This is a genomic window from Hyphomicrobium methylovorum, assembly GCF_013626205.1.
Lineage (GTDB): Bacteria > Pseudomonadota > Alphaproteobacteria > Rhizobiales > Hyphomicrobiaceae > Hyphomicrobium_B > Hyphomicrobium_B methylovorum.
In genome coordinates this window covers 3285060-3340291 of sequence record NZ_QHJE01000001.1, presented here as the reverse complement: position 1 = coordinate 3340291, position 55232 = coordinate 3285060, and the positions used below count along the sequence as shown (strand labels likewise).

Genomic DNA, 55232 nt, shown 5'->3' with positions numbered 1-55232 from the left:
GTCGGCGCTATCCACGATCACGACGCGCCAGTTCTCTCCCTCCGCGCTGAGCGCCAGGAAGCCGCGCAGCCGTCGCACTTCGTCGATCGGGAGGCGCTGGGCGAAGCGCTTTGTCTTGACGTCGTAGGTTCGCCGCAAGAGCAGAAGCCCCGGATGCGACAGCGCACGAACTTGCCGGTCGGTTGGCGATCCGGGTTCGATGCTCAAGCCGTCGCCAAAGAGATCACGCTCTTCAGGCCGCGCCAGGATCATGCGCGCGATTTTATAAGCCAGCGTTGCTTTGCCGATACCCGATGGCCCCGCGATGAGCCAGCCATGATGCATCCGTCCGCTTTGAAACGCTTCCGAAAGAACGTTGAGCGCCGCGTCCTGACCGATCAGTGCAGCCGTCTCGCGCGGGTGCGGAAAGCCTTCGAGCCGGTCGGCTTCAGGCAGCACCTCCGTATCGGCGGCCACGGGCTGGCGCGCCATTACTTCGCCTCGGCCAGAAGATGCGCCGACACGGCCTGCCAGACGGCTGTTTCGACGCTCGACAACGGCAGGCTGCCGTCGATCAGGACACACCGCTCAGGCTCTTCCGTCGCAATCTCGAGGAAGCCTTCGCGCAACCGCTCGTGCGTTTCGAGGCGCTCGGCGTCATAGCGTGAGAGCGCGCCGCGCTGCCGTGCCCGCTCAACGCCCGCGCTCGCGGGAAGATCGAGGATCAGTGTCAGGTCAGGATAATCCGGCGCGACCGTGTAGCGTTCAAGCTGCCGGATGAACTCCGGTTCAAGACCGTAACGCTTGCCCTGATACACGCGCGTCGAATCTATGAAGCGGTCTGAGATGACCCACGTCCCCTCATCCAGTGCAGGCCGGATGACAGACGTAACGTGTTCCGCGCGCGCCGCTACGAACAGCAACAGTTCTGTGACAGGGTCGGTCGGCCTGTCCTTCAGAATGAGCGCGCGAACATCCTCGCCGACGGGTGTGCCGCCAGGCTCCCGCGTAACAAGCGCGGGGATATTGAGACGCCCCAAGCGTTCCGCAAGCCGCTTGGCTTGCGTGGACTTGCCGGCGCCTTCGCCGCCTTCGAATGTAATGAATTTTCCGCGTTGCATGGCTCGCCCTGATCTTTGGCGGCCTATCCTAGAACGCCAGCCTGCGCAAAGCCATTAGCACAAGTGAATCTACGCCCTGCCGGATAATGCCACCATTGGGCACATCCTCCGTGGCATAGAGGGGCACTTCCGTGGATGAACTCGAGGAACTCGAAAGTTTCAGCATCGCAACCTGCTCGCCCTTCCGAACCGGCGGTTTCAGCGGCGCCTTGTAGACAATTTCTGCCGAAATCCGCTGATTGGCCGGAGTTTTCGGCACGGTGAACATGACGTCGTCTTTCGGCGCCAGCGGCACATACCAGGTCTTGCCGCCCCACACCCGCGCCTGCCCAACAACCTCATTGGCATCGTAGAGACGCACGGCATTGAACGACTTGAACCCCCAATCGAGAAGCTTGGCGGCATCGTCCCGGCGATAGTCAGCCCTTTCCAGACCGCTAACCACGACGATCAGACGTTTGCCGTCCTGGACGGCGGAGCCAACAAGTCCATAACCAGCTTCAGACGTGTGTCCCGTCTTTAGCCCGTCCGCCCCAACACTCAACGCAAGCAGCGGATTGCGGTTGAAGAAGCGGTGCTTGCGATACCGGAATTCTCTTTCGCCGAAGATTTTATACTGCTCGGGATATTCTTCGATCAGATACCGCGCGAGCGTTGCGAGATCGCGCGCCGTCATCAGGTGATGCGGATCGGACAAACCCGTCGCGTTCGCGAATGTCGATTTGGTGAGACCGATGCGGCGCGCCTCTTCGGCCATGAGTTTGGCGAAGGCCGCTTCGCTCCCCGCCATACCTTCCGCGATACACATGGCCGCGTCATTGCCGGATTGGATGATGATCCCGCGGATCAATTCATCGACGGTGGCCTTGGTGTTCACCGGCACCATCATCGCGGACGTGCCGGAGGGCGCGCCGCCGTTCCGCCAGGCATTCACGCTCATGACGAATTCGTCGGTCGGCTTGATGCGGCCTTCCTTCATCGCCCGGAAGAGCACAGCAAGCGTCATCAGCTTGCTCATACTGGCAGGCGGCGCGAGTTCGTCGGCGTTCTGTTGAAAAAGCGTCGCCCCACTTTCGGCGTCGATCAGCAGCGCGCGCGGCGCCTTGATCGGAATGCGTCCATCCTGCGCCGCCGCTGCCGTTGCCAGGAACGCAGCCGCCACCATCAGGATCGTTGCCGCGGCGTGTCGCCAAATACGGCTCTTGCTCATCATTTATTCCGCCGCCGGATGATTTGGCGCCCCGCAGTGCAAATCGGTCAACCGTAAGTATCGGATCGCATGCCGCCTGGGTCAACGGCGGGAGAAAGAAGACTGTGCGCCACCGATCTCCGAATAGACGCACAAAGACCGCGCGCATCATCGGATGCACGCGAGTCTAGGTTGAAAAAGTGGGCCAAACGAGGGAGGCGCTGGGCGACGGATGGTGCGCAGGCGGTATTACCCGTCTTACGCCAGTGTCACATCGGCATGGAATTGATTGCTGATCAGTGTCGGCTTCACATATCCGGCGCGAATCGCGAAGTCGCCAAAATGCTCGCCCGCCTCGCGTTCCTTGCCGTAACGCAGGATGATCGGCTCCAGCAACGCCAACGCCCGCGCTTCATCGACGTCCTGCGCATAGAGCTTATTCATGCGCGATCCGTCGAAGGCTGCACCGAGATAGAGGTTGTAGAGACCCGGCGACCGACCCACAAAACCGATCTCACCGAGATACGGCCGACCGCAACCGTTCGGGCATCCGGTCATTCGCACGACGATTTCTTTTTCCGTCAGCCCTGCCTTCGCCAGAATGCCTTCAAGCTTCGTCAGCATCGTCGGCAGATAGCGCTCGCTTTCCGCAAGCGCCAGCGCGCAGGTCGGTAACGCCACGCAGGCGATGCTATTGCGGCGCGCCCCCGAAGACGTCTCGATCGAGACGTTGTGATCCGCCAGGATCCGGTCGATCTTCGGTTTCGCCCGCGCACTGACGTTGGCAAAAATCAGGTTCTGGTTCGCCGTCATCACGAAATCGCAAACGTTTAGGTCTGCAATTTTGCGGATGGCCGTGCGAAGCTGCATCTCGGGCGTGTCCTTGACCCGGCCGCTCTCGATATAGAGCGTGAGGTGCCACTTCTTGTCCTCGCTCTGGACCCAGCCCATGCGATCGCCGTTGCGTTCGAACTTATACGGACGGGCTTCGCCCAGATCGTAACCGAGCCGCTTGTTGACCTCAGCGCGGAATGCATCGAGGCCGTGCGCTTCCACGGTGTATTTGAGGCGCGCGAGCTTCCTGTTTGAGCGGTTGCCCCAGTCACGTTGCACGGTCACAATCTTTTCCGCGACGTCGATCGCCTGCTCGTGCGTGCAGAACCCGAGCACATCGCCAAGACGTGGAAACGTTTCGAGTTCGCCGTGGGTCATGCCCATGCCGCCGCCGATGGTGACATTCCAGCCGACGAGCTCGCCGTTCTCCACGATCGCGATGAACCCGCAATCGTGTGCAAATACGTCGACGTCGTTGTCCGGCGGAACCGCGAACACGAATTTGAATTTTCGCGGCAGATAGGTCGATCCGTAGATCGTTTCTTTCTCCGGGCTCGTGACTTCCTTGCCGGGGATCGGCTTTCCGTTCAGCCAGATCTCGGTGTAGGCGCTGGTCTTCGGCAGCATGTGCAGGCTCGTCCGCTTGGCGATCTCGTAAGCCTCACGGTGAATTTTCGACAGATACGGATTGGCGACCGACATGACGCCACGCGTGACGTCTCCGCACGCCGCGATGGTGTCGAACTCGCAATCGTAGATTGCCTGCATCGTGCGTTTCAGGTTCGACTTGATGACACCATGAAACTGAAACGTCGCGCGCGTCGTGATGCGCAGCGTATGGTTCGCATACGTCGTGGCGATATCGTCGAGCTTGCACCACTGCGGCGCCGTAACGAGGCCGCCCGGAATGCGCAAGCGGATCATAAACGAAAACGCTTTTTCGAGCTTCTTCTTCGAGCGCTCGCCGCGCACGTCACGGTCATCCTGCATGTAGGAGCCGTGGAACTTGATCAGCTGGTTGTCCTCTTCGGCGATCGCGCCAGACTCGACGACTGAGAGCCCTTCCGCGATCGTGCCGCGAAGAAAGTTGCTCTGCTCCTTCAAGAACTCGTTTTTGGATGGTTTATCGGTCATGCGTGAATGTCCCGTCGGACCCTGGAATGGCCACTTGAGTTGCGTTGACTGCTGTTGAAAATTCGGTCGCTGTCAGTAGACGTCGCGCTGATAGCGGCCGGCCTTCGTCAGCTCTTTCAATTTTGCGCGCCCGGCGTCTTCATCGCCCTTCGCGCTCTCCGCGAGAATTTTGACGAGTGTCCGGTCGACATCCTTCGCCATGCCTTTCTCGTCACCGCAAACATAGAAATGCGCGCCGTCCTTCAGCCATCCGGCGACCTCTTCGCGTTTTTCCCAGAGCCGGTGCTGAACGTAAATCTTCTCCGGCTGATCGCGCGAGAACGCCGTATCGATCTTCGTCAGATCGCCCGATGCAAGGTAGTCTTGCCATTCGAGCTGGTAGAGAAAATCGTTGGTGAAGTTGCGTTCGCCGAAGAACAGCCAGCTCTTGCCCTTGGCGCCTGTCGCAACGCGCTCTTCGATGAAGGCGCGGTACGGAGCAACGCCGGTACCTGCGCCAACCATGATGATAGGCGTGTGTCCGTCGGCCGGTAGACGATAATGCCTGTTAGGCTTGACGTAGATGCGCGCCGACTGACCAACCTTGCGCCGCTCGCCAAGATACGTCGACGACACGCCCTTGCGAACGCGGTTGTGAGATTTCCAGCGCACGGCACCGACGAGCAGATGCGCTTCGCCCGGATGCGCCTTGAGGCTCGAAGCCACCGAATAGAGCCGCCCCGGCAAAGGCCGCAGCAGACCGAGAAGTTGCTCCGCCGTCAGCTTTTCAGGAAACGCCTCGAAGAGATCGAGCAACTGCCGATCGGCGGCAAACTTCGTATAAGCCTCGCCCGCCAACAGCGCTTTGACATCGTCGCGGCCCGTGAGCTTGGCGTAGTTCTCGACGGTCGCGCGTGAAAGAGTCGTGACGTCGAATGACTTTTGAATCTTCAGCAGCAAGGCCGCATCCGACGCAAGGCCAACCGTCTTCAGAAGGTCATCGACAAGTTCGGGATCGTTCTCCGGCAGCAACCCGATTGCGTCGCCAGGCTGATAGGAAAATCCCGGCGCATCGAACGCGAACTCTGAATGCCACGTCTCGCGCGACGACCCGGTGCCGTTGAGATTGACGAGTGCGGAGATCTCCGCTTCGAGCGGGTTCTCGGCTGTGAACTCAGGCTCTCCGTCTTCGAGGTGCGCCTGCCCGCCTGCAAAATTGACATGAACGACGGTGCCGCTCGCTGCGACGTCCGCTGGCACGAACTTCGCGAGCGAAGCCTCAGTCCATTCCGCTGCCTGCTTGGGGTAGTCGAGATCGAGATCCACCCGGCTCGCAACGCGTTCGCCGCCGAGTTGCTCGAGTCGCTCATCGATCGCCCTGCCGACGCTGCAGAAATTCACATACGCCGTATCACCCAGCGCGAGGACGGCGAACTTCGCTCCATCGAGACGCGGAGCAGCGTCGCTCATCAGCGCCTGATAAAAATCGACAGCGCGCGACGGCGGATCGCCCTCACCCCATGTCGCTGCATAAACGACGATGTTCTTGTGCTTCGCGAGCGACTGAATATCGATGTCGGCCATGTCGAAGACTTTGGCGTCGATGCCCTGTTTCTGGGCCGCCTTCTTCGCTTTGAGAGCGAGCGCTTCGGAATTCCCGCTTTCGCTCGCGTAAATGATCGACATTGGAACGCGCGGCTTGGCGGCCGGAACAGCCTGCTGCGCACCGCCGCTCTGCGCTGCCTCGAAGCCTGCGAAAAAACCCGCAAGCCAGGAGCGCTGCTGCTGAGTGGATCGCGCAACGACAGTGTTGAGCATATCGATGTCTTCCGGCAGGAACGGGGCGTTGCGCGGAAGAATGGGAATCGAAGTCACCAAGGCTCTCCTAAGTCAGAGCTTTGGAAGTTTGCTGCTGCGCAACATGCCCAGGTCAAACCGCCAGAAAGCTCCATGTCCAACCGCCAAATCAGAAGCGGCCGGATATTTTTTCGTCTCTGTGCGTAAGCACGGCAGTTGCGGGATGGCTCAACGCGCATCAACGCTGGAATATTTCCACGTTCATATGAGCAGATAATGGGCCATCTTGGAAGAATATTCTATTAACGTGCGTCATTCGATCTACATAAGAAAATAATATTCTAATATTTTGCAATGCACGCGCGTGCCTTTTGCTTATCGGGGCTGGTACCGCAAAACTGCACCCCTCCCCCTCGTTGGCGGGTCTTATCCACGCCCCTACGGCAAACATTCACCTCGCCTCACTGCGCCGCACAGAGACGTGATGCGCATTGATTTGAAACAGAGATGAGAAACATGATCTCTTAGTAACCGACGTCGGCCGCGCTTGACTTTAGCCGGACGATCCGCAGATTGGGCGCGCACAACAAGTGTCTGCACCAATCGTGTGGGCCCTCGGCGGGGCTTGCAAGACGGGAAGCAGTTTACCGCATGGAGGAAACCATCATGAAGATTTGGACGAAGCCCGAAGTTCGCGAGCAGGAAGTTGGCCTCGAGGTCACGAGCTACCTGCCGGCCGAGATCGACCTCATCTAAGGTCGGATTTGGTCTCACGAGCTTTGTGAGATTGGCGCGGCGGTCGGTGGGCTCATCGGCCGCCGTCGTGCTTTCACCAGAACCAAAACACACGTCCTGCACAGGCGCTGCGGGTGGTGTAACCGATTACAAGCGATGATCATCAAAGTGCTCGGGTCTGCCGCTGGGGGCGGATTCCCGCAATGGAATTGCAATGGCCGCCAGTCGGCCAAAGTGCGGTCCGGAGCTGCGGGGTTCAAGGCACGTTTGCAGTCGTCCCTCGCTGTTTCGCAGGACGGTGTGAACTGGCTATTGCTCAATGCCTCCCCTGATATCCGGCAGCAAATCAACGAAACACCGGAACTCCATCCGGCTGCGGATGGGCCGCTGCGTTCGTCGCCGATCAAGGCCGTCGTCGTCACCAATGCGGACGTCGATCACATCACCGGCCTGATCAGTCTGCGCGAAGGCCAGCCCTTCTCCGTCTACGCGTCCGATCGCGTCCTGGCGACGCTGAATGCCAATACGATTTTCAATGTGCTGGCGCCGGATAAAGTCGCGCGCCGCGTGTTCGATCTCGATAAGCCGACACCCATCTCCGGCGGCGGCGTCGATCTGAAATTGACGGTTGAGGCCTTCGCCGTTCCCGGCAAGGTCGCGCTGTTTCTCGAAAAAGGAAATTCGTCGAACAACTTCGGCAGCCGCGACGGCGACACGATCGGCCTGAAGGTGACGGACACGGAAACACAGCGCTCGTTTTTCTACATTCCGGGCTGCGCTGAAGTCGACGCTCCGCTCGCAGATCGCATTCGCGGCGCTGATTTGATCTTTTTCGACTCGACCCTATTTACCGATGACGAAATGGTCAGCCAGGGTCTGTCGGAAAAAACCGGTCACCGAATGGGCCATATATCGATTTCCGGCCCCGAAGGATCGATTGAGGTTTTACGCCCGCTCAATATTAAGCGCCGCGTATTCGTGCATATCAACAATTCGAATCCCATCCTCGATGAAAACTCCGAGGCTCGTAAGTTTGTAGAGAAGGCCGGCTGGGAAGTTGGCTTCGATGGCATGGAGGTGCGCCTATGAACCCCGTCAGCCTTGAACGAAAAAATGCTGACCGCGGCAGCGACAAGCCGCTGATGCCGGTCGCTGAGTTCGAAGCCGCAATTCGCGCGGTCGGGCCAGAGCGCTATCACGATCTCCATCCCTTCCATCACATGCTGCACGGCGGCAAGCTGACTAAGGGACAGGTGCAAGCCTGGGCGCTCAACCGCTATTGCTATCAGTCGGCCGTGCCGCGCAAAGACGCCGCCCTCATCAGCCGCACATATGACCGCGAGCTGCGCCGCGAATGGACCCACCGCCTGCTCGATCACGATGGCCTGATGCCCGATGAGCCCGGTGGTATCGAACGCTGGCTGATCCTTACTGACGGCCTCGGCCTCGATCGCGACTACGTCATCTCACGCCGCGGTGCTCTGCCCGCAACGATTTTCGCCGTCGAATCCTACGTAACATTCGTGCGCGAACAGCCGATGACGATTGCAGTTGCCTCGTCGCTGACGGAGCTTTTCGCGCCCAAGATTCACAAAGAGCGCATCGCCGGGATGCTGGAAAATTATCCCTTCATCGGCAATGAAGTGATGACGTATTTCAAACGCCGGCTGACACAAGCGCCGCGCGACGCAGATTTTGCACTCAAGTACATTCTCGAACACGCAAAGACATACGACGAGCAGCAGGCGTGCGTTGATGCCGTTCGCTTCAAATGCAACGTGCTCTGGGCTCAGCTCGACGCGCTCTATCACGCATACGTCGACGGACATATTCCGCCCGGCGCTTTCCGACCGGAGACCTAAATCATGACTGCCGGCGCGCCGCGCACTCGAACGATCATCGTGCCGGCATCGAAACCTCGAATGCCGGCGCATATCAAATTGCGCCACGATGCAGGACGTGGGCGCTGGCACGTGCTCGCTCCCGAACGCGTGTTCGAGCCGGACCCTATCGCTATCGAAATCTTGAAACGCTGTGATGGCGTTCGATCGGTAGAAGATATCGCCGCCGAGCTTGCAAAGGATTACAACGCACCCGTGCAAGAGATCCTTACCGATACTATATCTATGCTGCAGGAGTTGACGGATAAGGGCGTAATTCAAGCCTGAATGCGCCAGGATATATAATGGAGCAGATGTCATGAACGAAATCGCGCCAATGGAGCAATTCTCCGAGGCCCCGGTCGTGTCATCCTGCGCTCGGGCGCCGGTTGGCCTTCTCGCCGAGCTGACGCACCGCTGTCCGCTTCAATGCCCCTATTGTTCGAACCCGCTTGAACTCGAGCGCGTGAACACCGAGCTGACGACCGCCGAGTGGCAGGACGTCATGCGGCAAGCTGCTGAACTTGGTATTCTACAGATCCACCTCTCCGGCGGCGAACCGACCGTCCGCAAGGATCTCGAAGACATCGTCGAGGTCGCGGCCAAGGCCGGGCTGTATACCAACCTCATCACCGCTGGCGTAACGCTGACGCGAGACCGCCTGAAGCGTCTGAAGGACTTGGGGCTGGATCACGTTCAGCTCTCGATCCAGGACGTGGATGAGGCCAATGCCGAGCGCATCTCCGCCTATAAGGGCGGCCTGATCAAAAAGCGCGAAGTCGGCAAGTGGGTCCGTGAGTTCGATATGCCGTTGACGATCAACGCGCCGATCCACCGCCACAACATCGAGAACCTGCCGAACATCATCAACTTCGCAGTCGAGATCGGCGCGGGCCGGATCGAGGTCGCCAACATTCAGTATTACGCCTGGGCCTTGAAGAATCGCGCCAGCCTCATGCCGACGCGCGCTCAGGTTTTGAAGAGCGCGGAGATCGTCGAAGAAGCCAAGGAGCGCCTGAAAGGCATCATGGTCTTCGACTTCGTCGTGCCGGACTACTACGCCAAGACTCCGAAGCCCTGCATGGGCGGCTGGGGCCGCGGCGTCATGAACGTCACGCCGCAGGGTCGCGTTCTGCCGTGCCACGCAGCCGAATCGATCCCCGGTCTTGAGTTCGACAACGTGAAAGACAAACGCCTCGCCGACATCTGGCTGCATGGGCAGGCGTTCGAGAAGTATCGCGGTACGAGCTGGATGAAAGAGCCATGCCGCAGTTGCCCGCGTGCGGAAGTCGACTTTGGCGGCTGCCGTTGCCAGGCAATGGCCTTCACGGGCGATCCGACGAACACCGATCCGGCTTGCAAACTTTCGAGCCACCACACCGCCTTCGTTCAGGCGGCTGAGATGGAAAGCGCAGAAGCGTCGCCGCCGAACTTCGTATATCGCCGAATGGCGCCTGCCAAACCGGCGACAGCGAAATAACTTTACAAATTAGGTAGACAATTAGAGTCTCGAACGGCGCAAATAACTCTACGAATTAAGTCGACAATTAAAACTTTGAATTGAATAGTCCTGGCCATTGCGTGCGGCATTCTGTTCTGGGTGCGTTCAGAAAATAAATGTCATTCTCGTTGAGCTAATATATGAGTTGCAGCGTTTCATAAGCCGCTCATAGCGAAACGGGAAGGAACCTCCAGGATGCGCAAATGGATTCTGGCGATCGCATTGATCGCAGCCGCGCCGGTCGCGGCATCTGCTGCCGATGCCGACGCCGGCAAATCGGTCTACAACAAGTGCAAGGCTTGCCACCAAGTCGGTAAGAACGGCGTCGGGCCGCATCTCGATGGCATTATGGGCCGCAAGGCCGGTAGCCTCGAAGACTACAAGTATTCGGATGCTCTGAAGAAGTCGGACATCACTTGGGACGAGGCGAACCTCGACAAGTGGCTCCACGGACCGAGCAAGATGGTTCCGGGCACCAAGATGATCTTCGCTGGCATCAAGGATGACGCGGACCGCGCAAACCTGATCGAGTACCTGAAGACGCTCAAGTAGTCTTTATGGTCGGGTAGGTATTCAAATGCGCCGCGGAGACACCCTCTCCGCGGCGCATTTTCTTTGGACGAAGAACTAGGGCCGGTAGGGTTCGACGTCGCTGCTATCCAACTTCACCAGAAGATCGTCGAGTGAAGCTCCCCCGATGATCAGGTTCGGCGCGACGTCCTTCAGAGGCACCAGAACGAACGCTCTCTCCGCGATGCGCGGATGAGGGATCGTCAGATCCGGTTCGTCGATCTTCTGCTCTCCCATCAAAAGAATATCGACGTCGATATTCCGCGGACCCCATCGGAGCTTGCGGACGCGGCCCATCTCCCTTTCGACGCTCTGGCAGTGCTTCAGCAGCGCGTGGGGATCGAGGCCGGTGAGCACGCCCACGCAGACATTCAGAAACCAGTCCTGATTCGTCACGCCCCAGGGCGCGGTTCGGTAGAGTTGAGACCGCGCAGCGACGGTGACGGCGCCATCCGCCGTCAATAGCCGCAGCGCTTCCTCGATGTTTGCCTCGCGATCGCCGACATTGGAGCCGAGGCCAAGGATGGCATCGAACGATTGCTTGGCCTCATTTCGCGATCCGCCGATATCGGACATTGAGCGCGCTCAATCGTACTTGATGTAAGCGAAGCGGGAATCGCCATGAGGCGTGCCTTCCAGGCCCTTTCCTTCTTTGCCGGGCTGCCAATGGACGACGTCTTCGATCTTCTTCGCGAGTTCCAGATCCTTCGACGTGATGCCCTTGGCCGAATGCGTGACGAGCCGCACCTCGACCCACGCGTAAGATGCCGTTATGTCAGGGTGGTGCCATGCAGCCTCCGCAAGGTGGCCGACGGTATTGATGACCATAAGGGTACCCTTCCACCCGGACGTCTTGTAGGTGCGCCGTATCCAGCCGTCCTCGAGTTTCCAGGACGGCAGATTCTGCTGTAGCCAGCTATTAACGTCCGCTTCTGAAAGCGGTTTTTCGCGTTCGGTGGTCATCTTGCCCTCGTACTCCAATTGTCGGAAAACTTGCCTTCCGTTCTAATGCCGCCGCCGCCATCAGCGCAAACGCGTTGGGCTGGCACCATTTACAAATTGAAAGGACCGCGCTTCGTGAGGCAAACGATCAGGACTTCGCCAGCGATCCGCGTCACTGCACCTGCCCGCTTGCATCTCGGATTTCTTGATCTGAACGGAGACATCGGCCGCCGATTTGGCAGCATCGGCCTCGCCGTCGACCAGCCCTCGACAACTCTGACCCTGAGGCGCTCGGAGAAAAACGAAGCGAAAGGCGCCGAAAGCAAGCGCGCGCTCGCCTTGGTAAACAAGTACGCGCGTCCAGATCGGGGAGCGCATTACGCAATCGACGTCGAGAACGCGATCCCCGCACACGCGGGCCTTGGCTCCGGAACACAGCTCGCGCTCGCAGTCGGCGCTGCTATTGCAGAGATCGAAGGAGGCACCCTCCAAGCTGAAGATCTTGCCGCGCTGGGAGACCGGGGCGCCCGCTCCGGCATCGGCCTGGCGGCATTTGCCGGTGGCGGCTTCATTGTCGATGGCGGCAAGGGAAAGGACCCTGGCGTCCCCCCGCCGGTCACCCTGCGCTGTGACTTCCCCGAGGACTGGCGCGTTCTGCTGATCCTCGATTCCCGGGAAACGGGCGTCTCCGGAGAGGCCGAACTGACCGCCTTTGCCGATCTCCCGGAATTTCCTCAAGTTGCAGCAGCGCACATTTGCCACCTGGTGCTGATGCGGCTCGTGCCGGGCCTAAAGGAGTGTGACATCGCCGCATTCGGCGCGGCGATCACGGAAATCCAGGCCATCGTCGGCGGCTACTTCGCCACCAAACAGGGCGGTAGCCCATGGACCAGCCCCGCCGTTGGCCAGATCGCGAACCGGCTCCGCCAGCAGGGGGCAACGGGCATCGGCCAGAGCTCGTGGGGGCCTACGGGTTTCGCTTTTGTAGACAGCCAGGCCGCCGCAGAACGCCTCTATCATTCTTCAATCGAAGACGCTAAAGCCGTCGGAATCAACATTCTCATCGCGCAGGGCCGCAACACCGGCGCGCGCATCGAGTCCATAAAACCTTGATTTGAAATCCAAAAAGAGAACGGAGCACCATCGTCCATGAGCGAGGCTACACCTATTCTGCATATGCTCGCGCCGCAGAAGCACATGAGCCCATTCGATGTGAACATGGCCGCAGACGCCGGCTATAAGGTCATCGTCCCCTACATCAACGTCGAACTGACGGAAGTTGCCGGCCTCATCCAGGACGCGATCTTCTCGCGCCCGCCGAACTACGGCGTACGCACCGGCTTCTTCATGGGCGGCAAGGATGCGCTTCTCGCCCTTGATATGCTCGACGCGGCAAAGAAGGCGATGGTGCCGCCGTTCGAATGCTCCGTCTTCGCAGACCCCGCAGGCTCCTTCACCACCGCCGCTGCCATGGTGGCGTGCGTTGAAAAGCTGCTGAAGGAAAAACATAACCGCTCGTGGAAGGGCGTGAAGGTCGCTGTGTTCGGCGCCACCGGCGTCGTCGGCTTCGCCTCGTCGATCATCGCAGCCTTGGAAGGCGCCGACGTTCAGCTCGTCGCCCATCGTGGCGTAGAGCGCGTCATCAAGAACGCGAAAATCTCCAAGGAGCGTTTCGGCGTCGACCTTGAAGCGGTCGCAGGTGAAACGCCCGAGCAGAAGCAGAACATCATCGCCAACGCGGAAGTCATCTTCGCAGCAGCGGCAGCAGGCGTTCAGGTCGTCTCCAAGGAGCACAAGGCGATCGCGAAGAACCTGAAGGTGATCGCTGACGTCAACGCGGTTCCGCCCGCAGGTGTCGAAGGCATGGATCTGTTCATGAACGGCGAGCAGATTCCGGGTTGCGATGCGCTGGGCGTTGGCCCGCTCGCAATCGGCGACATCAAGTACAAGTGCGAGTCCGGTCTCTTCAAGCAGATGATCGCATCCGATAAGCCGCTGTCGCTCGACTTCCGTCACGCCTACGCGCTGGCGAAAGAACTCGTCGGCCTCAAGTAAGAATGTGACCGTCGAAACGGTCCTGATTGCAGCGTTTTCCGGGCGGGCTCTCGCACAGTCCGCCCGGCGCGCCGGTTACGCACCTCTCGTCTGCGATGCGTTCGGCGACCTCGATACGCGAGACGCAGCCCTCGCTGTCCGCGTGATCGATGGCGCGATGGCCACGGGCTTTCGCACCAAACCGCTTATCTCCGCGCTTGAAGATCTCGCCAAGGCCGCACCGGCCCCGCCGATCGGCCTTGTTCTCGGGTCCGGCTTCGAAGACAAACTGCGCCTCATCGAAGCTTTGGCAAAACGCTTCCGGCTACTCGGCACAAGCGCCGCGACGTATAAGGCCTGCAAGAACCCAGCGACGTTTTTCGCCACGCTCGACGCGCTCGAAATTCCTCATCCCCAAACGCAGATCGAAGCACCGCGCGACACCACCGGCTGGTTGAGCAAACGCATCGGCGGCAGTGGTGGACGTCACATTCGCGAATGCAGCGATCACCCGCGCACGATGCCGCGCCGATACTTCCAGAAGCGGCTTGATGGTGATCGCCTGTCTGTCGGCGGCGTTTTCCCGGCAGAGACGGGAGACCTCACCGTAACGCGGCAGTGGATCAGCCCGTCATCGGCTCAGCCGTTCCGCTTCGGCGGCGCAGTCACGATTCCCGTCCACAATCTCCGCCGCGCCGCGCTCTGTGACGCCGCCGTCCGTGTGGCGGATGCCATGAAACTCACCGGCATGGCGTCGTTCGATTTCATCGTCTCGAACGGCATCCCTCACCTGCTCGAAGTTAATCCGCGCCCAGGCGCATCGCTCGATGTGCTCGATGACGCCCGAGGCAGCCAATTCCAGGCCCATATCGCCGCCTGTTTCGGTAATCCGCCTCCGGTCGCGACTCGAAGCCGACCGCAAGCAGCCCGCGCGATGGCCATTCTCCATGCCGACCGTCGATCCGTTGCGCTGGGAGACATGCATTGGCCCGACTGGAGCGCCGATCGTGGCCCGCCCGGAACGGAAATCCCCCTGGGCGCCCCCCTGGCCAGCGTCCTAGCGGAAGCCGAAAACGCCGATGCGGCAGAAGCCCTCGCACGTAGCCGCTTGGCGGAACTCGAAGATTTGATATACGAACACGCATTACCCTGACCGACGGAGTCCCCAAGCGATGCAAACACTGAATCAGCCCAGCGTCTCCGCTCGGGCCGCCAAACTCGTCGATGCCATTGTCGCTGACGCCGACGCGCTTCGGATCTCCGTAACAACCGGTAGCCACGGCGAACGCCTGATCGATATGGGCGCGACCGCCACGGGCGGCCTCGAAGCCGGACGCCGCCTCGGTGAAGTTTGCATGGGCGGTCTCGGAACGGTTCAGTTCACGCAGTCGTCCGGCCTGACGAACTGGCCGCTCGGCGTCGTCGTCAGCTCCGCTAACCCCGTCATCGCCTGCCTCGCCAGCCAGTACGCGGGCTGGACCATCACCGAAGAAACGACAGGCTTCTTCGCTCTGGGCTCCGGCCCTGCGCGTGCGCTCTCGCGCGTGGAAGACCTCTTCAAGGAACTCAACTACGCCGATCAGGGACCGAACACCGCGCTGGTCATCGAAGGCGATAAAGCGCCGCCAGCAGCCGTGATTGAAAACATCGCCAAGCACTGCGGCATCAATCCGAAGGGGCTGTCGATCCTCTACGCGACGACGTGGAGCCTCGCAGGCACCGTGCAGATCGCCGCTCGCGTTCTCGAAGTCGCGATGCACAAGGCGCACGCACTTCACTTTGCGCTTGAAAACATCATCGACGGCACGGCGACAACGCCGATCGCACCGCCCTTCCCCGATTTCGTCAAAGCGATGGGCCGCACCAACGACGCGATCATCTATGGCGGCCGCGCGCACCTGTTCGTCAAAGGCACCGACGCGGAAGCCAAGCGCCTCGCAGAAGGTCTGCCGTCCAGCACGTGCGCGTCCTTCGGCAAGCCGTTCGCGGAAATCTTTGCCGACGTGAACGGCGATTTCTACAAGATCGACCCGATGCTCTTCTCACCGGCTCAGGTCCTCATCTCGAACGTAGAAACGGGCAACACCTTCCGCGCGGGCGAATTGGCGCCGGAGATCGTCGATGCGAGCTTCCGCTGAAGCACCAGCCAAACCCGTCAGCGGGCTCGGCCATGGTCTGCATCTCGCACTTCTGATCGAAGAGGGCCGCGGCGAGTGGCACGCTCGCCGCATCGTGCGCTCGCTCGAAGAGATGGGCGCGCGCGTTACCGTCTCTTCGCTGCCGCACTGCGCATTCGATACGGCACTGCCATCCGGCATCCACATTCCGGGCTTCGAGGGCGAGCTGCCGGACGGCGTCTTCGTGCGCTCGATCTCGGCAGGAACGCTGGAGCAGATCACGTTCCGCCTCGGACTGCTCCATGCGCTACGCGAGAGCGGCGTCCGCGTCTGGAACGATGCTCGCGCGATTGAGCGTTGCGTCGACAAATCACAAACGACGTTCCTGCTGCACAAGAACGGTGTTCCAACGCCGCGCACACACGTTTGCGAAACGCTGCCCCATGCGCTCGAATATGTGGAAGGCCTCGACCGCCCGCTGGTGATGAAGCCGCTGTTTGGCAGCCAGGGCAAAGGCATCGCCATGATCCGGAGCGAGAGCGAACTGCCCGACCCCGAAACGGTCGATCAGATGTACTACATGCAGGATTACATCGCCCCGCGCGATGCCCTGTTCGAAGACTGGCGCGTGCTCGCAACGCGCCATCGCGTCGTCGCCGCCATGACACGCTCTGGCACCACATGGGTCACGAATATCCATCAGGGCGGCAAGGCGAAAAATCATAAACCCGACGACGAGATGACGACGATTGCGATGGCCGCGATGCGCGCCGTCGACGCCGACTATGCAGGCATCGATCTCATTCGCTCGGCGGATGGCAAGTTGCAGGTCCTCGAAGTCAATTCCAATCCGGCGTGGCGCGGTCTCCAGAGCGTCGCGGACGTCAACATTGCGTGGGCCATCGCCGAGGATTTCCTGAAGACGGTTGTGTCACACCGCGAAGCGCGGGCGCCCGCCGCCGAGCCGCTTCTTGTCGCGTTATGACGCCGACACTCTCCCAAGATGAAATCTCGGCGGCTTTTCTAAACGCCTGCCGGGCCGAACTCGACGCATTGAAGCCGGGCAATGTGCATCGCCACTCGGCCGGGCACGGGATGGACATCACGCATTTCGAACGCGCTGCCGAGGCAGCCGCAGGACCGATCGCGGATCCAACCCTCAGTGTCGGCAAACGCATTCTGCGCGCAACCGAAGCAAGCGTTGCGGCAACCGGCCTGAACACCAACCTCGGCATCGTTCTTCTCTGCGCACCGCTCGCGAAAGCCGCAGCCGAACCAAAGTTCGGTGTTGGATTGCGCCGCCGCCTCGATCTCATCCTAGCGCGTCTCGATCAACAGGACGCCGAAGACGTGTTCGCTGCGATCCGCATCGCCAATCCCGCTGGCCTCGGATCCGTCGACGAGGGAGACGTAAACGCGAACGCATCTGCTCCGCGTCTCACGCTGATTGAGGCGATGCATCTCGCGGCCGCGAGAGACAGAATAGCCAACGCCTATGTTACAGCGTACGCAGACATATTCGATTTCGCGCTGCCATATTATCTAGATGCGAAACGTGTCACACCCGACGCAACGTTTGCCGTCACGTCGTTGCACATGGCGCTGCTGTCTGAATTCCCCGACACGCATATTGCCAGAAAGTACGGACAGGAAACGGCCGAACGCGTGCGCCTCGAGGCACTGGCGCTGAAGCGGCACTGGGACCCTGTCGCGACGCCTGAATCCTTTCGCGATCTCCTTGATTTCGACGCAAATCTGAAATCTCGCAGTCTCAATCCGGGAACGACCGCCGATTTCGTTGTCGCCACGCTTTTCGCCGCAGGGGCGACGGCGCGGAAACCGTCCTGACCCCCCATTTTGCGCCACTAAAGGGCTTGTCTCATCCGACCAGCTAGGGCTAATTACAGCCCCGTGTTCCAAGGAGCACGGACCGTCCTTTGTGGCCGACGCTGGTACTCACGAAACCTGGGCGCCGACGTATTGGATAATCATCGCCAGAGCGATTCAACGAAGTCCCGGCTTTCTGACGGGAGAGCGTTGACGCTCTTATTGTATCATTCGTGGGAGGAACCCCCCAAATGGCCAAAATCAATAAAGTCATGGTTGGCGAGTCACTCGTCGGCGACGGCAACGAAGTTGCTCACATCGATCTCATCATCGGACCGCGCGGTTCGGCTGCTGAAACGGCATTCTGCAACGCGCTGACGAACAACAAGGACGGCTTCACGACGCTCCTCGCCGTCATCGCGCCGAACCTGCCCTGCAAGCCGAACACGATCCTTTACAACAAGGTCACGATCAAGGACGCCCGCCAGGCCGTTCAGATGTTCGGACCGGCACAGTACGGCGTTGCCAAGGCTGTTCAGGACTCGGTCGCTGAAGGCGTGATCCCGGCTGCTGAAGCTGACGATCTCTACATCGCTGTCGGCGTGTTCATCCACTGGGAAGCCGCTGACGACGCGAAGATCCAGGACTACAACTATCGCGCCGTGAAGGAATCGATCGCACGCGCAGTTGCTGGCAAGCCGACGGCTGCTGAAGCAACCGCTCAGCGCAACTCGGTTCAGCATCCGTTCGGTGCGAAGACTTGAAGCGGAAACCGTCCTCAGCAGGTCGATAACAACAACAATTCCGCCCCTCCCATGAAGGGGGGTCTGCTGCAGCGATTGGGTAGACTGCTCTCAGGCCGTTACAGCGGTTAATAATTGATCCGGAGCCGCATCCATACCGCGGTTCCAGGTTAGCTGGAGCGGCTGCCGTTTCGTTTCGTCCTACTATCCTTTTCGGCTGGTGATCTCTTTGAGATCGCTGGCCGAAATTTTTTGTGCGTGCAGAACCGACGCAACCAGCGCACCCGCAACGCCTGCACTGCGCAGCGCATCCAGATCGGCTTTATCGCGAATGCCGCCCGCCGCGTAGACGCGCCGCCCCTTGGCCTTCGATCCGATCGCCTTCAGCGTATCGAAATCGGGACCGCTGTTGGCGCCAACACGATCGAGCGTCATCGCAATCACGCGCTGCGGCCAGAGCGAAGCGTCCTTCAGCAGCGCGTCCGGCCCCATAAATTCCCCGCCGCGAAAATCGAGCGATAGAACTGTCCGCTGCGGAGCCTCCGCTGCGATCTCTTCCCAGTCGCGGACGCTTTCGAGGCTCTCCGATCCAACGACCAGCGTCGCCACGGGTGTTGCCAGAATTGCGCGCGCAGCACCTCGAGATCCGGTGCCTGCATCGATCCACATCTCCGCATCCGGCAACGCCTGACTGATCGACGGCACGATGCGCGTATTGCGGCCGCGACCTTCGATACCGTCGAGATCGGCGATATAAACCTTGCGGAACGAAAACAGTTTGCCGAGGCCCTGCGCCACGTCAACGATCTCCGCTGTCCGCGAGAGCGGCGTCTCGATCGGCCGATACGCCCAACGTTTGCCTTCGACCGCTCTAACAACCTTGCCGCGGGCAATGTCGAGCACGGGAATGATGTCCACGGCTTGCCTCCTCAAACGGCAAGTGTAACACGGGGGCCGGGACATGCGAGGTAGGATGTCAATTGTCGTCGGATACGATGTAGGCGGGGCGCACCTGAAGGTCGCGCGCATTGAAGACGGTCGTCTGGTGGCGGTCCGCCAGATTGCGTGCGCGCTCTGGAAAGGTGCCGAACATCTCGATGCCGCGCTCACGGAAGCGCGCGAGATAACCGCTGGCGCCGCAGTTCACGCCGTCACCATGACAGCCGAACTCACGGAAATTTTCGACAGCCGGGAAGCGGGCGTCGCGGCGATCCTTGCGAAGCTCGGAAAACATATTGAGGGTGAGCAACGCATCTTCATGGGTCTGAAGGGCTTTGGCGACACCGCCGCAGCGCAAGCCGACCCCTTCTCCGCAGCATCGGCGAATTTCCTCGCAACGGCGCGCCTTATTGCCGATCGTGAGCCGAACGCATTGTTGATCGATGTCGGCTCCACGACGACCGACATCATCGTCTGCAGCAGACCACAAGGGTTGACCGACGCAGAACGGCTGCAAACGGGCGAACTCGTCTATACCGGGCTGACGCGCACACCCGTCGCGTCTATCGCGACACGCGCACCGCTCGCGGGATCATGGCAGGGACTTGCACGCGACGGCTTCGCGACGATGGCTGACGTGCAGCGTATCCTCGGCACGCTTCCCGATGGCGTTGACGTTCACGCAACGGCGGATGGGCGCGGCACATCGCAGGCGGAAAGTCTCGCGCGCTTCGCGCGTGGCTTCGGTCGAGACGCTGACATGCGCCGCCTCGCGACGTGGCAAGTCTCCGCCGCATACATCGCCGAACGCCAGATGCGCGCGCTGCACGACGGCGCGTTGCAGGTTCTATCCCGCCCGGGAACGGCCATTCTGTCCGTCGTCGCAGCCGGCATTGGTTCGGCCGTCGCGCTACGGATTGCAGCACGGCTCGGATATCCGGCAATTGAATTTGGAGAGTTGATCGAAGCGCCCGACGATCTGAGCAAATGGGCTACGCGTTGCGCGCCAGCCGTCGCCGTCGCAATGCTAGCCGCCGACGAGAAGAGAAAATAAAATCGGCCGCAGCAAATGCCGCGGCCGATAAAAAACCAAATTCGAATTTCGAATTAATCGCGATCGCGTGAGAGGCGAACGATATCGAGCGTTCCCGCTTCGAGCTTCAGATCGTAGGTGTGGCCATTGTCGCGGCGCGCATCCTCAATCTTCCAATAGCCATGCGAATAACGCAGCTTGCGCCATTCGATAAATCCCATGCGGTTGAGACGCTCGGTGACAACCGCCGGATCATCGGCCGGAGCGCGGCGATCAGCGAGAGCCGGAGCCGTCATCGCTGTGCCGACGACAGCAAGGGCCAGCGCGTGACGCACGGCGCGAGAAACATAAGTCATAGGATTCACCTCTCGTCTTAGGGGGAAACTGTTCGGAATTAACAGCACAGAAACTGCTTGGTTCCGCGCTGCACTCTAATCTCATTATGCTGCGCAGCAAATGTGGCGCGACGGATTAATGCAATCGACTTATTCGGCAGCCTTAAGTTGCGTATCGAGATGATGTGTCGCAAAACCGGTCAATTCTTTCAACGCCCGGTATTGCCGCCGCGCCGCATCACGATTGACGGTAGAGGATTTAGAAGCTGCGATAAGCAGATTCTTCGCGGTGTGCTCCGTTGAAACGAATTCGATGATTTTAACTTTATATCCCGCCGCTTCCAGCAATAGCGCACGCGCGGCATCCGTGACGAGATCGGCCTGGCGTTGTTTGAGCAGCGGATATTTCACGAGACCGGCAAGACCATCTGCCGGATGATCGATCTGCGGTGCCAATTCGTGCTGGCAGCAGGGAGCAGCAAGAATAACCTGAGCGTCCGCATTCACGCCAATCGCCAGCGCATCGTCCGTCGCCGTATCGCACGCATGTAACGCGATGACGACATCAACGGGACCAGCCGAGGATTTCCGTGCCTCGGCCGCTTCGAATATCAGGTTGGCAAATCCAAGATCCCGCGCAAGCGCATTCGACGCCTGAACGAGTTCGTCCCTGATCTCGATGCCCGTCATGCGGCAGGGACGTCCGAGCGTTGTCGTCACATAATCATAAAGAGCGAAGGTCAAATAACCTTTGCCCGATCCGATATCGACGATCGACAGCGCATCACGGCCCCCTTCGGAGCGCGCGGATTTCAACAGCCCGTCGGCAATCTCGATGAAGCGGCAAATCTGCCGGTACTTGCCTTGCATCGTCGGCTTGATGCGTCCCGACCCATCCGCAACGCCGAGCGCCGAGAGGTAAGGCCGGTCTGGAGCAACCAGATACGCCTTCGCGCGATCGTGCGCTGCGTCCGGCGCCGCGCTGTCGGCTGTGTCCGTCGCCTTGTTTGTCACCAATTGCGAAACACGCTTCTTGCTGTAGCCGAGCGTTAGATTGCGCTCCGGCGTAAACAGCGTCACGCTGAGATAGCTCGTTCCGAGAAGCGTCTTCAGATGATTGATCGCATCGGGAACCGCGAAGTTCTTGGTCTCATCCTTCCGCGCGAAACTCGTGACAAACTTTATATGTGGCGCGCCCTTGAGCACGATTGGCGTCGCCACCGCCTTGCGCGGCTCGCCCTCTCCGCGAAACTTTCCAAGCGTCATTCGGAGAAACGAACCATCCGCTGCCGCAGCAGCGACAGCGCGGATGAACGCAATTCGATTTTCGTCTTTAGCGGCCATCATGTGCCTTCGGATTTGTCGAACAGCGATTGCCGCCAAGCCGCGACCTTTTCCATCAACCACTCCCACGCTTCGTCTTCGCGTGGCCCCGCAGTTTTCGAGATCGCAATTTCGAGATAGCGCAGTTCATCTTCAATCTTTTTCGGCGGCAGCATTCTGAAGCGCGTCGTCAATACAGCGAGTTCCAGAACCGCCGCCTGCGCGCGATTGAATCCTTCCCAGCCCTTGTGCGTTTCCTGATGCACGATCCCGCATTTGAAACGCGGGCGCTCGGAATCCTCGATGACCTCTTCAACACGCAATTCCCAATGCGATACGCAATCCGCAAGGCGCGCGCCCTTTACAGCCGTCGTAGGCGTAAGCGGCCAGATCTTGCGACCCGTCACGCATCCCGCGATCACTCGCACGTCGTCGGTATGGCTCGCAGCCGCGTAAGGAACCGCCCGGAGGTTATCGAGTGTCCGCGAGGGCTTGAACGGCGCGATGATCCAGTGCGGCCCGTCTTCGATCAGACCGAGCGGCGCAATATGAGCGGTCCCGTTCGCATCCATGGTCGTCACGATGGTTTCGACGATACGCGGCATCAGTGGCGTCCTTCACCTTGCAAAACGCGTCCGAGACGGACATCGGCAGCAGGCCCAAAGATGGACCACGAAAGCCCCGCACGCGCAACGATCCCCGGCATCACAGGATCGACGATGCCGTCTCGCGCCAGATCCTCGAGCGAAGCGCCGGCCGCCACATCAACAGATTTGACCAGCAGAAGCTCGCGAGCGCCAAGTCTCTCCGCAAGCCACGCCGCAAGGCTGTCCGACGTTGCTGACCATCCGGCGGGAAGTGTCTTGTCGTCGGTAAGCATCTTTGCGGGCGCCCAAACCGGGATCATGCCTCTTGAAAGACAATCGATAATTTCCGCTGGTGTTTCCCCAATCTGAAATCTCGGATGAGTGGCCACCATCAATTCACCCGTCTGCTGCATCGCGAGCATGGCAAGCCGATGCGCGATCTCGTCATCGAATTGCAACGCAGGTTGTAAGGCGCGAACGCTATCCGCAAATGGCCCACCTCCGGGAACGAGGACGGTAGGCACACGCGTGACAGCGAGGATTTCAAGAACCGTGGCGAACCGTCCGGATTTGATCAGGCTGCCACCGACCTTGACGACGAGCGGGGCAACGTCCGTCGTCGGGGCATCAGCCACGGCCAAACTCGCGCGCCGCAGCCTTCGTCGCCGGGCGAATGATGTCGACGCCGCGTGCAGGTCCACGTTCGAGTTTTTCGAGCACGACGCGAACCGCGGCGATGCGCGATTCCGCGAGCACGCTCTCCGCGATGCGCTCGGCAAACGTCTCGACCAGATTGATATGTCCGCCACGCGCCAGCGCAACGATGATGTCGATAATATCGGCGTACGACGGCACTTCCGCCATTTCATCATCGATGCTGAAAACGTCCGGCGTCAGCAGCGCTTCGACGGAGAAGCGCACCTTTTGCGTAATGCCCTGCTCTTCCGCGTAAACTCCGACGTTACAATCAACGATGAAGTCACGCACGAAAATGCGGTCGCCGATTTGATGAGCCTTGCGAGCCTTGGCCTTGTGCGCACCAGCAGTATCGCTCTTGCGCAACTTCTTCTTCTCTTTCATGCGACCGATCTCTCCTGCGGCGCCTTAAATTCGCGTGTAAGCGCTGCATGAACCGCCGCAACACGCTGCGGGTCCAATGTTCCTGTCCGGCCGTCGCGGCACAGCGCTCCTCGAAAGCCAAGTATGTCCGCGCTGAGCGGCATCAATGATGCGATGTCTTCGATTGCCAACGATCCGGCAAGCCCGGTGGTCAATCCCGCAGCGCGACCGGTGCGGACGAACTCGGCAAGCCGATCGCGCGAAAGCACCGACGTCAGCCGCCCGCTGCTTTTACCGGCAGTATCGAGCATGACACCCGCGAAGCCATTCGCGGCGAGCAGTGGAAGAATGGCGAAGTCCGGCGCGCGATCCGCCATCAGCACGGCGACCATGCGCCCGCGCCAATGACCGTCACGACCAAGTCTCTGAATGGCAGCTTGAGGGTCACGGTCACCGAAGAACCCGATCTTGATCAGGTCCACACCGGTGGACGCCATCTCGGTAACAGCAGATGCCATTGCTTCGGGTTCGGCAGGGAGATCGCCCACAGTCGCGCTGACGGGACGACGCGACGCGATAGCGTCAACGATGCCGCGAACAGTTGCGAGATCGAGCGCGCCGAGAGCACCGGCCACCGGATCTTTCCCATCGATCAGGTCCGCGCCAGCATCGAGCGCCGCCAGCGCTTCCTCAGCGCTCTTCACGCTCGCGAGAAAGGCGGGCCCTTCGCGTTTCAACCCTGCGATCATCCGTTGTGTCCGTGCGCCTTGGATTTCCGTTGCGGGGCAGCTTGTCTCAAGCGTCCGCGAATATGCGATTCTGCTCCGCCAGAACCACCGCGCGATCCGCACGGTCGGTCGGCGACAGCGTCACCGCGACGTCCTGCGCGACACTCGCCTGTCCGGGCGCCAAGCGCAATATGCGGGTTCCGAGTTGTATTGCCTCGGTTCGATCGTGAGTCACGAAAATAACCGTGGTGGGATGGCTATGCCAAAGCTCCATCAGAAGCTCGCGCAGGCTGACGGCCGTTGGATCGTCCAGCGAAACAAAGGGCTCGTCCATCAGCAGGATTTCGGGCTCGAGGATAAAGCCGCGCGCCAGTGCCGCCCGCCGTTGCATGCCAAGGGAGAGCATTTCCGGATAGGCGTTCGCGGCCTGGGTAAGCCCAACGCGCTCAAGCATGGCGGGTATCCCGGCAAGCCGCGGATCGTCCGGCGGCAACGCCAGTGCGATGTTTTCGTACACCGTGCGCCAGGGTAAAAGCCGGGGCGTCTGGAAGATGAAGGAGAGATTGTCCTTCGCCGGTCCCAGGTCGATCACGCCCTCGAAATCCGTATCGAGCCCGGCAATGATGTTGAGCAACGTCGACTTCCCGCAACCGGATGGGCCGGTGATGACGAGAAACGAGCGCGGCGCAACCTCGAACTCGATATCCTTGAGAACCGTCTGCGCTGCGCGCCCGCCGACGGACTGAAACGTCTTGCGACGAACGGCAACCCGGATAGGCGCCGATCCATTCAAACCATTTATCGCCGCCATGCGCTCACCCGTGCTTGAGCCGGTTGAAGGATCGCGAACTCGATGATCTGAACGATCAGAATGAAAGCGAGCGCGTAAGCGAGAATGATGCCGACATCAAATTCCTGAAACGCAATATTGAGACGATACCCAACGCCGTTCGAACGGCCGAACGCTTCGACCACCAGCACGATCTTCCATACCAGCGCGAGACCCGAACGGGCCGCCGCAGCAAAAAACGGCGCGAGTTGTGGCACCGTGACGTGCCGCAGTGTTCTCCACCACCCGAATTTATAGATCCCCGCCATCTCATTGAGATCACGCGACAGGCTGCGCGTGCCTTCCCGCATCGTCACCGCAACGTTCGGGATTTTGTTGAGCGCCACCGCGATAATCGCCGCGGCATCACCAAGGCCAAACCAGATGTAGCAGAGCGTAATGGTGACAAGAGCCGGAAGATTCAAAAACAGGATCAACCAGGAATCGAAAAACTTGTCCGCCGTGCGGAATTTTCCGAGCGCGAGCCCGATCGCCGTCCCGATGAACATCGAAACGACGAACGCGAACGCAACACGCACCAGCGTTGCCGACGTGTGCTTCCAGAGGTCCCCGTTTTTAGCCTCGCTGATGACGACGTCGAAAACAGTGAGCGGCGTCGGCAAATATCGGTTTTGCAGAATGACGGCGATAACATGCCAAAAAAGAACGAGAACGGCGAGCGAGCCGATCAGCCATAGAAGGCGCTCCGCCGTCGAATTGATACCGGACACCGGCATCGGCTTAGGTATGGAAGAGATTCTGGTCGAAACGGGTGCCATCGCCTACGAGTTCCGCGTCACCGAGTTCAATGAGAAGATTGGTCATCTTCTCCGCTGCAGCCGTCTCGTTCGCACCCCAACCGTCTGTAATTCCGGCACGATAATAATCACGGATCGCCTCGAGTTCGCGATCCGAAGTCACACGGATAAGGGGCCTAATCCGTTGCCACGCTGCGTCCGACGTTGCCAACACCGCGTTGGCTTCGCGTTCCGCGAGCAACAACTTGTCGACTGGAATGCCTTTATCGCGAACCTCTTTGTCGGACCAGATAAAACCGACAAGGGCGGGAATTGGCGAAACGCCAAGCCCATGCACCACATCAGCCATCGAAAGCATTTGACGGGCGCCTTCCGCTTGAAGACGCGCAGCATAAGTCCAGAAGTTGAGAACGGCGTCCAACCGCCCGCTGCGAAATTCTTCAGTGACGAGCGGCGCCGCGCCGAATACCGGTTCGGACTCGTCGGCGATATCCTTGCCGGTCATTTTGCGCGAATACGCCCTGAGCAAAATCCAGCTTTTGTCGATGCCGGTGCCAGCCACGCCGATCCGCTTGCCCATGAGGTCCGCAATCGATTGCGCCGGACTCTTCTGCGGAACCATCACGCTGCCGAGTGCCGTCGAATAGGGCGCGAACTTGAGATCGTAACCCTTTGAGCGTTGCCGCATCGCCCAGGTCCAATCGCTGACGATGACGTCCGCAGAATCGGACAGCAGAGCGATCGATGCCGCTGCGCTGCTCGCGACCTCGACGACGTCAAGCGTCAAGCCAACCTTCTTGTCGATGCCCTCGGCGCGGATCGTTTCGATCAACCAACTGACTGAGCCGGATCGGATTGAGCTCAGACGAACCGCATTCGCCGCCAAAAGCGGCCTGGGCAACAGAGGAGCGGCAAGCAACGCTGTGCCCGCTGCGATCGCCTGCCGGCGGGTCACATCGGTCATTTCGCTTGTGCCTCTGCGCTGAATCGATTTCGCCAAAGGTACTTGAGCCCATGAAGCCAAAGTTCGTCGGTATTCCCGTTGATCGACGCCGACATCGTCTTGGTGAGCTCGCCGGTCGCCACATTTCGCTCGACGAGTTGTAGCTGGATCAGAGCATTCGAGAGTTTGTCGACGTATCCCGTGACAACCACATCTGCACCGGCCTCTTTTGCGATCGGCACTTCGCAGCCATCACATTTGTAGAATGGAGACGCTGCCTCGATCTCCTGCGCTTTGCCGGAAAGATCGACCACCTGATAGCGCTCGTCTTTTTCCATCAGACTACGCAGTTCATCCGCAATTAGTTTCAACCGTTGCAGATCGTTAGGATCATGCTGCGGAAACATTTCGCCATCTTGCTGCGCATCGTGAAAATCGAATGGGACGACGGCAACCTTCGTAACGGCAGCGGCGGGAGAGGCAATGATGAGCGCGAGAGCTGCATAAATAAGCGGATGAAGCATAAGGCGGGAAATCCAAGCTACGGGGTTTCGGAACCTCGGAGAGAACATGGTTTACGCCCAGACGAAGGCGCAGAGCCTTTACGTGTTTGCTACCCCTAGACTATTGCAAGACCTTCACACAAATTTTGGCGATTGTTCCCAGTCACAAACGCGCGAGCCCGGTGCGTCTGCCTTGACAACCAGATGCTACGCCCCCTTTTACAGCAACACAGTAACATTGGAAGGGTCGGCTTCCCTTCCCATAACCGCGTATTTCCTGCCTTTCGGAGTTCGATCATTGCCAATGCCATGCCCGCCGAGGACTGGACGCACCCCGCGACGCTGGAGCCCGAGGACCATGGCTGTTGCTGGGGCGCTCGCACTCGCCTGCTGGCCCGGCGCGCTTTACGCCGAGGATGCTGCCAAGCCCGCGGCCGCAGGTGAGCAAGCAATCGACACCAACGTTCAGCCCGCCAAGCGCGAACCGCTAAACGTCTCGATTCTTTACCTTAAACAGAACCGCACCGACGAACTTCCGCTCTCCCTTTTGGACCTGCCCTCTCCTGATGATGGGATCGCTGGCGCCAAGCTCGGCATCGCCGACAACAACACGACCGGGCGCTTCCTCAACCAGACCTTCAAGCTCGATACCCTTGAAGGAACCGTCGATGAGCTGATCGCTGGCGCCAAGGAAAAGCAGGCCTCCGGTGATAGCTTTATCATCGCTGATCTCGACCCGGACGGCATCCTGAAGCTCTCCGACGCTCTCTCGGGAAAACCGGCAATCATCTTCAACGTCGGCAACCCTGACGACCGGCTGCGCGAAGAAGATTGCCGCGCAAACGTCATGCATGTTGCGCCAACCCGCACGATGCTCGCGGACGCGCTCGGTCAGTATTTGGCGTGGAAACAGTGGCGCAACTGGTTCCTGGTGTCGGGTCCTCGCCCGGAAGACAAGCTGCTGGCCGATGCATATCGCCGGGCCGCAAAGAAATTCGGCGCGAAGATCGTTGAGGATCGCGAATTCAAGCAGGAAACCGGCAGCCGCCGCGCCGATGGCGGGTTCGAACAGGTTCAGCAGCAGATCCCGAGCTTCATGCAGCGCGCGAAAGACCATGACGTGGTCGTCGTCGCTGACGATGGCAAACTCTTTGCCGACTATTTTCCGTTCCGCACCTGGGTGCCGCGTCCGGTTGCTGGCTCAGCAGGATTGACGCCGACGAGCTGGCATCCCGCTCTTGAGCTGTGGGGTGGCACTCAGTTCCAACATCGCTTCCGCCGCCTGAACAACCGGCAGATGCGCACCATCGATTATGATGCCTGGGTCGCGACGCGCGCCATCGGCGAAGCCGTCACGCGCCGGCACACGACAGACTTCAAGGTTCTGCACGACTTCATCCACTCACCGGAATTTGAGGTCGCGGCCTTCAAAGGCGTCGCACTCAGCTTCCGCACGTGGAACGGCCAGCTTCGCGAGCCCTTGATCGTCGGAACGCCGAAGCTGCTGGTCAGCGTGTCACCTCAGCCAGGCTTCCTGCACCAGTTCAGTACCCTCGATACGCTCGGCTTGGACAAGCCGGAAACCAAGTGCAAAGCCTACGCGCAATAACGCGGCAGGTGAGAAGACCTTTCCTCAACAGATCCTGATTGCAGGATCCGCTATTTGGAGACGAGAGATGTTGCGACGACCCAGTGCCTTTTCTGCTCTTCTCTCGTTCGCAGCCGTTGCCGCTGTGGCGTCCCCCGCCAGCGCGTTCACTGCTTACGTCACGAACGAAAAGGACAATACCGTCAGCGTCATCGACACGGAAAAGCTCGAAGTCATCAAGACGGCGAAGGTCGGCCAGCGCCCGCGCGGCATCGTGATGTCGCAAGACGGCAAATGGATCATCATCTGCACGAGCGATGACAATGATGTGAAAGTTTATGATGCCAAGACGCTCGAATACATCAAATCGCTTCCCTCCGGACCCGATCCCGAGCTTCTGACGCTGCACCCCGACGGCAAGCGGCTCTACATCGCCAATGAAGATGATAACCTCGTCACCGTCGTCGACATCGAAACCTCGAAGGTCGTCACGGAAATTCCTGTCGGCGTTGAACCCGAAGGAATGGGCATGAGCCCCGACGGCAAGGTGCTGGTCAACACGTCGGAAACGACGAACATGGCCCATTTCATCGATACGACGAAGCACGAGACGTTCGACAACGTGCTGGTCGATAGCCGTCCGCGCGTTGCTATGTTCAACGCCGCTCAGACGCAGCTTTGGGTATCCTCCGAGGTCGGCGGCACCGTGACGATCATCAATCCGGCGGACCGTAAGATCATCGGCAAGATCAATTTCGAGATCCCCGGCATCACCCGCGAAGCCATTCAGCCGGTCGGGATCCGCATCACGAAAGATGACAAGATCGCGTTCGTCGCGCTCGGCCCCGCAAACCGTGTGGCAGTCGTCGACACGGCAACCTTCAAGGTCCTCAAGTATATCCTGGTGGGTCAACGCGTTTGGCAGATGTATTTCACACCCGACGATAAACTTTTATTCACCACCAACGGCGCCTCTAACGATGTAACAGTTATCGATGTTGCGAGTCAGAAGGCGATAAAGTCGATCAAGGTTGGCCGCTACCCATGGGGCGTGGTCGTCTCGCCGCACTAGGGAAGACGCGGGAAAATACAATGCGATGGACGGCGATAGCATGACGAAGACGGCCCCGGCCATCACAGCGGAGACGGACCGCACGCCCGCGCTCGTCGTCAACGATGTCAGCCACAGCTTTGGGGACCGAAAGGTCCTCGATCACGTATCGTTGAGCGTGGGGCAAGGCGGCTTCGTCGTGCTTCTCGGCCTGAACGGCGCGGGAAAATCCACGCTCTTCTCGCTCGTAACGCGCCTCTACGACAACGTGACGGGCGAGATCTTCATTCGCGGCCACGATGTGCGCCGGCGCCCATCGCTCGCACTCCAGCAGCTTGGTGTGGTTTTTCAGAGCCGCACGCTCGACGTCGATCTGACGCTGGCGCAGAACCTCAAATATCATGCGGCGCTGCATGGATATTCCAAGCCCGAAGCGGCCGAACGCGCCAAGGCCGCGCTCGAGCTTGTCGGGCTCGGCGATCGCGCCAATGAGAAAGTGCGCGCATTATCTGGCGGGCAGGTCCGACGCGTCGAGATCGCGCGCTCGATGATGCATCGCCCGAACATGCTGCTGCTTGACGAACCGACGGTCGGTCTCGACCTCGGATCGCGCGAAAGCGTTATCAAGATCGTTCGCGACCTCGTCGCGCGAGAGCACCTTGGCGTACTTTGGGCCACCCATTTGATGGACGAAGTGTTGCGGACCGATCAGGTCGTGGTGCTGCACAAGGGCGTCGTGCTGTTCAACGGCGGCGTGCCCCAGCTTCTCGCACAGACCGGAACGACGACCGTTCGTGAAGCCTTCCGCACGCTCACCGGAACGTCGGCCTCGGTCGAGGAGGCCGCCTGATGTCGTCTCCGATCGTGTCCAGCACGGCAATGATGAGTCCGGGAACTATCGCGGAATCCGAAGCGTCCGCGCGCCGCCGTCTTGGCATATCCGGCTACTTTGCTTGCTTCCGCGGCATCGTCTGGCGTGAGATCCTGCGCTATCTGCATCAGCGCGAGCGCTTTCTCTCCGCCCTCGTCCGTCCGCTCATCTGGCTTTTCATCTTCGCCGCAGGCTTTCGCCAGACGCTCGGCGTCTCGATCATTCCGCCCTACGAGACGTACGTGCTTTATGAGGAATTCATCGCGCCAGGACTGATCGCGATGATCCTGCTCTTCAACGCAATGCAATCGTCGCTATCGATGGTCTATGACCGCGAAACCGGCACGATGCGCACGCTGCTCGTCAGTCCGTTTCCGCGTTGGTTCCTGCTGCTGTCGAAGTTGCTTGGCGGTGTCTCTGTCGCGCTGCTGCAGTCATATGCGTTTCTGCTGGTCGCCTATTTCTGGGGCATTCAACCTCCGCCCATTTCAGAGCTGAAGCTCTTCACGTTCTTCGAGGCTCCCGCTTGGCTCGGCCAGGACGTAACGGGCATGGCCGAACCGATCGTGCACTCGCTCGTATCGATCCCAGCCGTGCTGCAGCCCTTCGCGGGTTACATCACGGTTATTCCGGCAATCGTTCTCGCAGGCCTGATGCTTGGTTCGCTGGCACTCTTTATTTCGTCGGTCATTCGCCAACTCGAAAACTTCGCTGGCGTCATGAACTTCGTGATTTTCCCGATGTTCTTTGCGTCATCCGCGCTCTATCCACTATGGCGCATCCGCGAAGCCAGCCCGCTGCTTTTTGAAATATGCCGGCTCAATCCATTTACCTACGCGGTCGAACTCATCCGCTTCGCTCTTTACGGTCAGATCGATACGATCTCACTTCTCATCGTTGTCGGGTGTACGGTGCTGTTTCTTGCGGCGGCCGTTTATGCCTACAATCCATCGAAAGGCCTGATCTCCCGGCGCGGCGGACCAGGCGCCTAACATGAGGTGTGTTGTTATGAAGTCTTCTGTCCTCATTCGCGCATCGCTGTTCGCTGTCGCGGCAACCGTGTCGGTCTCGAGCGTTAGCTTCGGTCCGCGCGCCAACGCAGCCGAGCCGGAAACGCCAGCACAGGAAACGCCAGCACCGCAGACTGCGGCGGAACTTGCTAAGGCCCCGGCGACCGAATGGCCCTGCATTTACCGCAAGGTTCCGCAACTGAGTGCTGCAACGATCTGGGACGGCCCCGAGATCACCGACACCACAAGCTGGCGCAAAGATGAGACCGTGCGAAAGCTGTCGGAGTATCTGATCTCGCGACGGTTGACGATGGAAGAGGTCGAAGCGGCGATCAAGAAATTCGCCGATGCTCAACCCGCTGACGTGCACGACGCCAAGTTGACGGAACTGTTCGCCGCTGTGCTGACGCGCACGAATGAAGAGCGCCGGATCGTGATGTCCGGCATCGAGCGGTTCCATAAGCGCCAGCTTGAACGCGCCAAGGAGATCGACAAGGAATCTCAGGAGCTGCCGCCTGAGGCCGTCGCGGCTGCAGCTGCCGCGGATTCGGAACCGGCTGGCGAGATCAACAAGCTCTCGGATGCCGAGGAAAAGTACAAATGGGAGGTTCGCACCTTCCAGGAGAAGCAGGCGAACATGCCGATCGCTTGCGAAATTCCTCAGCTCATTGACGAACGCGCAGGCGCCGTTGCGCGCGCCATACGCGCCGATATGAAGAGCTAGGGCGCCCAACCCCCTCTTAGCGTCTGATTTCCGCTCTGTGCGAGCGATCTGCGAAGCATCGCGCGCCTGATCGTGCTGCGCCTGCCGACTCGCGCCAGAGTCCGCGCGTGCGGACGAAAAAAGTATTGACGAAGCGTTAGGCTTAACGCGCCCTTAACGAACATTGACGTAGTCTAAAAACATTCGGTGACTGGCCTTCTTCCCATTCGCCGATTGATCGCAAGCGATGTGTCGTCACCCGTTGTTTTTTGTTTTTGAGGTGGTCTGATGCAATACGAATTTGTTTCGCGTGCCCTTGCCTACGCTTCTTGCCTTTCAACTTTGAGCCTGCTGATGACGTCGATGGCAATTGCCGCTGTCAACGTTGGACACAGCTCGCCGCTGCGAACCGCAAATACACCGATCCCGATTGTCGGCGTCGTGGTGTCTGACGGTGGGCAGTACGGAAACCTCTCAAGCCGCTCCGCTATCGATACTCTGGCGGCACGACTCTGGTCTGCAAAGACCTGAGAGAAAGACGCTGTTCGCGGCAAGCGCGTCTCAGGGGGATGAGGCCGCAATCTGCGAAGAACAATCGAGACGCGCGGACTAACTGGCCAGGTCCGCGCCCTTGCTACCCTTCACGACGTTGTCGATCGCCTGCAGCTCTGCAATCAAACCTGCGAAGTTTTTGAGCGGCACCATATTGGGGCCGTCCGACGGTGCGTGATCGGGGTCCTGGTGCGTTTCGATGAAGAGGCCCGCGACACCCGCCGCCACGGCAGCCCGCGCGAGCACTGGAACGAAGCGCCTGTCGCCACCTGATGACGTCCCCTGCCCGCCCGGCTGCTGCACCGCATGCGTGGCATCGAAGATAACGGGCGCACCCGTCTCCGCCATTTGCGGCAGCGAACGCATGTCCACGACCAGCGTGTTGTAGCCAAAGCTCGAGCCTCGTTCCGTAACGAGGACGTTCGGATTGCCCGACCCAGTCACCTTGGCGACGACGTTCTTCATGTCCCAAGGCGCGAGGAACTGACCCTTCTTGATCTTGATCACGCGGCCGGTTTCAGCCGCCGCGATGAGCAGATCGGTCTGGCGGCAGAGAAATGCGGGAATTTGCAAAACGTCCGCAACTTCCGCCACGGGCGCGCACTGCGCCGTCTCATGAATATCGGTGACGATCGGTAGGTCGTAACGCTCGCGGATTTCGGCGAAGACCGGCAACGCCGCCTTCAACCCGATGCCGCGCCGTCCGGAAAGCGAGGTGCGGTTGGCCTTATCGAAGGATGATTTGTAGACGAGCCCGATCCCAAGCTTTTGTGAGATTTCTGCCAAAGCTGCCGCCATCTCAAGCGCATGCTCGCGGCTTTCCATTTGGCAGGGGCCTGCAAGGACGGCAATCGGCGCGTCGTTGGCGAAAAGTACCGAACCTGCGCGAACGCGCGAAGCAGGCTTTAAAGTTTCGTGCTGGGTCATCGGAGAATTATAGCGGCCTGAAAGCAGCACGGCGAGATCTTACAGCCGTTTCCCCCAACCCGCGTGAACATCCCAAAGCTTTTGAGAAATCCGAGCCCTGAAACAAAAACGGCGGCCCGAAGGCCGCCGTTTCCAATCCGAAGATTGAATTCTTAGATGAGATCGATCTCGGCCGGCAGATAGCTCGTAACTTCGAGACCGACTTCCTGTTCGCGAACTGCGGGTTTGGTCCAGACTTTCATGGTGTGTCCTCCTCCAAATTCGACAGGTTGCTCCTGTTGAGGAAGTAGATAGTTGGGCTACCGATAAAATTCCAATCTCATTTCGCTCTCACTTGGCAAACTTTTCGTGATCACGAAACGGTGAACTGTTATATCGTTTCGAAAGTGATTCAACGCCTTAGATCGTTGCTCTGTTCAATATCCTCTGCGTCTCGCGATCGAGTAGCTGAGCGATGATCGCACCGTAGGTTTCCACTCGCTGACGGTGCCAAATGGTCGGGATTGGATCAAATCTCGGCGGGCGTGCTATAAAAGCGATCTCAAGCCGCGACTCGGGGGCGGCGTCAAAAAAATGGGGATTTGAAATGTTTGAACAATATCCTTGGATCGAACCGGTATTGATCGGCGCACTCGTCGTGTTCGTACTCGATCTCATCGGCAATCTGATTTCGTTTTCGAACCGTTTCATGAACGCCCTCGCGACGGCAATCGTCTTCGCAGTCGTCTTTGGCGGATTGCTTTACAGCGGCGTGCTTCGTCTGGACGTCACGACGGTCGCCGCACCGCCGGCAGGCACGATGGCGCCAGCCACGACGACCCCCTGATATCGCCTGTCGAGATTGCAACGATGAATCCCGGCGCAACCCGCCGGGATTATTATGTGTCTGAAGCAGTTCGAATTAAACGAGCCGTGACTGCTCGACCGCCGCCGCGATGAAGCTCGCGAACAACGGATGCGGATCGAACGGACGTGACTTCAGCTCGGGGTGATACTGAACCCCGATGAACCACGGATGATCCGGATACTCGATCGTTTCCGGCAGCAGTCCATCCGGGGACAGACCAGCAAACATCAGACCCGCTTTTTCCAGCGCCGCGCGGTACCGCATGTTGACTTCGTACCGATGGCGATGGCGCTCCGATATGTGTTCGGAACCGTAGATCCCAGCGATCCGGCTTCCTGGCGCCAACGTCGAGTCATAGGCGCCGAGCCGCATCGTGCCGCCCAATTCGCCGCCCTGGCGACGCTCTTCAAGTTCGTTGCCGCGCATCCATTCCGTCATCATCGCGATGACAGGTTCAGACGTTTCGCCGAACTCAGTCGAACCAGCGTGCGGGAGACCGGCCAGATTGCGCGCCGCTTCGAGGCAGGCCATCTGCATGCCGAAGCAGATGCCGAAATACGGAACGCGCCGCTCGCGCGCGAATTTCACGGCCAGCACCTTGCCTTCAGAACCACGCTCGCCAAACCCGCCCGGCACGAGAATGCCGTTGACACCCTCAAGATACGGCGTTGCGTCTTCACGCTCGAAGATCTCGCTTTCGATCCACTCGAGCTTGACCTTCACGCGGTTCGCGATGCCGCCGTGAACGAGCGCCTCCATCAGCGACTTATACGCGTCCTTGAGGCCGGTATATTTGCCAACGATCGCAATCGTCACTTCGCCTTCCGGCTGGGCGATCCCGTGTGAAATCGTTTCCCAGCGTGTCAGGTCCGGCTTCGGCGCTCCGGTGATGCCGAACGCCGCCAGCACTTCCCGGTCGAGCCCCTCGCGGTGGTAGGCAAGCGGCACGTCATAGATCGAAGAGACGTCGAGTGCCTGAATGACGGCTTCCGGCCTGACGTTGCAGAACAGCGCAATCTTCTTGCGTTCCCCAACCGGAATTTCCCTGTCGGAGCGGCAAAGCAGAATGTCCGGCTGAATACCGATCGAGCGCAACTCCTTCACGGAGTGCTGCGTCGGCTTGGTCTTGAGTTCTCCGGCCGATGGAATGAACGGCATCAACGTCAGATGGATAAAGACGGACGCGCCGCGTGGCAGTTCATTGCCAAGCTGGCGGATGGCTTCGAAGAACGGAAGCCCTTCGATATCGCCAACCGTGCCGCCGATCTCGACGAGCACGAAATCGACGTCCTCATTCCCTGAAAGAACGAAGTTCTTGATGGCATCTGTCACGTGCGGAATCACCTGCACGGTGCCGCCCAGGAAATCTCCGCGCCGTTCCTTGGCGAGGATGTCCTGATAGATGCGACCCGTCGTGACGTTGTCCGACTGTTTCGCCGGAACGCCCGTGAAGCGCTCGTAGTGTCCAAGGTCGAGGTCGGTCTCCGCACCGTCATCGGTCACGAAAACTTCGCCGTGCTGATACGGGCTCATAGTGCCCGGATCGACGTTCAAGTAAGGATCAAGTTTTTTGAGCCTGACCGAATATCCGCGCGCCTGAAGAAGAGCGCCGAGGGCGGCGGATGCGAGTCCTTTACCGAGAGAGGAGACCACGCCGCCGGTGATGAAGATATACCGTTGCATGGGCTTTTGTTCTTACACAGCCAGCGCCGGATTCGAAGCGGCTTTTTTGCACTCTCACCACACGAAAACGTCGCAAGGTCCGTTTGGCGCGGGCCTTATGCGTTGCAGCTACGCCTCACACGTAGCTGCACCATCCTCGTAAGGGTCGTTATTGGTTCTGCGGAACGGCCGGGCCGCCCTGCTGCTGCAGCTTGTCGAGCACGCCGCCACGTCCTGCCGGTGCCTCGCCGCTGCCCGGCGTCGCCGGAGCGGTAACAGGCGGGCTGCCCGGATGCGTCGCATCAAACAGCGATCCCTGATTCGCGGCATTTCGCGCCAGAATCGTCAGCAGAATGCTGGTCAGAAAGAAGAGAGCGGCCAGTCCAGCCGTCATCCGCGTCAGCAGGTTCGCCGTTCCCCGGCCGGTCAGAAAGCCACCGCCTCCGCCGCCGCTGCCACCAATCCCCAGCGCGCCGCCTTCGGATTTCTGCATCAGCACGACGCACACCAGCGCCACGGAAATCATCAGGTGAATGATGAGGAGTACGGTAGCCATGATTTGGGAGTCCAAGCGTCCTTGCCGCGAAACGCCGGCACCCTAGTGCGCCGACACGCGAAGGCGGCCGTATACACCACCTTTTCCGAGCGGACCAGCCCTGCACCCAAGCACAAGGCAGCCCCGCCCAATTACCTGCCGCCTTCGACGTGCGGCAAAACGGTCATCTCGCCAAAACCGAATGCTGGCAGCTGGTCTTGCGCATCCGCAGCAGCGGTCTCCTGCGAAGGCCGGGGCGCCGGAGTCGCACGGCGCGGCGTGATCGGCCGAGCGTCAGCGTGCGGTTTTCCGGCCGCCGCGGGTGTGGGTGCAGGCTTCGGCGGATCGCCCGACCCTACATTGGGATCGGCCGGCTTAGCTTTCTTCGTGGCCTGCTTCTTCTGAGGCTTCTTCTTCTCTTTGTCCGATGCGTCAGCAGCGCCGGGCTTTGCCGGATCGACGGCGACGGGCACCAGCGGATCGGCATCCGAGTTGGCCTCGATCCGAGCCGCCGCCGCGCGAGCCTTTTCCGCCGCGAGCGAAGGCTTGGCATCGCGGCAGCCGAATTTCAGTTGTTCATCCAGCCTGATGTACTGCTCAACATCGCGCATCCGTGCCGGAGCGAGATTGGACTTGGCCCAGGCCACGCCCTTCTTCAAATCATCCGAAACGCCCGCATGCCGGAGCTTCGACTGCTCGGCCCGCAACTGCACGCAGGTCGCGTCGTCGATCTTCGCTTCCGTCGCATGAGCAACGGCCGTAGGACCGGCAACGAACAACAGAACGGCGAAACAGCGCGAAACGAGCATCATCCCCTCTGGTAGGCGCGAACTATGGCGAGAAAATCGCTGGCCTTCAGGCTAGCGCCCCCAACAAGCGCGCCGTTGACGTTGGCAATTGCCAGCAGTTCGCGTGCGTTATCGGGCTTCACTGAACCACCATAGAGGATTCGCATCGCCGCGCCTTCATCGCCAAACCTGTTGATGAGATCCGCGCGAATGGCTGCATGAACCTCCGCAACGTCTGCCGTGGATGGAACGAGGCCTGTGCCGATGGCCCAAACCGGTTCGTAAGCAACCACGGTATTGGCCGCTGTCGATGATTGCGGCAGCGAGTCTTTGAGTTGCCGCCCAGCCACTTTGATCGTCAAACCAGCGTCGCGTTCGCCGCGCGTCTCACCGATGCAGACGATAGCCGTCAAACCCGCGCGATGCGCCGCGCTGGCTTTCGCATTCACCACCGCACTCGATTCGCCATGATCCGACCGGCGCTCCGAATGCCCGACGATAACGGCCTCCGCGCCCGCATCTTTGAGCATCTCGGCCGAAACATCTCCTGTATGCGCACCGGAAACCTTCGGATGGCAATCCTGACCGGCGATGGCGATATCAGAGCCCGCCGCCACTGTGGAGAAAGCTGAAATCAGCGGTGCTGGCGGTGCGATCATGACGTCCGCCGGGATCGCTGGCTTTGCCTCCGACAGCGCACGTTTCACGGCTTCGACCTCTGCGGCGCTCGCCTTGACACCGTTCATCTTCCAGTTCCCAGCCACGAGCGGCCGAATATTCTTCGCTTGTCCTGCCATACCATCCCTTTAATCGTGCCGCCGGCCCGGTTTCTCGGGGTAAGCCCGTTCGCCGAGGCTGCCATTGCTGCACCCTTGCAATCCGCAGCCGCCTGCGCTTCATATCACGCTCGCGCGCCCCGTCACCTGGGGCGTTCACCAAATGAAGTCGTTTGACCGTGCGCCCGAACGGGCCCGTCACGCTTCCTTCAACGGGACATACGATCTCCATGCTCGAAGCACTAAGACGCGGCGCCCAGACACCGTTAGCTAAGGTGTTGTTCGGAATCCTCTGCTTCAGCTTCGCGATTTGGGGAGTCGCCGACGTATTTCACGGCTGGGGCACGGGCTCGGTCGCAAAGATCGGATCGACATCGATCACGACGGAAGAATTCCGGCAGTCCTACCAGCAGGAACTCGATCGTGTTTCGCGCCAGGCCAATCAGCGTTTGACCGCGGAACAAGGCCGCGCCTTCGGTCTCGACAGGCGTGTTGTTGCGCAGCTTGTTGCGGGTTCGGCCATCGAACAGAATGCTGAACAGCTTGGCCTCTCGCTGTCTGATAAAACGCTCGTCGACGGCATCCAGTCGGATCCGAATTTCCAGACTGACGGCAAGTTCAACCGCCTCGGTTTCGAAAACATGCTTCGCCAGATGGGCATGAGCGAGCAGCACTTCCTGAAGTTACGCCGCCAGGATGAACTGCGCGGCATGATCGTCGAATCCTTCCTCGCCGCACAGACGGTGCCAAAGCCGCTGTTCGACGCCATCCACGCGCACAATCAGGAAAAGCGCGTCCTCGAATGGCTCAAGATTGATCCGGAAGCCGTCACTGTGAAGGAGCCGGATCAGGCGGACTTGCAGAAGCGCTACGACGACAACAAAACGAAATATGAGACGCCGGAATACCGCAAGGTCCAGCTTCTCATGCTCACGCTCGACGATCTGAAAAAGCAGGTCGAAGTGAGCGACGACGAAATTACGAAGGCCTATGAGGCATCGAAATCAACGTACGATCAGCCCGAAAAGCGCCGCGTACAGCAGATCGCGTTCAAGGACACGGCGACGGCCGAAGCTGCGCTCAAAGCCCTTCGTGACGGCACGAAGTCGTTTGCCGACGTCGCCAAGGACGCTGGCGCCAAAGACACCGACGTCGACCTTGGCCTCGTGACGAAGTCTGCATTGATCGATCCGAAGATCGCTGACGTGGCGTTCTCGATCGAGAAGGATAAGTATTCCGATGTGGTGGAAGGCCGCTTCGCGACTGTCATCGTGCGCGTGACGCAGATCGAACCCGGCGTCACCCACACGCTCGCGGACGTGAAGGAAAAAGTTCGCGAAAAACTCGCAGCAGACAAGGCGAGCACCGGACTTCAGAACCGTCGCGACGACGTTGAAGACAACCGGCTTGCAGGCAAGACGCTGCAAGAAGTCGCCGATCAGCTGAAGCTGACGTTCAAGGAAATTCCAGCAGTCGACGCAACTGGCCTCGCCCCCGATGGCAAGCCCGTGCTGTTGAGCCCGGATCTTCAGAAAATCATCGCGCGCGTCTTCGCTCCGGAATCCAACAACGACGACACGGCGATCGATCTGACGGACGGCGGCGCTGCCTGGGTCAACGTCCTCTCGACCGAAGAACCCAAGCTGAAGCCGTTCGATACGGTCAAGGATCAGGTCAAAGAAGATTACATGAAGGCTGAAAGCCAGCGCCTCATTGGCGAGATGGCGAAGAAGATCACCGAGCGCGTCAACGCAGGTGAGCCGCTGAGCGCGTTCGAAGCCGAAGCGAAGAACAAGGTCGAAAAGACCGATCCGATCACGCGCAACACAGTGCCGCAAAGCATCTCGCAGTCGATGATGGAGCAGGCTTTCGCCACCGCCAAGGGCAAGGCCGGACATGGCCCTTCAAGCGACCGTTCGACGGACATCGTATTCCGTGTGGCGGAAGTCATTCCGGCAGCGGAAGCGACACTGACCGAAAAGGACGAGTTAAACCGCAGGCTCGAAGCGGAACTCGCAAACCAGTCGCTGACCGAATACACCGAGGGACTGAAGAAGCGTTACGGCGCATCGATCAATCAAGCGGAACTCAATTCCGCGATCGGGCTGGGCGGGGAGTAAGGCGAACGTGAAAACGCGCGCGCCGGAATCCCCCGCAGACATCGCAGCGGGATCATCAAAACGCGCGTCTGTGAACCAGCGCGCGGATGGCGAATTTTATCCGCCCTTCGAAGCGTTCGCGAAAACCTACGACGCAGGCACGCCCCAGGTTGTGTGGACGCGCCTCGTCGCTGATCTCGAAACGCCTGTCTCAGCCTATCTAAAACTGTGCGACCGTCGGCCGATGAGTTTCCTCCTCGAGTCGATCGAAGGCGGCGAAGCACGCGGACGCTATTCGGTCATCGGTTTCGCCCCGGACCTCATCTGGCAGGCCGTGGGAAACACAGCGAGCGTCAACCGCACGCCGCTCTCCGATCCCGCATCCTTCGTCCCCGACGATCAGCCCGCGCTCCAATCGCTGCGCGCGCTGCTGGACGAAAGCGCTATTCAGCTGCCGGATGCGCTGCCGCCGATGGCAGCAGGAATCTTCGGCTTCATGGGATACGACACCGTACGGCTGATCGAGAACCTGCCGGAAATGTCGCCCGATGCGCTCGGCGTTCCCGATTCCATTCTCATCCGCCCGACGCTGATGCTGATCTTCGACAACGTCCGGGACGAGATGATCCTCGTGAGCCCGGCGCGGCCGGACGCAACGACCAGTGCCGCCGAAGCCTATGAAAATGCGCTCGCGCGTCTCGATGCTGCCGTGCAAAGCCTCGACACGCCGCTGCCGCATGGCGCCTCGGCCACTGGCGCCGCCGTGGCTTTGCCGGAACCCAAATCGAATACAGCCGCTGCCGACTACTTGGCGATGGTCGATAAGGCGAAAGATTACATCCGCGCGGGCGACATCTTCCAGGTGGTGCTTTCGCAGCGCTTCTCCGCGCCCTTCGAGCTTCCGTCATTCGCACTCTATCGCTCGTTGCGTCGCCTCAACCCGTCGCCGTTCCTGTTCCATCTCGACTTCGGTGAGTTCCAGCTCGTTGGCTCGTCGCCTGAGATTCTTGTTCGCGTTCGCGACGGCGTCGTCACCATTCGCCCGATCGCCGGAACAACCCGCCGCGGTAGCAATGACGCTGAAGACAAGGCGCTCGCAACCGCTCTCCTCAACGATCCGAAAGAGCGCTCCGAGCACCTGATGCTGCTGGACCTCGGACGCAATGACGTTGGCCGCGTGTCCCTGCCCGGCACCGTCAGCGTCACCGACAAGTTCATCGTCGAACGCTACAGCCACGTGATGCACATCGTCTCGAATGTGATCGGCAATCTCGATTCCGAAAAATTCGATAGCATCGACGCGCTGATGGCAGGGTTTCCCGCTGGCACCGTTTCCGGCGCGCCGAAAGTCCGGGCCATGGAAATCATCGCCGAATTGGAAAAGGCCAAGCGCGGACCATACGCGGGTTGCGTCGGATATTTCTCCGCAGGCGGAGAGATGGACACTTGCATCGTGCTTCGCACCGCGATCCTGAAAGACGGCAAGATCCACATTCAAGCAGGCGCTGGCGTAGTGCACGACAGCATTCCCGAGAACGAACAGCAGGAATGCATCAATAAGGCGAAGGCCGTCGTGCGCGCAGCCGAAGAAGCCGTTCGCTTCGCCACGAACTCACGCAAGACAGATAGCTCCAGTGCCGGCAACGGCGGACCATTCGCCTGACCTCACGCCCGCTTTTTATCGCCTGCAATCGACTCAGAATTCCGCGGTGGCGGCGAACGCCTCGACCATGCGCGCTGCCACGGCGACCACTTCGGACGCCACAGCAAGCTGATGATGCTGTGCCACATCGCATAGATCGGAAACCAGAACAGCACACGTAACGGAGCAACTCCGAGCGCGAACGTAATGCGCCGTGCACGTTGCGAAGCAGCGGCTCCATATTTCGCAGTCCGCGCTTTCACCCATGCTGCGACGCGATCTCGTCCGAGCACACGCTCAGCGATTCTCAGAGCAACGAACGCGACAACGACGATCGGCAGAATCAGCCAGAAAGCGATCCAGAACAATTGCCAGATCACCCACACGGCGAGATTAAAAATAAAGCTGAGAATCCAAAAGACCGGCGCAAGCACATAATCCATGCATCACGAGCCTTATTTTGCGGCACTGCACAGCATCCAACCGCTTAACCTCAAGGGCGGTGTGCTATATGGTGCTGACTTCTGAAAATCACTAACGCCAGGTTCGAATGCTGTCCCTTGCACTTCTCCGTCATGCGAAGTCCACTTGGGACAATGCTGATCTCGATGACTTTGACCGTCCGCTGAACGATCGCGGACGTTCGGCGGCTCCACTGATGGGTGAAGTGCTCAAGAGTAGAGAATTCACACCTGAGGTCATTTTATGCTCGTCGGCGAAACGCACGCGCGAGACTCTGGATTTGTCGAATTTGGGCAAGTCCGCCGCCAACGTCGTTTATGACGATCAGTTGTATCTCACCGATACAGCCACCTTGTTGTCGCGCCTTCGCAGCGTCGACGCGGAGAATAAGGTGGTCCTGATGATTGGCCACAACCCGGGCCTTCACGGTCTCGCCCGGATGCTAGCAGGCACGGGCGACGCGAAGTCCATCTCGCGTCTGGAAGACAAATTTCCGACAGCCGCACTCGCCCTCTTCCGCTTCCCCCACTCGTCCTGGCGCGAAATCGCCCCGGCGACGGGCCATTTGGAAGCCTTCATCACGCCAAGGGACCGCGTAAACAGTTAAGTCCTCGGGCAGGCCCGACCGCGAGCACTATGCCCCCTGTCGCGCTGAGCAGCACTTCTGCTAGAACGGCTTCCGTGCGGCGACCCGATCGAGTAGAAGGCCAACATGCTGATCCTCATCGATAACTATGACAGCTTCACCTACAATCTCGTCCACTATCTGGGCGAGCTTGGAACCGAGAGCGTCGTCATCCGCAATGACAAAGTCTCGGTCGATGAAGTTCTGGAGAAAAAGCCGAAGGCCATCGTTCTCTCGCCTGGCCCCTGCACGCCGAACGAAGCGGGCGTTTGTCTCGATCTGATCAAAGTGGCAGCCGGAAAAATTCCACTCCTCGGCGTCTGTCTCGGCCACCAGGCGATTGGCCAGGCCTACGGCGGTAAAGTCGTCCGCGCGCCCTCGCCAATGCACGGCAAGCTCTCGACCATCACGCACACCGATCAGGGCATCTTCAAAGGCCTACCGAAGAAATTCGAAATTACGCGGTACCACTCGCTCATCGTCGAGCGCGCGTCGCTGCCGGATTGCCTTGAGGTGACGGCTGAAACAGATGACGGGATTATCATGGGCCTGCAGCACAAATCTCACCCCGTGCACGGTGTGCAGTTCCATCCAGAAAGCATCGCTTCCGAACAGGGACACGCTTTGCTCGCCAACTTCCTTTCGCTCGCAGGGTTCACACCCAAAAGCCGCAACAAGGCGGCTTGAACAGTGAGCGCACCCGTTCCCAATCCCGCCCGCGAGCTCAAGGCTCTGATGAATCGCATCGCCGATGGCGAGACGCTGGGCGAAGACGGCATGCAGTCGGCACTCGATCTCTTGATGTCCGGCATCGCCCCACCCGTTGCAATGGGCGCGTTCCTGATGGGGATGCGCGTTCGAGGCGAGACGACGGAAGAAATCACCGGCGCCGCCCGCTTCGTGCGCAGCCGCATGACAACGGTCGACGCGCCTCCGGGCGCCATCGACATCGTCGGCACCGGTGGCGACAGCCGCGGCACCTATAACGTGTCGACCTGCGCCGCAATCGTAGCCGCTGGCGCGGGCGCCATCATCGCCAAACACGGCAATCGCGCCGTGACATCGCTTTCCGGCGCATCCGACGTTCTGGCAGCGCTCGGCGTCAAACTCGATGTGCCGCCCGTCGTCGTCTCACGTGCCATCGCGGAGGCTGGTGTCGGCTTCCTGTGGGCCCCGCTTTATCATCCCGCATTCAAGACGTGGGCGCCGATCCGCGCCGATCTCGGATTGCGCACGATCCTCAATCTGCTCGGCCCGCTCTGCAATCCGGCAGGCGTCAAGCGTCAGGTGCTTGGCGTTTATGACAGGAAGCTCGTGCAGCCGATCGCGGAAGTTCTCCGCAAACTTGGTTCCGAGCATGCGTGGGTCGTGCACGGCGCGGACGGCATGGATGAATTGACGACAACAGGCGTCACGCACATCGCCGAGCTGAAGAACGGCGATCTCTACGCCTTCGATCTCACGCCCGAAGATACCGGCATCAAACGCAGCGACATCGCTGACCTCAAAGGCGGAGACGCGGCAACGAACGCCGCCGCAATCCACACGCTGTTGCAGGGTGAGCCGAGCGCTTATCGCGATATCGTCGTTTTGAACGCCGCAGCAGCGCTGGTGGTCGCGGGAACGGCAGACAGCCTGGCCGACGGCATGAAGCGCGCAGCCGATGCAATCGACAGCGGCCGCGCCGCGCGCGCGCTCGATCGTCTCGTCGCCGTCACCAACGATGAGGCGTGAGCCATGGCCGACATCCTCGACAAGATCACCGCCTATAAGCGCGAAGAAGTAGCGCGCGCGAAAACACTGAAGCCGCTGCGCGTCATCGCCGAGCACGCGCGCTCAGCCCCCCGCGTTCGGCCTTTTGCGGATGCGATTGCTGCGAAGCATGCCGACGGCCGTCCGGCCCTTATCGCAGAGATCAAGAAGGCGTCGCCCTCGAAAGGGCTGATCCGCACCGACTTCGATCCCCCGGCCCTCGCCCGCGCTTACGAAGCAGGCGGCGCCGCGTGTCTTTCGATCCTGACGGATACACCGTCGTTTCAAGGCGCCCCCGATTTTCTCACCGCCGCGCGCAAAGCAACGAACCTGCCGGTTCTGCGCAAGGACTTTATGATCGACACCTATCAGGTGCCGGAAGCGCGCGCCTGGGGCGCTGACTGTATCCTCATCATCCTTGCGGAAGTGGACGACGCGACCGCGCACGACCTCGCAAACGCCGCGAAAGATTGGGACATGGACGCCATCGCCGAAGTCCATGACGACGCCGAACTGGACCGCGCGCTGAAGCTCGATTGCCGCATGATCGGCATCAACAATCGCAATCTCAAGACGTTCGAAGTCAGCCTCGAGACAACCGAACGACTGGCCCCGCAAGTCCCTGCCGATCGCATCATCGTCGGCGAGAGCGGTATTTTCACGAACGCCGATCTGCAGCGTCTCGCGAAGTCTGGCGTGAATACATTCCTTGTCGGCGAGAGCCTGATGCGCCAGCCCGACGTCACGGCGGCAACGAAAGCGTTGCTCGGCAAAGAGAACCCAGAATGAGCAAGCTTTCGCATATCGGCGAGAAGGGCGAAGCGCGCATGGTCGACGTGTCGGAAAAATCCGCCACCGCACGCCGCGCCGTCGCCGAAGGTTTCATTTCCATGAGCGCCGAAACGCTGGCGCTGGTCGAAACGGGCGAAGCCAAGAAAGGCGACGTGATCGGGGCGGCGCGCATCGCTGGCATCATGGCCGCGAAACGCACGCACGAACTCATACCGCTTTGCCATCCGCTTGCGATCACCAAAGCGACGATCGACTTTACACCTACGCACGATCCGGTCGGTATTCACGTCGTGGCCGAAGTGAAAGTGAACGGACAAACTGGTGTCGAGATGGAAGCGCTGACGGCCGCGTCGGTTGCGTGCCTCACGCTCTATGACATGCTCAAAGCTGCCGATAAATCGATGGTCATCGGCAGCGTGCGTCTCCTGGAAAAAACGGGCGGCAAGTCGGGAACCTATTCAGTGACGGACCGGCAGAAGGACACTTAAGGCGATGGCACTTCTCCCCGTGGCCGACGCCCTCGCGCGCGTATTGGAAACCGCCGAAACGCTCGCCACTGAAAACGTGTCTCTTTCCAGCGCGCTCGGCCGCACACTCGCGGAACCTCTTGCAGCTCGCCTGACCAACCCGCCGTTCGACGCCTCCGCGATGGATGGCTACGCAGTCCGCGCCTCTGATGTCGCAAGCGTACCGGTGACACTCAAAGTCATCGGCGAAGCCGGTGCGGGACGACCGTTCACCGGCAACGTTGCCAATGGCGAAGCCGTTCGCATCTTCACGGGCGGCGCACTGCCGGAGGGCCTGGATACCGTTGTCATTCAGGAGAACACAGAGGCCAGCGGCAACGACATCACGATTCAGCAAACGGCGTCACGCAGAGAAAACGTCCGCCCGAAAGGTGAGGATTTCGCAGTCGGCAGACCGCTGCTGGAGCGAGGTCATCGCGTGACAGCGCGAGACATCCTGCTTGCAGCAGCAGCAGGACACGGCACGCTCCCTGTCGTCCGGCGGCCGATCGTTGCCCTGCTCGCAACCGGTGACGAGCTTGTCGAACCCGGCACGACGCCAAGCTATGGACAAATCCCGGCTTCGAATTCATTTGGCCTTGCAGCGGTCGCGGAAGCGGCTGGCGCAGAAGCCCGCATTCTTGGCATCGCCCGCGACTCCCACGCATCCCTCGCCGAAGCGCTTGAGCGAGCGGAAGGCGCAGACGTGTTGGTGACGATTGGCGGCGCGTCCGTCGGCGATCACGATCTCGTTCGCCCTGCGCTGGAAAAATCCGGCGCCGTTCTCCAATTCTACAAAATCGCAATGCGTCCGGGAAAGCCGATGTTCTTCGGCAAACGCCCTAAGGCGGCCACCGGAAACGGCGACGCAAGCAGCCAGATCTGCCTCGGCCTCCCCGGAAATCCGGTAGCCTCGCTCATCTGCGCGCGCGTGTTTCTCGTTCCTCTGATTGGTCGGCTGCTCGGCCGCGAGGTGCCGCTGGAAACGATTAGCGCAGTCATCGCCACGTCGCTGCCTCCAAATGGTCCGCGTGAGCACTATATGCGGGCGAAGCTCGATCGAACGGTTTCGCCTCCCCGCGCGACACCGTTTGGTAACCAGGATAGCGGCCTCGTTAGCTCACTTCAGCGGGCCGACTGCCTCGTAGTGGTTCCGGTCAATTCACCGGGAATGGCCGCGGGCAGTCCGATAACAGTTCTTAACCTCGATATATGAATTACCGAATTCGCAATTTCCCGCTCATGGGAAGTTCATCTTTTGCATTGCATGGTGAGTCCAATCCCTGCGTGCCATCGTTGCACCATCAATCAGTGGCATGAAGGGCTTCGAATCGCACGACCGGCGAACGCCGGCTAGACGGAGATCCATGATGCTGAAGAAAGTAATTCCTGCTGCGCTGGCCTCAATCATGGCGGTGTCTGCTCTCGTTCCCGCAACGACGACTCCGGCAGAAGCCCGCCGTGGCGGCGCCATCGTCGCCGGTGCGCTGATCGGCTTGACCGCTGGTGCCATCATCGCCAATTCCAGCCGCGCCGACGCCTACGAGCGTAGCCGCTGGCGCGATCGTTGCGACCGCTGGCACTATCGCTGCAACCGCGGCGACGACCGTGCTTGCTACGCGTTCGACAACAACTGCGGCTAAGCCACAGCGTCACGACATATGAAAAAACGCCGTCCGGATTATCCGGGCGGCGTTTTTGTTTCGTTGGAACTTCGAAGAAAGCTGAGCGCTTCGCTTAGTCTTTCGCGCGCTCGACGTAGGAGCCGTCTTCCGTCATCACGACGACGCGGGTGCCGGTTCCGATGTGCGGCGGCACCATCACGCGAGCGCCGTTCGACAGCTTCGCAGGCTTATACGACGACGACGCCGTCTGCCCCTTCACAACCGGATCGGCTTCGACGATCTCGAACGTCACGCGCTGCGGAAGCTCGACCGAGATTGGGTTGCCTTCGTGCAGCGAGACGAGGCACGTCATGCCTTCCTGCAACCATTGACCCTGATCGCCGATCACGTCACGCGGAATGGTGATCTGATCGAATGTTTCGGGCTGCATGAAGTTGTAGCCCATGTCGTCTTCGTAAAGATAATTGTAGTCCTTCTCGTCCAGGTAGGCGCGCTCAACCTGGTCGGTCGTCCGATAGCGTTCCACCACCTTGACGCCGTCTGCAATACGCCGCATCTCGAGATGCGTGACGGGCGTACCCTTGCCGGGATGAATGTTCTCGGCGTGCATGACGACCGCCAACCGGCCGTCCAGATCGAGCACGTTGCCTTTGCGCACCGAGCTTGCAATAACCTTCACCACCTAGCATCTCCGTAATAAAATCGGGTTCGCGCCGCCTTACCGAAATTGAACGGCAGGCACACTCCGGGAATTCGGTCGCGTCTCCTTACCTGCTTAGCTTCTCTTCGCCAAGTGCGGCAACGGTACTCAAAAGCCCAATAATCAGCCATGTCGCAACCCTCCCCCTGGTGGAAGCCCGGCCGGCACTCCGATCGTAGACCGTTTCTGACGGCCCGAGGACGGATCAAGACGGCAATCCGAGACTGGTTCCTGGCAGAAGGCTTCCAGGAGGTGGAACCCGGCTGTCTGCAAGTCTCACCCGGCAATGAGACCCATCTCCACGCCTTCCGGACGGAGCTCGTGGGAACAGACCTCCAGCGCCGCGATCGCTATCTCCACACCTCGCCCGAATTCGCCATGAAGAAACTTCTGGCCGCTGGCGAAACCAAAATTTTTGCGTTCGCACCTGTCTTCCGCAATCGCGAGCGCGGCGCACTCCACGCACCGGAATTCACGATGCTCGAATGGTATCGCGTGGACGAACCCTACGAAACCCTTTGGGCTGATTGCGACGCGATCGTCAAAATTGCCGCGAAATCCACCGGGCACACGCCATGGACGTTTCGCGGCAAGACCTGCGATCCGCTCGCCCTCTATGATTGGACGACGCTCTATCAGGCATTCGCGCAGTTTGTGGAGATACCTCTGCACGAAGCGATGGGCGATCGCGATGCGCTGGCGCGCCTTGCAGAAGCGCAGAATATACGCACCGCGCCCGACGACACTTGGTCGGATGTTTTCAGTCGCGTGTTGACGGAAAAGATAGAACCGTGGCTCGGCCTCTATCGCCCCGAAGTGTTGTGCCGATACCCGATTGAAGAAGCCGCGCTCGCTCGCCCCGATCCCGAAGACCCGCTCGTCGCGGAACGCTTCGAGTTGTATTGCTGTGGCGTCGAACTGGCGAACGGCTTCGGCGAATTGACGGACGCAGCCGAGCAGCGCCGCCGCTTCGAAGAGCAAATGGCCGCGAAGGAACGGATCTACGGCGAGCGCATTCCCATCGATGAGGACTTCCTCGCCGCATTGGCAGAAATGCCGCCTGCCTGCGGTTGCGCCCTCGGTTTCGATCGGCTCGTGATGCTGGCAACCGGAGCCGAGCGTGTCGATCAGGTGATCTGGACACCGATGGAAGGCGAGACCAGATAACGCCCATGTCGCGCCATGCGGGAAAAATAACGACTGTCGGCGATCTCGTTGCGCGAGGACTCGCAGCAGAGGCGCAGCGCTCGGACCTTGAAGCCGTCGCGTCGCGCTACGCCGTCGCGTTAACACCCGAACTCGCGCACCTGATCAACCCAGATGATCCGACCGATCCGATCGCACGCCAGTTCGTGCCGGACATCCGCGAACTTGAAACACACCCAGCCGAGCTCGGAGACCCAATCGGTGACCGCATCAAAAGTCCGGCGCCGGGCGTGGTGCACCGTTATCCAGACCGCGTGCTGCTAAAAATCGCCAGCGTATGCCCGGTCTACTGCCGCTTCTGTTTCCGCAGGGAAATGGTTGGCCCCGAGAATGGCGAAGCATTGTCGGCCACCGACTTCAAAGCCGCACTCGCTTATATCGGCGCGAACCCCGGCATTTGGGAAGTCATCCTGACCGGCGGCGATCCATTCGTTCTGTCGCCCCGCCGCATACGCGAGGCAACCGAAGCGCTCTCACATATCGGCCACGTCAAAGTTCTGCGCTGGCATACGCGCGTTCCGGTCGTCGATTCCGGACGGATCACGCCGGAGTTCATCTCCGCACTCAAGGCGACGCAACAGACTGTGTTTGTCGGCCTGCACGTCAACCATCCGCACGAGCTGACACCCAAGGCACGCGTCGCAATCGCCTCTCTGGTCGATGCGGGGCTTCCGATGGTGAGCCAGACCGTTCTGCTGCGCGGCGTGAATGACGACGCCAACACGCTCGAAGCATTGATGCGTGCGCTGGTCGAGCTACGCGTCAAACCCTATTACCTGCACCACGGAGATCTGGCTCCCGGCACAGCACACTTCCGCACGACGGTAGAGCAAGGGCAGGACCTCATGCGGGAACTTCGCCGCCGCCTCTCTGGCCTCGCGCTGCCGACGTATGTGCTCGATATCCCGGGCGCGCACGGCAAGGTGCCGTTGGAGCGCTATGTGACGCCAACAGGTGACGGCAAATATGCCGTCACCGATTCACGCGGCGACATTCACGATTATGACGATTGTTGCGCGGCGCCAGATACGCCCTGAACCGGTCGTCCATCGATTAACAAGTGCTGACGGACTATCGCGCACCTCGCCGCCATGCCGACGTGAGATATTCCCGCGGAGGCTCCTCGCCATCTGCGAGGTTCAAGGCATCAACGGCGTCGAACCATTTGTCCCGCGCGCTCTCGGGCAATCGCGTTCCACACCACGGACACGCGTCAATCAACAGATACGATGCCGAACCATCGTGAATAACGATGCCATATTCGTCCAATATGTCATTGTAGATTAGCAAGGCATCCGGACAATCGAATGGGTCGGGATGCTGATCGCACGAAAACTGTAGCGCCATCGTCATTGAAGCACAGCAATGATGGGAATTGGCGGGCGGAAGTGTCCACACTGTTTCCAGGGGAAACCAAAGCACTCTCCGGTTTGCATATAGTGCTTTTGTCACTCGCGTCTCCAAGCCCGACTATAAGTCGGGATATTTAGCTATCCAATTGAACTAAGGCTCAAGTTTCCTCCAGCGAGTTCGCAAGGCATGATTTATCTACCATGCTGCATCGCGAAATCAGCCATTGTTTCGATTGGATTATCGCGTAGTCCAGTGTCAAACTGAATCATAGAAAACCCGGAACAATCGGGGCCGCAGTCGGAGGAAGATGATGAATGAACAATTGAAGCGCGAGAAGTTTTTTGGGGCGTGTCCGCACGATTGCCCCGACACCTGCTCGATGGTCTATGAAGTGGTCGACGGTCGGCTGGCAGAGGTTCGCGGCAACAAAGACCACCCGATGACGCGCGGCGGCCTTTGCGTGAAGGTCAAGGATTTCGCCGAGCACCACGCCAATCCTGATCGCTTAATGTATCCGCTTCGGCGCAGCGGCCCAAAAGGTTCCAACCAGTTCGAGCAAATCACGTGGGATGAAGCCATCTCCGAGATCGGCGAACGTTGGCGCGAGATCATCGCCACCTATGGCAGCCAGGCAATCATGCCTTACAGCTACCTGGGCAACATGGGCCTCGTGCAGGGGATCAACTCCGGCGATCCCTTTTTCAATCGCCTCGGAAGCACGGTGAACGAAAAGACGTTCTGCGCTTCGGGGTCATCGACAGCGTGGCTCCTCACCGTCGGACCGACGGGCGGTGTCGATCCCGAAAGCTTCGTCCATTCGAAATACATCGTCATCTGGGCCTGCAATTCGATCTCGACGAACCTGCATCACTGGCCGTTCGTGCTCGAGGCGCAGAAGCGCGGCGCGAAGGTCGTCGTCATCGACTCGTTCAAATCCCGCACCGCGAAAGCTGGCGACTGGCACATCTGTCCGAAGCCCGGCACCGATAGCGCGCTGGCAATGGGCGTCATCAATTCGATCATCGCGCAGGGCCTCGTCGATCAGGATTACGTAGATAAGTACACCCACGGTTATCCGGAGCTGAAAGAGCGCGCTGCCGAATTCACGCCCGAGTATGTGGAAGGCATCACCGGCGTCAAAGCGGCCGATATCGAAACGTTCGCGCGAGAGTTCGCAACAGCTCAGCCGTCGGTCATCCGCATCGGCGTTGCGCTCGAACGGAGCGCTGGTGGCGGTCAGGCGATCCGCGCAGTTTGCTGCCTCCCCGCGCTCGTCGGTTCATGGCGCCATGTCGGCGGCGGCCTTTTGCAGATGCCGCTCTGGGATTTCCCTGTCGATTGGGCCAAGGCCGCAAGACCGGACTGGATCAAACCCGGCACCCGCGTCGTCAATAACCTGAGGCTTGGCGCGGCGCTCACCGGAGAAATGAAGCTCGATCCGCCGATCAAGAGCCTATTCGTATTCTGCACCAACCCCGTGTCACAGGCGCCCGAAACGAACAAGATCGTGCAAGGCCTTCAGCGCGAGGATCTCTTCACCGTCGTCGCCGAGCACTTCCTGACCGACACGGCAAAATATGCCGACATCGTTCTCCCCGCGGCGATGGCGGGCGAAGCCGAAGACATGATGTGGTCGTGGGGTCATTTCTATTTCACCTATAACCAGAAGGCGATTGACCCGCCGGGCGAATGCCGCCCCACGAGCGACATGTGGCGGTTGCTGGCGAAAGAGATGGGCTTCGACGACCCGGTCTTCAAAATGACCGACAGCGAACTCTGCGCCGAATACATCAACTGGGCCGACCCGAAGATGGGCGGCGTCGACATGGAGCACTTCAAAACCCACGGCTACTACAAGATCGAAGTGGGTTCGGCCGACACGCGCACGCCGCATGCTGAAGGCAAATTCCCGACGCCATCAGGCAAGGTCGAGTTCCTGCTGCACGACGCAAAGAACTTCGTCGCAGGACCGTTCCGCGCCATGTACGACGGCGAACAGTCGGGCGAGCCCGTCGATCCGCTGCCGGGATTCGTTCCGGCACGCGAACGACCCGAGACGAACCCCGAGCGCGCCAAGCTCTACTCGCTCAATATCATCTCGCCGAAGAGCCACGCATTCCTGAACTCGTGCTACGCCAACGAACCGCACAAGGTCAAAGTTCAGGGCGATCAATACGTCATGATCTCACCGAGTGACGCAACACGGCGCATGATCCGCGAAGGCGATCCGGTGCGTGTCTATAACGATCGCGGTGACTTCGAAGGCGTCGCGCGCGTAACGGACGACGTGCCGGATGGCGTCGTGGTGGCGACGCTGGGCTACTGGCGGTCGCTCAATCGCTCGGATGGCTCGGTCAATTCCATTTCGTCGGACGCGTGGTGCGGATTAGGCCGCGCGCCGACGTTCTCGGACAACCTTGTTGAGGTTCAGCGGGTGAACTGACCCGCAGGAAAAGTCTCAGAGACCGCGGCCGGTTGGCTGCGGTCTCTTCCGATGCACCACACGCTACCGAGCTGGCCCGCGGAGGCTGTTCCCCAGGGAACAGCGCGGCAACCGCCCTCCACGCCAGCATCCGGCTTGGACAGCCCATATTGCCCGTTATATTGGCCGTCAGGATCACAATCGCCCGGCGTGTTTCGGGCAGGACACCCTCCGATGACGCCAGCACACGCGGCCCTCGCCGCCATGGCCTACCTGCTCGTCAAGCATGCCGTCGCGGATTTCCTGCTACAGACGGAGGCGATCTATCGCCAGAAGGGCATCTATGGCGCGCCCGGCGGCCTGGTTCACGCCTTCATCCATGTCGCGCTGACTGCACCGATATTCGTGCTCTGGCCGGGCGGCGGCGTGGCGTTGGCTGTCGCCATCCTCGTCGCCGAATTCATTGTCCATTATCATATCGACTGGCTGAAGGAGCGGATTGTCCGCAGCAACGGTTGGAAAGCCAGCGATCCCCAATACTGGCACGCGTTAGGCCTGGACCAGTTGCTCCATGGCCTGACCTACGTTGCCATCCTATGGACCTGGCTGCCTCCCTGAATCCGGCTACACTGGGGCGTCTGGCTTGCGATCTGCGCCCCACTGCCCTAATCGGATTTGCAGCAAAGCCACACTTTAGTCACCCTCTGTAACATTTCCCTCGTAGCCGGCGAACTCTTGGAAGGCTCGACTGTGGATCGAAAGGCGCGTGACAACGAACGGGCGGACCTGATGCGGGCAGCGCTCGCCGGGGATGAGAACGCCTATCGCGCGCTTTTGAGTGACCTGTCGCAATTCCTGCGCGCCGTCGTTCGTCGGGGCTTCTCCGGCTTCTCTGGCGCACCGAATGACTTTGAGGATGTGGTGCAAGACGTGCTGCTGGCTATTCATCTCAAACGGCATACTTGGGACCCGACGTTGCCGCTCGGGCCCTGGGTGCTCGCGATCGCGCGCAACAAGATGATCGATGCAGCGCGCCGACGTGGCCGTCGTCCGGAAGTGACGATCGATCTGAGCGAATTCGAAATCGAGGGCGACAACCAGCAGGCCGCGATAGACGCCTATGACGTCACGCGCGTGCTCGACCGTCTTTCCGAACGCAATCGCGACATCGTCCGCGCCATCAGCATTGACGGGCAAACCGCGCGTGATGTCGCCGAACGACTTGGCATGACAGAAGTTGCCGTCCGCGTTGCGTTACATCGCAGCCTGAAACAGCTCGCCGAAACCTATGCGGAGCCATCGAAATGAGGACCGACGAC

Annotated in this window: 63 protein-coding genes (2 of these 63 cut by a window edge); 36 read left to right on the top strand and 27 right to left on the bottom strand. The window is 60.0% G+C overall.

What is annotated here, in order from left to right:
* From DLM45_RS15900 to DLM45_RS15880, 5 genes are all read right to left on the bottom strand, one after another.
* A protein-coding gene (locus DLM45_RS15900) for a DNA polymerase III subunit delta' (RefSeq protein WP_181338043.1) crosses the window boundary here: on the bottom strand, positions 1 to 471 show its 5' end (the start). 651 nt of this gene lie to the left of the window's left edge; 471 of the gene's 1122 nt are visible here — the first part of the coding sequence; its start codon is at positions 469 to 471; the stop codon falls past the left edge of the window.
* A complete protein-coding gene (gene tmk, locus DLM45_RS15895; protein ID WP_181338042.1) occupies positions 471 to 1100 on the bottom strand; it encodes a dTMP kinase in 630 nt (209 codons plus the stop codon). Before tmk ends, DLM45_RS15900 begins: the two co-directional genes overlap by 1 nt.
* Before the next feature lie 28 nt (positions 1101 to 1128).
* Entirely contained in the window at positions 1129 to 2310 is a 1182-nt protein-coding gene (locus tag DLM45_RS15890; RefSeq protein ID WP_246317466.1) for a D-alanyl-D-alanine carboxypeptidase family protein, read from the bottom strand.
* A gap of 237 nt (positions 2311 to 2547) precedes the next feature.
* Positions 2548 to 4257, bottom strand: a complete 1710-nt coding sequence (locus DLM45_RS15885; protein ID WP_181338040.1) for an NADPH-dependent assimilatory sulfite reductase hemoprotein subunit — start codon at positions 4255 to 4257, stop codon at positions 2548 to 2550.
* Positions 4258 to 4329: 72 nt separating this feature from the next.
* Entirely contained in the window at positions 4330 to 6111 is a 1782-nt protein-coding gene (locus tag DLM45_RS15880) for a flavodoxin domain-containing protein (RefSeq protein WP_181338039.1), read from the bottom strand.
* A 588-nt stretch (positions 6112 to 6699) separates the two neighbouring features.
* On the opposite strand from DLM45_RS15880, the gene pqqA (DLM45_RS15875) reads away from it, so the two are divergent.
* The 6 genes from pqqA (DLM45_RS15875) (at position 6700) to DLM45_RS15850 (ending at position 10701) form a co-directional block, all read left to right on the top strand.
* Positions 6700 to 6789, top strand: a complete 90-nt coding sequence (gene pqqA, locus DLM45_RS15875; RefSeq protein ID WP_181338038.1) for a pyrroloquinoline quinone precursor peptide PqqA — start codon at positions 6700 to 6702, stop codon at positions 6787 to 6789.
* Between the two features lie 135 nt (positions 6790 to 6924).
* Complete coding sequence (pqqB, locus tag DLM45_RS15870) at positions 6925 to 7857, top strand: pyrroloquinoline quinone biosynthesis protein PqqB (RefSeq protein ID WP_181338037.1); 933 nt, start codon at positions 6925 to 6927, stop codon at positions 7855 to 7857.
* Positions 7854 to 8630: a pyrroloquinoline-quinone synthase PqqC gene (pqqC, locus tag DLM45_RS15865; RefSeq protein WP_181338036.1), complete on the top strand. Its 777-nt coding sequence runs from the start codon at positions 7854 to 7856 to the stop codon at positions 8628 to 8630. Before pqqB ends, pqqC begins: the two co-directional genes overlap by 4 nt.
* A gap of 3 nt (positions 8631 to 8633) precedes the next feature.
* A complete protein-coding gene (pqqD, locus tag DLM45_RS15860; RefSeq protein ID WP_181338035.1) occupies positions 8634 to 8936 on the top strand; it encodes a pyrroloquinoline quinone biosynthesis peptide chaperone PqqD in 303 nt (100 codons plus the stop codon).
* A 31-nt stretch (positions 8937 to 8967) separates the two neighbouring features.
* Positions 8968 to 10128, top strand: a complete 1161-nt coding sequence (gene pqqE, locus DLM45_RS15855) for a pyrroloquinoline quinone biosynthesis protein PqqE (protein ID WP_181338034.1) — start codon at positions 8968 to 8970, stop codon at positions 10126 to 10128.
* 216 nt (positions 10129 to 10344) lie between these two features.
* Positions 10345 to 10701: a c-type cytochrome gene (locus DLM45_RS15850; protein WP_181338033.1), complete on the top strand. Its 357-nt coding sequence runs from the start codon at positions 10345 to 10347 to the stop codon at positions 10699 to 10701.
* A 75-nt stretch (positions 10702 to 10776) separates the two neighbouring features.
* On the opposite strand, the gene folK is transcribed toward DLM45_RS15850, so the two are convergent.
* Both folK and DLM45_RS15840 read right to left on the bottom strand, forming a co-directional pair.
* Entirely contained in the window at positions 10777 to 11295 is a 519-nt protein-coding gene (gene folK, locus DLM45_RS15845; protein WP_181338032.1) for a 2-amino-4-hydroxy-6-hydroxymethyldihydropteridine diphosphokinase, read from the bottom strand.
* A 9-nt stretch (positions 11296 to 11304) separates the two neighbouring features.
* Positions 11305 to 11682, bottom strand: a complete 378-nt coding sequence (locus DLM45_RS15840; RefSeq protein ID WP_181338031.1) for a 4a-hydroxytetrahydrobiopterin dehydratase — start codon at positions 11680 to 11682, stop codon at positions 11305 to 11307.
* A gap of 114 nt (positions 11683 to 11796) precedes the next feature.
* Here DLM45_RS15840 and DLM45_RS15835 point away from each other — a divergent pair, with 114 nt between their 5' ends.
* The 7 genes from DLM45_RS15835 to fae all read left to right on the top strand — a co-directional run bounded on the left by DLM45_RS15835 (position 11797) and on the right by fae (position 18403).
* On the top strand, positions 11797 to 12774 hold the full coding sequence (locus DLM45_RS15835; RefSeq protein WP_343062328.1) for a beta-ribofuranosylaminobenzene 5'-phosphate synthase family protein: 978 nt from the start codon (positions 11797 to 11799) through the stop codon (positions 12772 to 12774).
* 36 nt (positions 12775 to 12810) lie between these two features.
* A complete protein-coding gene (locus DLM45_RS15830) occupies positions 12811 to 13716 on the top strand; it encodes an NAD(P)-dependent methylenetetrahydromethanopterin dehydrogenase (RefSeq protein ID WP_181338030.1) in 906 nt (301 codons plus the stop codon).
* 4 nt (positions 13717 to 13720) lie between these two features.
* A complete protein-coding gene (locus DLM45_RS15825) occupies positions 13721 to 14848 on the top strand; it encodes an ATP-grasp domain-containing protein (protein ID WP_181338029.1) in 1128 nt (375 codons plus the stop codon).
* Between the two features lie 19 nt (positions 14849 to 14867).
* The gene (mch, locus tag DLM45_RS15820) at positions 14868 to 15833 is read left to right on the top strand and encodes a methenyltetrahydromethanopterin cyclohydrolase (RefSeq protein ID WP_181338028.1); all 966 of its coding nucleotides are present in this window, start codon (positions 14868 to 14870) and stop codon (positions 15831 to 15833) included.
* Positions 15817 to 16797, top strand: a complete 981-nt coding sequence (locus tag DLM45_RS15815) for an ATP-grasp domain-containing protein (protein WP_181338027.1) — start codon at positions 15817 to 15819, stop codon at positions 16795 to 16797. Before mch ends, DLM45_RS15815 begins: the two co-directional genes overlap by 17 nt.
* Complete coding sequence (locus DLM45_RS15810; RefSeq protein WP_181338026.1) at positions 16794 to 17660, top strand: triphosphoribosyl-dephospho-CoA synthase; 867 nt, start codon at positions 16794 to 16796, stop codon at positions 17658 to 17660. Before DLM45_RS15815 ends, DLM45_RS15810 begins: the two co-directional genes overlap by 4 nt.
* A 230-nt stretch (positions 17661 to 17890) precedes the next feature.
* The gene (fae, locus tag DLM45_RS15805) at positions 17891 to 18403 is read left to right on the top strand and encodes a formaldehyde-activating enzyme (protein ID WP_013215501.1); all 513 of its coding nucleotides are present in this window, start codon (positions 17891 to 17893) and stop codon (positions 18401 to 18403) included.
* Between the two features lie 183 nt (positions 18404 to 18586).
* Here the strand turns inward: fae and DLM45_RS15800 are convergent, their stop codons facing one another.
* Positions 18587 to 19300 (bottom strand): HisA/HisF-related TIM barrel protein, encoded by a 714-nt coding sequence (locus DLM45_RS15800; protein ID WP_181338025.1) that lies wholly within the window; start codon positions 19298 to 19300, stop codon positions 18587 to 18589.
* A gap of 55 nt (positions 19301 to 19355) precedes the next feature.
* Between DLM45_RS15800 and DLM45_RS15795 the strand changes: the two genes are divergently transcribed.
* Positions 19356 to 20375 carry a hydantoinase/oxoprolinase family protein gene (locus tag DLM45_RS15795; protein WP_181338024.1) on the top strand — a complete coding sequence of 340 codons (1020 nt, stop codon included), beginning with the start codon at positions 19356 to 19358 and terminating at the stop codon, positions 20373 to 20375.
* A gap of 53 nt (positions 20376 to 20428) precedes the next feature.
* Here the strand turns inward: DLM45_RS15795 and DLM45_RS15790 are convergent, their stop codons facing one another.
* The 10 genes from DLM45_RS15790 to DLM45_RS15745 all read right to left on the bottom strand — a co-directional run bounded on the left by DLM45_RS15790 (position 20429) and on the right by DLM45_RS15745 (position 27440).
* On the bottom strand, positions 20429 to 20710 hold the full coding sequence (locus DLM45_RS15790; RefSeq protein WP_181338023.1) for a PepSY domain-containing protein: 282 nt from the start codon (positions 20708 to 20710) through the stop codon (positions 20429 to 20431).
* Positions 20711 to 20839: 129 nt separating this feature from the next.
* Entirely contained in the window at positions 20840 to 22033 is a 1194-nt protein-coding gene (locus tag DLM45_RS15785; RefSeq protein ID WP_181338379.1) for a class I SAM-dependent methyltransferase, read from the bottom strand.
* Positions 22033 to 22617 (bottom strand): DUF447 domain-containing protein, encoded by a 585-nt coding sequence (locus DLM45_RS15780; protein WP_181338022.1) that lies wholly within the window; start codon positions 22615 to 22617, stop codon positions 22033 to 22035. The genes DLM45_RS15785 and DLM45_RS15780 overlap by 1 nt, the downstream gene beginning before the upstream one ends.
* On the bottom strand, positions 22617 to 23234 hold the full coding sequence (locus DLM45_RS15775) for an amino acid kinase family protein (RefSeq protein WP_181338021.1): 618 nt from the start codon (positions 23232 to 23234) through the stop codon (positions 22617 to 22619). Before DLM45_RS15775 ends, DLM45_RS15780 begins: the two co-directional genes overlap by 1 nt.
* Positions 23227 to 23679, bottom strand: a complete 453-nt coding sequence (locus tag DLM45_RS15770; RefSeq protein ID WP_181338020.1) for a dihydroneopterin aldolase — start codon at positions 23677 to 23679, stop codon at positions 23227 to 23229. The genes DLM45_RS15775 and DLM45_RS15770 overlap by 8 nt, the downstream gene beginning before the upstream one ends.
* On the bottom strand, positions 23676 to 24407 hold the full coding sequence (locus DLM45_RS15765) for a (5-formylfuran-3-yl)methyl phosphate synthase (RefSeq protein WP_181338019.1): 732 nt from the start codon (positions 24405 to 24407) through the stop codon (positions 23676 to 23678). The genes DLM45_RS15770 and DLM45_RS15765 overlap by 4 nt, the downstream gene beginning before the upstream one ends.
* Before the next feature lie 46 nt (positions 24408 to 24453).
* A complete protein-coding gene (locus DLM45_RS15760; RefSeq protein WP_181338018.1) occupies positions 24454 to 25197 on the bottom strand; it encodes an ABC transporter ATP-binding protein in 744 nt (247 codons plus the stop codon).
* Positions 25185 to 25994, bottom strand: a complete 810-nt coding sequence (locus tag DLM45_RS15755; RefSeq protein WP_181338017.1) for an ABC transporter permease — start codon at positions 25992 to 25994, stop codon at positions 25185 to 25187. The genes DLM45_RS15760 and DLM45_RS15755 overlap by 13 nt, the downstream gene beginning before the upstream one ends.
* Positions 25957 to 26937, bottom strand: a complete 981-nt coding sequence (locus tag DLM45_RS15750; RefSeq protein ID WP_181338016.1) for an ABC transporter substrate-binding protein — start codon at positions 26935 to 26937, stop codon at positions 25957 to 25959. The genes DLM45_RS15755 and DLM45_RS15750 overlap by 38 nt, the downstream gene beginning before the upstream one ends.
* Positions 26934 to 27440, bottom strand: a complete 507-nt coding sequence (locus DLM45_RS15745) for a DUF3280 domain-containing protein (protein WP_181338015.1) — start codon at positions 27438 to 27440, stop codon at positions 26934 to 26936. The genes DLM45_RS15750 and DLM45_RS15745 overlap by 4 nt, the downstream gene beginning before the upstream one ends.
* 337 nt (positions 27441 to 27777) lie before the next feature.
* Here DLM45_RS15745 and DLM45_RS15740 point away from each other — a divergent pair, with 337 nt between their 5' ends.
* From DLM45_RS15740 to DLM45_RS15715, 6 genes are all read left to right on the top strand, one after another.
* A complete protein-coding gene (locus DLM45_RS15740) occupies positions 27778 to 29028 on the top strand; it encodes an ABC transporter substrate-binding protein (protein ID WP_181338014.1) in 1251 nt (416 codons plus the stop codon).
* 67 nt (positions 29029 to 29095) lie between these two features.
* The gene (locus DLM45_RS15735; RefSeq protein WP_181338013.1) at positions 29096 to 30079 is read left to right on the top strand and encodes a YVTN family beta-propeller repeat protein; all 984 of its coding nucleotides are present in this window, start codon (positions 29096 to 29098) and stop codon (positions 30077 to 30079) included.
* A gap of 40 nt (positions 30080 to 30119) precedes the next feature.
* Positions 30120 to 30908, top strand: coding sequence for an ABC transporter ATP-binding protein (locus DLM45_RS15730; protein WP_181338012.1), 789 nt, complete (start codon positions 30120 to 30122; stop codon positions 30906 to 30908).
* Complete coding sequence (locus DLM45_RS15725; RefSeq protein ID WP_181338011.1) at positions 30908 to 31921, top strand: ABC transporter permease; 1014 nt, start codon at positions 30908 to 30910, stop codon at positions 31919 to 31921. The genes DLM45_RS15730 and DLM45_RS15725 overlap by 1 nt, the downstream gene beginning before the upstream one ends.
* 16 nt (positions 31922 to 31937) lie before the next feature.
* Complete coding sequence (locus tag DLM45_RS15720) at positions 31938 to 32663, top strand: hypothetical protein (protein WP_246317465.1); 726 nt, start codon at positions 31938 to 31940, stop codon at positions 32661 to 32663.
* A gap of 333 nt (positions 32664 to 32996) precedes the next feature.
* Positions 32997 to 33173, top strand: coding sequence for a hypothetical protein (locus tag DLM45_RS15715; protein ID WP_246317460.1), 177 nt, complete (start codon positions 32997 to 32999; stop codon positions 33171 to 33173).
* Between the two features lie 78 nt (positions 33174 to 33251).
* On the opposite strand, the gene kdsA is transcribed toward DLM45_RS15715, so the two are convergent.
* Both kdsA and pqqA (DLM45_RS15705) read right to left on the bottom strand, forming a co-directional pair.
* A complete protein-coding gene (gene kdsA, locus DLM45_RS15710; protein WP_181338009.1) occupies positions 33252 to 34121 on the bottom strand; it encodes a 3-deoxy-8-phosphooctulonate synthase in 870 nt (289 codons plus the stop codon).
* A 152-nt stretch (positions 34122 to 34273) separates the two neighbouring features.
* Positions 34274 to 34363 (bottom strand): pyrroloquinoline quinone precursor peptide PqqA, encoded by a 90-nt coding sequence (gene pqqA / locus DLM45_RS15705; RefSeq protein ID WP_015597947.1) that lies wholly within the window; start codon positions 34361 to 34363, stop codon positions 34274 to 34276.
* A gap of 344 nt (positions 34364 to 34707) precedes the next feature.
* On the opposite strand from pqqA (DLM45_RS15705), the gene DLM45_RS15700 reads away from it, so the two are divergent.
* The gene (locus DLM45_RS15700; protein ID WP_181338008.1) at positions 34708 to 34947 is read left to right on the top strand and encodes a hypothetical protein; all 240 of its coding nucleotides are present in this window, start codon (positions 34708 to 34710) and stop codon (positions 34945 to 34947) included.
* A 75-nt stretch (positions 34948 to 35022) separates the two neighbouring features.
* On the opposite strand, the gene pyrG is transcribed toward DLM45_RS15700, so the two are convergent.
* The 4 genes from pyrG to tpiA form a co-directional block, all read right to left on the bottom strand.
* The gene (pyrG, locus tag DLM45_RS15695) at positions 35023 to 36651 is read right to left on the bottom strand and encodes a CTP synthase (protein ID WP_181338007.1); all 1629 of its coding nucleotides are present in this window, start codon (positions 36649 to 36651) and stop codon (positions 35023 to 35025) included.
* 148 nt (positions 36652 to 36799) lie between these two features.
* Complete coding sequence (gene secG, locus DLM45_RS15690) at positions 36800 to 37186, bottom strand: preprotein translocase subunit SecG (RefSeq protein ID WP_181338006.1); 387 nt, start codon at positions 37184 to 37186, stop codon at positions 36800 to 36802.
* A gap of 131 nt (positions 37187 to 37317) precedes the next feature.
* The gene (locus DLM45_RS15685) at positions 37318 to 37974 is read right to left on the bottom strand and encodes a hypothetical protein (protein WP_246317456.1); all 657 of its coding nucleotides are present in this window, start codon (positions 37972 to 37974) and stop codon (positions 37318 to 37320) included.
* Entirely contained in the window at positions 37974 to 38750 is a 777-nt protein-coding gene (tpiA, locus tag DLM45_RS15680) for a triose-phosphate isomerase (protein ID WP_181338004.1), read from the bottom strand. The genes DLM45_RS15685 and tpiA overlap by 1 nt, the downstream gene beginning before the upstream one ends.
* 209 nt (positions 38751 to 38959) lie before the next feature.
* Here tpiA and DLM45_RS15675 point away from each other — a divergent pair, with 209 nt between their 5' ends.
* Positions 38960 to 40849, top strand: coding sequence for a SurA N-terminal domain-containing protein (locus DLM45_RS15675; protein WP_181338003.1), 1890 nt, complete (start codon positions 38960 to 38962; stop codon positions 40847 to 40849).
* Between the two features lie 70 nt (positions 40850 to 40919).
* Positions 40920 to 42491: an anthranilate synthase component I gene (gene trpE, locus DLM45_RS15670; protein WP_181338377.1), complete on the top strand. Its 1572-nt coding sequence runs from the start codon at positions 40920 to 40922 to the stop codon at positions 42489 to 42491.
* 2 nt (positions 42492 to 42493) lie between these two features.
* Here trpE and DLM45_RS15665 read toward each other — a convergent pair whose 3' ends face one another.
* Positions 42494 to 42913, bottom strand: a complete 420-nt coding sequence (locus DLM45_RS15665; protein WP_181338002.1) for a hypothetical protein — start codon at positions 42911 to 42913, stop codon at positions 42494 to 42496.
* Positions 42914 to 43020: 107 nt separating this feature from the next.
* On the opposite strand from DLM45_RS15665, the gene DLM45_RS15660 reads away from it, so the two are divergent.
* The 7 genes from DLM45_RS15660 to DLM45_RS15630 all read left to right on the top strand — a co-directional run bounded on the left by DLM45_RS15660 (position 43021) and on the right by DLM45_RS15630 (position 48250).
* A complete protein-coding gene (locus tag DLM45_RS15660; protein ID WP_181338001.1) occupies positions 43021 to 43539 on the top strand; it encodes a SixA phosphatase family protein in 519 nt (172 codons plus the stop codon).
* A 105-nt stretch (positions 43540 to 43644) separates the two neighbouring features.
* On the top strand, positions 43645 to 44244 hold the full coding sequence (locus DLM45_RS15655; RefSeq protein WP_181338000.1) for an anthranilate synthase component II: 600 nt from the start codon (positions 43645 to 43647) through the stop codon (positions 44242 to 44244).
* Between the two features lie 48 nt (positions 44245 to 44292).
* Positions 44293 to 45291 carry an anthranilate phosphoribosyltransferase gene (trpD, locus tag DLM45_RS15650; RefSeq protein ID WP_181338375.1) on the top strand — a complete coding sequence of 333 codons (999 nt, stop codon included), beginning with the start codon at positions 44293 to 44295 and terminating at the stop codon, positions 45289 to 45291.
* 3 nt (positions 45292 to 45294) lie between these two features.
* On the top strand, positions 45295 to 46098 hold the full coding sequence (gene trpC / locus DLM45_RS15645; RefSeq protein WP_181337999.1) for an indole-3-glycerol phosphate synthase TrpC: 804 nt from the start codon (positions 45295 to 45297) through the stop codon (positions 46096 to 46098).
* The gene (gene moaC, locus DLM45_RS15640) at positions 46095 to 46589 is read left to right on the top strand and encodes a cyclic pyranopterin monophosphate synthase MoaC (protein WP_181337998.1); all 495 of its coding nucleotides are present in this window, start codon (positions 46095 to 46097) and stop codon (positions 46587 to 46589) included. Before trpC ends, moaC begins: the two co-directional genes overlap by 4 nt.
* Before the next feature lie 4 nt (positions 46590 to 46593).
* Positions 46594 to 47823: a molybdopterin molybdotransferase MoeA gene (locus tag DLM45_RS15635; RefSeq protein ID WP_181337997.1), complete on the top strand. Its 1230-nt coding sequence runs from the start codon at positions 46594 to 46596 to the stop codon at positions 47821 to 47823.
* Between the two features lie 154 nt (positions 47824 to 47977).
* Complete coding sequence (locus tag DLM45_RS15630) at positions 47978 to 48250, top strand: tyrosyl-tRNA synthetase (protein WP_181337996.1); 273 nt, start codon at positions 47978 to 47980, stop codon at positions 48248 to 48250.
* Positions 48251 to 48344: 94 nt separating this feature from the next.
* Here DLM45_RS15630 and efp read toward each other — a convergent pair whose 3' ends face one another.
* Positions 48345 to 48914, bottom strand: a complete 570-nt coding sequence (efp, locus tag DLM45_RS15625; protein WP_181337995.1) for an elongation factor P — start codon at positions 48912 to 48914, stop codon at positions 48345 to 48347.
* 147 nt (positions 48915 to 49061) lie between these two features.
* Here efp and epmA point away from each other — a divergent pair, with 147 nt between their 5' ends.
* Both epmA and DLM45_RS15615 read left to right on the top strand, forming a co-directional pair.
* On the top strand, positions 49062 to 50099 hold the full coding sequence (epmA, locus tag DLM45_RS15620; protein ID WP_181337994.1) for an EF-P lysine aminoacylase EpmA: 1038 nt from the start codon (positions 49062 to 49064) through the stop codon (positions 50097 to 50099).
* Between the two features lie 5 nt (positions 50100 to 50104).
* Positions 50105 to 51175, top strand: a complete 1071-nt coding sequence (locus DLM45_RS15615; protein ID WP_181337993.1) for a lysine-2,3-aminomutase-like protein — start codon at positions 50105 to 50107, stop codon at positions 51173 to 51175.
* Between the two features lie 34 nt (positions 51176 to 51209).
* Here DLM45_RS15615 and DLM45_RS16735 read toward each other — a convergent pair whose 3' ends face one another.
* Positions 51210 to 51536, bottom strand: coding sequence for a DUF6980 family protein (locus tag DLM45_RS16735; protein ID WP_425485237.1), 327 nt, complete (start codon positions 51534 to 51536; stop codon positions 51210 to 51212).
* Between the two features lie 265 nt (positions 51537 to 51801).
* Here DLM45_RS16735 and DLM45_RS15610 point away from each other — a divergent pair, with 265 nt between their 5' ends.
* The 4 genes from DLM45_RS15610 to DLM45_RS15595 all read left to right on the top strand — a co-directional run.
* Positions 51802 to 53934 carry a molybdopterin-containing oxidoreductase family protein gene (locus DLM45_RS15610; protein ID WP_181337992.1) on the top strand — a complete coding sequence of 711 codons (2133 nt, stop codon included), beginning with the start codon at positions 51802 to 51804 and terminating at the stop codon, positions 53932 to 53934.
* Positions 53935 to 54147: 213 nt separating this feature from the next.
* On the top strand, positions 54148 to 54531 hold the full coding sequence (locus DLM45_RS15605) for a DUF3307 domain-containing protein (RefSeq protein WP_181337991.1): 384 nt from the start codon (positions 54148 to 54150) through the stop codon (positions 54529 to 54531).
* A 132-nt stretch (positions 54532 to 54663) separates the two neighbouring features.
* Positions 54664 to 55221: a sigma-70 family RNA polymerase sigma factor gene (locus DLM45_RS15600; RefSeq protein WP_181337990.1), complete on the top strand. Its 558-nt coding sequence runs from the start codon at positions 54664 to 54666 to the stop codon at positions 55219 to 55221.
* Positions 55218 to 55232 carry the start of an NrsF family protein gene (locus DLM45_RS15595; RefSeq protein ID WP_181337989.1) on the top strand. The gene runs 627 nt beyond the window's last position, so only the first 15 of its 642 coding nucleotides appear in the window; the start codon lies at positions 55218 to 55220; its stop codon lies off the right edge, out of view. Before DLM45_RS15600 ends, DLM45_RS15595 begins: the two co-directional genes overlap by 4 nt.

Bases quoted from the DNA above. Each gene is read 5' to 3' on its own strand.
- DLM45_RS15780 (WP_181338022.1), bottom strand. From the start codon at position 22,617: ATGCCGCGTATCGTCGAAACCATCGTGACGACCATGGATGCGAACGGG.
- DLM45_RS15730 (WP_181338012.1), top strand. From the start codon at position 30,120: ATGACGAAGACGGCCCCGGCCATCACAGCGGAGACGGACCGCACGCCC.
- epmA (WP_181337994.1), top strand. From the start codon at position 49,062: ATGTCGCAACCCTCCCCCTGGTGGAAGCCCGGCCGGCACTCCGATCGT.
- DLM45_RS15605 (WP_181337991.1), top strand. From the start codon at position 54,148: ATGACGCCAGCACACGCGGCCCTCGCCGCCATGGCCTACCTGCTCGTC.
- DLM45_RS15750 (WP_181338016.1), bottom strand. From the start codon at position 26,937: ATGACCGATGTGACCCGCCGGCAGGCGATCGCAGCGGGCACAGCGTTG.
- DLM45_RS15770 (WP_181338020.1), bottom strand. From the start codon at position 23,679: ATGAAAGAGAAGAAGAAGTTGCGCAAGAGCGATACTGCTGGTGCGCAC.
- secG (WP_181338006.1), bottom strand. From the start codon at position 37,186: ATGGCTACCGTACTCCTCATCATTCACCTGATGATTTCCGTGGCGCTG.
- DLM45_RS15815 (WP_181338027.1), top strand. From the start codon at position 15,817: ATGCGAGCTTCCGCTGAAGCACCAGCCAAACCCGTCAGCGGGCTCGGC.
- DLM45_RS15615 (WP_181337993.1), top strand. From the start codon at position 50,105: ATGTCGCGCCATGCGGGAAAAATAACGACTGTCGGCGATCTCGTTGCG.
- DLM45_RS15760 (WP_181338018.1), bottom strand. From the start codon at position 25,197: ATGGCGGCGATAAATGGTTTGAATGGATCGGCGCCTATCCGGGTTGCC.
- DLM45_RS15765 (WP_181338019.1), bottom strand. From the start codon at position 24,407: ATGATCGCAGGGTTGAAACGCGAAGGGCCCGCCTTTCTCGCGAGCGTG.
- DLM45_RS15795 (WP_181338024.1), top strand. From the start codon at position 19,356: ATGTCAATTGTCGTCGGATACGATGTAGGCGGGGCGCACCTGAAGGTC.
- DLM45_RS15785 (WP_181338379.1), bottom strand. From the start codon at position 22,033: ATGGCCGCTAAAGACGAAAATCGAATTGCGTTCATCCGCGCTGTCGCT.
- pqqE (WP_181338034.1), top strand. From the start codon at position 8,968: ATGAACGAAATCGCGCCAATGGAGCAATTCTCCGAGGCCCCGGTCGTG.
- pqqD (WP_181338035.1), top strand. From the start codon at position 8,634: ATGACTGCCGGCGCGCCGCGCACTCGAACGATCATCGTGCCGGCATCG.
- DLM45_RS15850 (WP_181338033.1), top strand. From the start codon at position 10,345: ATGCGCAAATGGATTCTGGCGATCGCATTGATCGCAGCCGCGCCGGTC.
- trpD (WP_181338375.1), top strand. From the start codon at position 44,293: ATGAATCGCATCGCCGATGGCGAGACGCTGGGCGAAGACGGCATGCAG.
- DLM45_RS15890 (WP_246317466.1), bottom strand. From the start codon at position 2,310: ATGAGCAAGAGCCGTATTTGGCGACACGCCGCGGCAACGATCCTGATG.
- moaC (WP_181337998.1), top strand. From the start codon at position 46,095: ATGAGCAAGCTTTCGCATATCGGCGAGAAGGGCGAAGCGCGCATGGTC.
- DLM45_RS15630 (WP_181337996.1), top strand. From the start codon at position 47,978: ATGCTGAAGAAAGTAATTCCTGCTGCGCTGGCCTCAATCATGGCGGTG.
- folK (WP_181338032.1), bottom strand. From the start codon at position 11,295: ATGTCCGATATCGGCGGATCGCGAAATGAGGCCAAGCAATCGTTCGAT.
- pqqA (WP_181338038.1), top strand. From the start codon at position 6,700: ATGAAGATTTGGACGAAGCCCGAAGTTCGCGAGCAGGAAGTTGGCCTC.
- tmk (WP_181338042.1), bottom strand. From the start codon at position 1,100: ATGCAACGCGGAAAATTCATTACATTCGAAGGCGGCGAAGGCGCCGGC.
- fae (WP_013215501.1), top strand. From the start codon at position 17,891: ATGGCCAAAATCAATAAAGTCATGGTTGGCGAGTCACTCGTCGGCGAC.
- DLM45_RS15885 (WP_181338040.1), bottom strand. From the start codon at position 4,257: ATGACCGATAAACCATCCAAAAACGAGTTCTTGAAGGAGCAGAGCAAC.
- DLM45_RS15635 (WP_181337997.1), top strand. From the start codon at position 46,594: ATGGCACTTCTCCCCGTGGCCGACGCCCTCGCGCGCGTATTGGAAACC.
- trpC (WP_181337999.1), top strand. From the start codon at position 45,295: ATGGCCGACATCCTCGACAAGATCACCGCCTATAAGCGCGAAGAAGTA.
- pqqA (WP_015597947.1), bottom strand. From the start codon at position 34,363: ATGAAAGTCTGGACCAAACCCGCAGTTCGCGAACAGGAAGTCGGTCTC.
- tpiA (WP_181338004.1), bottom strand. From the start codon at position 38,750: ATGGCAGGACAAGCGAAGAATATTCGGCCGCTCGTGGCTGGGAACTGG.
- DLM45_RS15840 (WP_181338031.1), bottom strand. From the start codon at position 11,682: ATGACCACCGAACGCGAAAAACCGCTTTCAGAAGCGGACGTTAATAGC.
- DLM45_RS15740 (WP_181338014.1), top strand. From the start codon at position 27,778: ATGGCTGTTGCTGGGGCGCTCGCACTCGCCTGCTGGCCCGGCGCGCTT.
- DLM45_RS15830 (WP_181338030.1), top strand. From the start codon at position 12,811: ATGAGCGAGGCTACACCTATTCTGCATATGCTCGCGCCGCAGAAGCAC.
- DLM45_RS15715 (WP_246317460.1), top strand. From the start codon at position 32,997: ATGACGTCGATGGCAATTGCCGCTGTCAACGTTGGACACAGCTCGCCG.
- DLM45_RS15725 (WP_181338011.1), top strand. From the start codon at position 30,908: ATGTCGTCTCCGATCGTGTCCAGCACGGCAATGATGAGTCCGGGAACT.
- DLM45_RS15660 (WP_181338001.1), top strand. From the start codon at position 43,021: ATGCTGTCCCTTGCACTTCTCCGTCATGCGAAGTCCACTTGGGACAAT.
- DLM45_RS15675 (WP_181338003.1), top strand. From the start codon at position 38,960: ATGCTCGAAGCACTAAGACGCGGCGCCCAGACACCGTTAGCTAAGGTG.
- DLM45_RS15685 (WP_246317456.1), bottom strand. From the start codon at position 37,974: ATGCTCGTTTCGCGCTGTTTCGCCGTTCTGTTGTTCGTTGCCGGTCCT.
- pqqB (WP_181338037.1), top strand. From the start codon at position 6,925: ATGATCATCAAAGTGCTCGGGTCTGCCGCTGGGGGCGGATTCCCGCAA.
- kdsA (WP_181338009.1), bottom strand. From the start codon at position 34,121: ATGACCCAGCACGAAACTTTAAAGCCTGCTTCGCGCGTTCGCGCAGGT.
- DLM45_RS15610 (WP_181337992.1), top strand. From the start codon at position 51,802: ATGAATGAACAATTGAAGCGCGAGAAGTTTTTTGGGGCGTGTCCGCAC.
- DLM45_RS15810 (WP_181338026.1), top strand. From the start codon at position 16,794: ATGACGCCGACACTCTCCCAAGATGAAATCTCGGCGGCTTTTCTAAAC.
- DLM45_RS15720 (WP_246317465.1), top strand. From the start codon at position 31,938: ATGAAGTCTTCTGTCCTCATTCGCGCATCGCTGTTCGCTGTCGCGGCA.
- DLM45_RS15790 (WP_181338023.1), bottom strand. From the start codon at position 20,710: ATGACTTATGTTTCTCGCGCCGTGCGTCACGCGCTGGCCCTTGCTGTC.
- DLM45_RS15755 (WP_181338017.1), bottom strand. From the start codon at position 25,994: ATGGCACCCGTTTCGACCAGAATCTCTTCCATACCTAAGCCGATGCCG.
- pyrG (WP_181338007.1), bottom strand. From the start codon at position 36,651: ATGCAACGGTATATCTTCATCACCGGCGGCGTGGTCTCCTCTCTCGGT.
- DLM45_RS15665 (WP_181338002.1), bottom strand. From the start codon at position 42,913: ATGGATTATGTGCTTGCGCCGGTCTTTTGGATTCTCAGCTTTATTTTT.
- DLM45_RS15700 (WP_181338008.1), top strand. From the start codon at position 34,708: ATGTTTGAACAATATCCTTGGATCGAACCGGTATTGATCGGCGCACTC.
- mch (WP_181338028.1), top strand. From the start codon at position 14,868: ATGCAAACACTGAATCAGCCCAGCGTCTCCGCTCGGGCCGCCAAACTC.
- DLM45_RS15745 (WP_181338015.1), bottom strand. From the start codon at position 27,440: ATGCTTCATCCGCTTATTTATGCAGCTCTCGCGCTCATCATTGCCTCT.
- pqqC (WP_181338036.1), top strand. From the start codon at position 7,854: ATGAACCCCGTCAGCCTTGAACGAAAAAATGCTGACCGCGGCAGCGAC.
- DLM45_RS15735 (WP_181338013.1), top strand. From the start codon at position 29,096: ATGTTGCGACGACCCAGTGCCTTTTCTGCTCTTCTCTCGTTCGCAGCC.
- DLM45_RS15655 (WP_181338000.1), top strand. From the start codon at position 43,645: ATGCTGATCCTCATCGATAACTATGACAGCTTCACCTACAATCTCGTC.